Origin of the sequence: Rothia sp. HMSC058E10, from assembly GCF_001809415.1 — a bacterium.
Classification (GTDB): domain Bacteria; phylum Actinomycetota; class Actinomycetes; order Actinomycetales; family Micrococcaceae; genus Rothia; species Rothia dentocariosa.
Window position 1 is genome coordinate 1 of sequence record NZ_KV797600.1, and the last position, 54,573, is coordinate 54,573.

Annotated in this window: 42 protein-coding genes and 2 tRNA genes; 12 read left to right on the plus strand and 32 right to left on the minus strand. The window is 52.6% G+C overall.

Features of this window, described 5'->3' with window-relative positions; translation table 11 throughout:
* The 10 genes from HMPREF2609_RS00010 to HMPREF2609_RS00055 all read right to left on the minus strand — a co-directional run.
* Window positions 1-1,244: hypothetical protein (locus HMPREF2609_RS00010; RefSeq protein ID WP_070534413.1), on the minus strand; the 1,244-nt coding region annotated here is incomplete at its 3' end.
* Window positions 1,237-1,986, minus strand: a complete 750-nt coding sequence (gene nadD / locus HMPREF2609_RS00015) for a nicotinate-nucleotide adenylyltransferase (RefSeq protein ID WP_037230975.1) — start codon at window positions 1,984-1,986, stop codon at window positions 1,237-1,239. The genes HMPREF2609_RS00010 and nadD, both read right to left, overlap by 8 nt.
* A gap of 17 nt (window positions 1,987-2,003) precedes the next feature.
* On the minus strand, window positions 2,004-2,234 hold the full coding sequence (locus tag HMPREF2609_RS00020; RefSeq protein WP_004004816.1) for a hypothetical protein: 231 nt from the start codon (window positions 2,232-2,234) through the stop codon (window positions 2,004-2,006).
* A gap of 142 nt (window positions 2,235-2,376) precedes the next feature.
* The gene (obgE, locus tag HMPREF2609_RS00025) at window positions 2,377-3,975 is read right to left on the minus strand and encodes a GTPase ObgE (RefSeq protein ID WP_070524069.1); all 1,599 of its coding nucleotides are present in this window, start codon (window positions 3,973-3,975) and stop codon (window positions 2,377-2,379) included.
* A gap of 157 nt (window positions 3,976-4,132) precedes the next feature.
* On the minus strand, window positions 4,133-4,390 hold the full coding sequence (rpmA, locus tag HMPREF2609_RS00030) for a 50S ribosomal protein L27 (RefSeq protein WP_004004819.1): 258 nt from the start codon (window positions 4,388-4,390) through the stop codon (window positions 4,133-4,135).
* Window positions 4,391-4,430: 40 nt separating this feature from the next.
* Entirely contained in the window at window positions 4,431-4,742 is a 312-nt protein-coding gene (gene rplU, locus HMPREF2609_RS00035; protein WP_006887214.1) for a 50S ribosomal protein L21, read from the minus strand.
* 311 nt (window positions 4,743-5,053) lie between these two features.
* Complete coding sequence (locus tag HMPREF2609_RS00040; protein WP_070534414.1) at window positions 5,054-6,004, minus strand: HNH endonuclease signature motif containing protein; 951 nt, start codon at window positions 6,002-6,004, stop codon at window positions 5,054-5,056.
* The gene (locus HMPREF2609_RS00045) at window positions 6,004-7,899 is read right to left on the minus strand and encodes an AAA family ATPase (protein ID WP_070534415.1); all 1,896 of its coding nucleotides are present in this window, start codon (window positions 7,897-7,899) and stop codon (window positions 6,004-6,006) included. Before HMPREF2609_RS00045 ends, HMPREF2609_RS00040 begins: the two co-directional genes overlap by 1 nt.
* A gap of 142 nt (window positions 7,900-8,041) precedes the next feature.
* A complete protein-coding gene (locus HMPREF2609_RS00050) occupies window positions 8,042-11,656 on the minus strand; it encodes an Rne/Rng family ribonuclease (RefSeq protein WP_070534416.1) in 3,615 nt (1,204 codons plus the stop codon).
* A gap of 469 nt (window positions 11,657-12,125) precedes the next feature.
* Window positions 12,126-12,365, minus strand: coding sequence for a nucleoside-diphosphate sugar epimerase (locus HMPREF2609_RS00055; protein ID WP_246825518.1), 240 nt, complete (start codon window positions 12,363-12,365; stop codon window positions 12,126-12,128).
* A gap of 159 nt (window positions 12,366-12,524) precedes the next feature.
* Here HMPREF2609_RS00055 and ndk point away from each other — a divergent pair, with 159 nt between their 5' ends.
* On the plus strand, window positions 12,525-12,938 hold the full coding sequence (ndk, locus tag HMPREF2609_RS00060) for a nucleoside-diphosphate kinase (RefSeq protein ID WP_070534418.1): 414 nt from the start codon (window positions 12,525-12,527) through the stop codon (window positions 12,936-12,938).
* Between the two features lie 78 nt (window positions 12,939-13,016).
* Here ndk and HMPREF2609_RS00065 read toward each other — a convergent pair whose 3' ends face one another.
* From HMPREF2609_RS00065 to ileS, 4 genes are all read right to left on the minus strand, one after another.
* Window positions 13,017-13,691: a vitamin K epoxide reductase family protein gene (locus HMPREF2609_RS00065; RefSeq protein ID WP_004004824.1), complete on the minus strand. Its 675-nt coding sequence runs from the start codon at window positions 13,689-13,691 to the stop codon at window positions 13,017-13,019.
* Between the two features lie 203 nt (window positions 13,692-13,894).
* A complete protein-coding gene (locus HMPREF2609_RS00070) occupies window positions 13,895-14,335 on the minus strand; it encodes a DUF4233 domain-containing protein (protein WP_239668172.1) in 441 nt (146 codons plus the stop codon).
* A gap of 24 nt (window positions 14,336-14,359) precedes the next feature.
* Entirely contained in the window at window positions 14,360-15,928 is a 1,569-nt protein-coding gene (locus tag HMPREF2609_RS00075; RefSeq protein ID WP_070534419.1) for a bifunctional folylpolyglutamate synthase/dihydrofolate synthase, read from the minus strand.
* A 163-nt stretch (window positions 15,929-16,091) separates the two neighbouring features.
* A complete protein-coding gene (gene ileS / locus HMPREF2609_RS00080) occupies window positions 16,092-19,439 on the minus strand; it encodes an isoleucine--tRNA ligase (protein ID WP_070534420.1) in 3,348 nt (1,115 codons plus the stop codon).
* Window positions 19,440-20,517: 1,078 nt separating this feature from the next.
* Between ileS and HMPREF2609_RS00085 the strand changes: the two genes are divergently transcribed.
* Complete coding sequence (locus HMPREF2609_RS00085) at window positions 20,518-21,006, plus strand: DUF3995 domain-containing protein (RefSeq protein WP_070534434.1); 489 nt, start codon at window positions 20,518-20,520, stop codon at window positions 21,004-21,006.
* 86 nt (window positions 21,007-21,092) lie between these two features.
* Here the strand turns inward: HMPREF2609_RS00085 and HMPREF2609_RS11000 are convergent, their stop codons facing one another.
* The 3 genes from HMPREF2609_RS11000 to nirD form a co-directional block, all read right to left on the minus strand.
* A complete protein-coding gene (locus HMPREF2609_RS11000) occupies window positions 21,093-21,296 on the minus strand; it encodes a hypothetical protein (RefSeq protein ID WP_139044836.1) in 204 nt (67 codons plus the stop codon).
* A complete protein-coding gene (locus tag HMPREF2609_RS00090) occupies window positions 21,268-22,071 on the minus strand; it encodes a DUF6318 family protein (RefSeq protein WP_070534421.1) in 804 nt (267 codons plus the stop codon). The genes HMPREF2609_RS11000 and HMPREF2609_RS00090 overlap by 29 nt, the downstream gene beginning before the upstream one ends.
* 135 nt (window positions 22,072-22,206) lie before the next feature.
* Window positions 22,207-22,548, minus strand: coding sequence for a nitrite reductase small subunit NirD (gene nirD, locus HMPREF2609_RS00095; protein ID WP_004004830.1), 342 nt, complete (start codon window positions 22,546-22,548; stop codon window positions 22,207-22,209).
* 515 nt (window positions 22,549-23,063) lie between these two features.
* Here nirD and nirB point away from each other — a divergent pair.
* Together nirB and cobA are read left to right on the plus strand one after the other, a co-directional pair.
* Entirely contained in the window at window positions 23,064-25,751 is a 2,688-nt protein-coding gene (nirB, locus tag HMPREF2609_RS00100) for a nitrite reductase large subunit NirB (RefSeq protein WP_070448486.1), read from the plus strand.
* A gap of 10 nt (window positions 25,752-25,761) precedes the next feature.
* A complete protein-coding gene (gene cobA, locus HMPREF2609_RS00105) occupies window positions 25,762-26,655 on the plus strand; it encodes a uroporphyrinogen-III C-methyltransferase (protein ID WP_070534422.1) in 894 nt (297 codons plus the stop codon).
* Window positions 26,656-26,792: 137 nt separating this feature from the next.
* On the opposite strand, the gene HMPREF2609_RS00110 is transcribed toward cobA, so the two are convergent.
* The 4 genes from HMPREF2609_RS00110 to HMPREF2609_RS00125 form a co-directional block, all read right to left on the minus strand.
* The gene (locus HMPREF2609_RS00110; protein ID WP_070534423.1) at window positions 26,793-27,554 is read right to left on the minus strand and encodes a sirohydrochlorin chelatase; all 762 of its coding nucleotides are present in this window, start codon (window positions 27,552-27,554) and stop codon (window positions 26,793-26,795) included.
* Between the two features lie 178 nt (window positions 27,555-27,732).
* Complete coding sequence (locus tag HMPREF2609_RS00115; RefSeq protein WP_070534424.1) at window positions 27,733-29,517, minus strand: LPXTG cell wall anchor domain-containing protein; 1,785 nt, start codon at window positions 29,515-29,517, stop codon at window positions 27,733-27,735.
* 340 nt (window positions 29,518-29,857) lie between these two features.
* Window positions 29,858-30,655, minus strand: a complete 798-nt coding sequence (locus HMPREF2609_RS00120) for an SDR family oxidoreductase (protein WP_070534435.1) — start codon at window positions 30,653-30,655, stop codon at window positions 29,858-29,860.
* A 199-nt stretch (window positions 30,656-30,854) separates the two neighbouring features.
* Window positions 30,855-31,151 (minus strand): hypothetical protein, encoded by a 297-nt coding sequence (locus tag HMPREF2609_RS00125; protein ID WP_037230985.1) that lies wholly within the window; start codon window positions 31,149-31,151, stop codon window positions 30,855-30,857.
* Window positions 31,152-31,689: 538 nt separating this feature from the next.
* Between HMPREF2609_RS00125 and valS the strand changes: the two genes are divergently transcribed.
* Together valS and HMPREF2609_RS00140 are read left to right on the plus strand one after the other, a co-directional pair.
* Window positions 31,690-34,422: a valine--tRNA ligase gene (gene valS, locus HMPREF2609_RS00135; RefSeq protein ID WP_070534426.1), complete on the plus strand. Its 2,733-nt coding sequence runs from the start codon at window positions 31,690-31,692 to the stop codon at window positions 34,420-34,422.
* A gap of 153 nt (window positions 34,423-34,575) precedes the next feature.
* The gene (locus HMPREF2609_RS00140) at window positions 34,576-36,159 is read left to right on the plus strand and encodes an LssY C-terminal domain-containing protein (protein WP_246825519.1); all 1,584 of its coding nucleotides are present in this window, start codon (window positions 34,576-34,578) and stop codon (window positions 36,157-36,159) included.
* 77 nt (window positions 36,160-36,236) lie between these two features.
* Here HMPREF2609_RS00140 and HMPREF2609_RS00145 read toward each other — a convergent pair whose 3' ends face one another.
* From HMPREF2609_RS00145 to HMPREF2609_RS00185, 9 genes are all read right to left on the minus strand, one after another.
* Window positions 36,237-36,884 carry a mycothiol-dependent nitroreductase Rv2466c family protein gene (locus HMPREF2609_RS00145; RefSeq protein ID WP_048751457.1) on the minus strand — a complete coding sequence of 216 codons (648 nt, stop codon included), beginning with the start codon at window positions 36,882-36,884 and terminating at the stop codon, window positions 36,237-36,239.
* 64 nt (window positions 36,885-36,948) lie between these two features.
* Window positions 36,949-38,244, minus strand: a complete 1,296-nt coding sequence (gene clpX / locus HMPREF2609_RS00150; protein WP_048751527.1) for an ATP-dependent Clp protease ATP-binding subunit ClpX — start codon at window positions 38,242-38,244, stop codon at window positions 36,949-36,951.
* Window positions 38,245-38,577: 333 nt separating this feature from the next.
* Complete coding sequence (locus HMPREF2609_RS00155) at window positions 38,578-39,252, minus strand: ATP-dependent Clp protease proteolytic subunit (RefSeq protein ID WP_048751458.1); 675 nt, start codon at window positions 39,250-39,252, stop codon at window positions 38,578-38,580.
* 17 nt (window positions 39,253-39,269) lie between these two features.
* Complete coding sequence (locus tag HMPREF2609_RS00160) at window positions 39,270-39,908, minus strand: ATP-dependent Clp protease proteolytic subunit (RefSeq protein WP_048751459.1); 639 nt, start codon at window positions 39,906-39,908, stop codon at window positions 39,270-39,272.
* Window positions 39,909-40,184: 276 nt separating this feature from the next.
* Window positions 40,185-41,486: a trigger factor gene (gene tig / locus HMPREF2609_RS00165; RefSeq protein WP_048751461.1), complete on the minus strand. Its 1,302-nt coding sequence runs from the start codon at window positions 41,484-41,486 to the stop codon at window positions 40,185-40,187.
* Window positions 41,487-41,582: 96 nt separating this feature from the next.
* Window positions 41,583-41,657 (minus strand) — tRNA-Pro (locus tag HMPREF2609_RS00170).
* A 471-nt stretch (window positions 41,658-42,128) separates the two neighbouring features.
* Window positions 42,129-42,199: transfer RNA gene (locus HMPREF2609_RS00175), tRNA-Gly, on the minus strand.
* 81 nt (window positions 42,200-42,280) lie between these two features.
* Window positions 42,281-43,165, minus strand: a complete 885-nt coding sequence (locus HMPREF2609_RS00180; protein WP_048755273.1) for an Fpg/Nei family DNA glycosylase — start codon at window positions 43,163-43,165, stop codon at window positions 42,281-42,283.
* A gap of 239 nt (window positions 43,166-43,404) precedes the next feature.
* Window positions 43,405-43,893: a ribose-5-phosphate isomerase gene (locus HMPREF2609_RS00185; RefSeq protein WP_048755272.1), complete on the minus strand. Its 489-nt coding sequence runs from the start codon at window positions 43,891-43,893 to the stop codon at window positions 43,405-43,407.
* 36 nt (window positions 43,894-43,929) lie between these two features.
* Between HMPREF2609_RS00185 and HMPREF2609_RS00190 the strand changes: the two genes are divergently transcribed.
* Window positions 43,930-44,187 (plus strand): hypothetical protein, encoded by a 258-nt coding sequence (locus tag HMPREF2609_RS00190; RefSeq protein ID WP_141745247.1) that lies wholly within the window; start codon window positions 43,930-43,932, stop codon window positions 44,185-44,187.
* A gap of 155 nt (window positions 44,188-44,342) precedes the next feature.
* Window positions 44,343-46,892 (plus strand): aminopeptidase N, encoded by a 2,550-nt coding sequence (pepN, locus tag HMPREF2609_RS00195; protein WP_070534428.1) that lies wholly within the window; start codon window positions 44,343-44,345, stop codon window positions 46,890-46,892.
* 731 nt (window positions 46,893-47,623) lie between these two features.
* On the opposite strand, the gene HMPREF2609_RS10835 is transcribed toward pepN, so the two are convergent.
* Complete coding sequence (locus tag HMPREF2609_RS10835; protein ID WP_168162140.1) at window positions 47,624-47,767, minus strand: hypothetical protein; 144 nt, start codon at window positions 47,765-47,767, stop codon at window positions 47,624-47,626.
* A gap of 185 nt (window positions 47,768-47,952) precedes the next feature.
* Between HMPREF2609_RS10835 and HMPREF2609_RS00200 the strand changes: the two genes are divergently transcribed.
* Genes HMPREF2609_RS00200 through HMPREF2609_RS00210 form a run of 3 tightly spaced genes read left to right on the plus strand, consistent with a single transcriptional unit; the run spans window position 47,953 to window position 53,426 of the window.
* The gene (locus HMPREF2609_RS00200; RefSeq protein ID WP_070534429.1) at window positions 47,953-48,849 is read left to right on the plus strand and encodes an ABC-three component system protein; all 897 of its coding nucleotides are present in this window, start codon (window positions 47,953-47,955) and stop codon (window positions 48,847-48,849) included.
* Entirely contained in the window at window positions 48,850-50,844 is a 1,995-nt protein-coding gene (locus HMPREF2609_RS00205) for a site-specific DNA-methyltransferase (RefSeq protein WP_070534430.1), read from the plus strand. It abuts the gene before it with no gap.
* Entirely contained in the window at window positions 50,844-53,426 is a 2,583-nt protein-coding gene (locus HMPREF2609_RS00210) for a DEAD/DEAH box helicase (protein WP_070534431.1), read from the plus strand. Before HMPREF2609_RS00205 ends, HMPREF2609_RS00210 begins: the two co-directional genes overlap by 1 nt.
* Here the strand turns inward: HMPREF2609_RS00210 and HMPREF2609_RS00215 are convergent.
* Complete coding sequence (locus tag HMPREF2609_RS00215) at window positions 53,410-54,108, minus strand: recombinase zinc ribbon domain-containing protein (protein ID WP_070534432.1); 699 nt, start codon at window positions 54,106-54,108, stop codon at window positions 53,410-53,412. The genes HMPREF2609_RS00210 and HMPREF2609_RS00215 overlap by 17 nt on opposite strands.
* Window positions 54,109-54,217: 109 nt before the next feature.
* On the opposite strand from HMPREF2609_RS00215, the gene HMPREF2609_RS11005 reads away from it, so the two are divergent.
* On the plus strand, window positions 54,218-54,573 hold a 356-nt coding region (locus tag HMPREF2609_RS11005; protein WP_210391440.1), incomplete at its 3' end, for a DNA methyltransferase.

Consider the following 54,573-nt stretch of genomic DNA (forward strand, 5'->3'; position numbering starts at 1 on the left):
GGCACAGACCCAGTACGCGAAGAAGACACCCGCGATACAGACCCGGTACGCGGTGAGACCTTGGGGGTTGATCCGGTACGATCGGACGCCTGCGATGGTGAATCTGCGCCCATCGGATTCTGTAAACGGACAGTATTCCAGGGGTTTACAACCTTCGGAGCTGCGTCTTTCTGTTCAGAAACCTTGGGGGTTGATCCGGTACGATCCGAGACCTTCGGCATAGATCCAGTACGGGCAGGAATCTTAGGAACGGTACCGGTTGCCGACGGTTTCCGTTTAGCAGAACCGTTCTTTGCCGCTTTCTGCGCAGGAAGAGCACCAGTCTGAGCATGCTGCGCCGAGCTCTTTGCTGTGACGGTATCGTTTTGTTCCTTAGTCTCAGAGCCAGCTTGAGCGGATGCGCTATCTTGCTGAGATTTCTCGTCCAGAACCGACAGGTCAAGTCCCTGAGCATCCATCGCGCGGATGGGCGAAGGAAGGTTCAACGGCACAGGAGCAACATTAATGCGGTTCTCATCGGCTTCACTCTGCGCATCAGCTGTATGACGGCTTTGCTGAGCTTTAGAGTCACTGGGTTTTACTGTAGGCTGCGGTGCAGTTGCCGGGCGAGCCTGCGAGGAAACAGTTTGCTCCTCGGTCTCAACGATCTCAGTATCTTCACCCTCGACAACAGGCTCATCGCGCACCATGTACTGGTGCATCTTCGGGGAATTATCAGGAGAAATAATCGGGATTGACGAGGTGAACGTCAAATCGTCTGCCTCCACATGGAGGGAATCCTGAAGCAGGGAATCTTCCGGCTGTGGCTGAGGAGCAGGCGCCGGAGGCGCGGCAGGTGCAGCAGCTGGCGCAGGCTTATTAGCTTTAACCTCTTCCGGGCGAAGAGCACGCATAGTGCTGGTTAGCGGCTCAGGTTCATGCAGTTTCTCTTCATCATTCGCATTCAGCTTAATAGACCCCTGAGTAGCGAGTGCAGCAAAACGACGCTGTACTGCAAGAACGCGCGGATCTATATCGTGGGTATTTGCCAAAGACCCCATATTCTCAACAGGGTTAGGACGCTCGCCACGACCCATAGCGCGCAGATAGTTCGCCACGTCTTCGCGATAACGTGCTAGACGGCGCGGACCCATCACACGCGTGGGAGGCGGCACCTCAATGCCGTCCTCAGTCACGTATGTTTCGTAGAGGTACGCGTCTCCCTCGCTGTAGGGCTTCTCTTCTTTGCCCTTAGCTTCAGCCATGTAAAACCTCTTGTTCCATTACTTTGTCTTCACTAGTTGGTTGAATATCTGTTGAGTCTTTCTGGCGAGGCAGCCCGCCGCCGTAGTGCGTGGCAGCATCCTCAGGAGAATACAACCGATACTTATTGATGTACTGCACCACGCCATCAGGAACCAAATACCAGATAGGGGCACCCTTAGAGGCGCGTTGGCGAATATCGGTTGACGATATTGCCATCGCGGGAATTTCAAGTGTGGTAATCTGCCGTCCTTCGCCTAACGGAGGATCAAGCTCGTGTCCCGGACGGGTCACTCCCACAAAGTTAGCCAACTCCCACAGCTTATGAGCATTACGCCACGTCATGATCTGGCTAATCGCGTCTGCACCGGTGATGAAGAAAAGATCTGCATCGGGTCGCAGAGCACGTAGTTCATTAAGGGTATCAAAGGTATACGTTGCGCCGCCACGATCTATATCTATCCGGCTTACCGTAAATCGTGGATTAGATGCAGTCGCAATCACCGTCATAAGATAACGATGCTCGGGATCGCTCACGTGCCTCTCCCCCGTCTTTTGCCACGGCTGACCAGTCGGTACGAATACTACTTCGTCAAGATCAAACACCGCCGCAACCTCGCTGGCGGCTACTAAATGCCCGTGGTGAATAGGGTCAAAGGTGCCGCCCATAACTCCTAGACGTACACGCCCAGGAGTTCGCGACGGAATCGACTCAAGGCTGGGCCGCAGAGCTTGAAAAGTCACGATACTTTCCTTAGCGACTAGCGGTTATGCTTCTCGCTATAGCTACGCAGTGCCTGTGCTTCGTCACCCTCCATGAGCTCCGGTGTGTGATCGGGCCGTACAATACCGCGTCCGCTGTACGAGAGAGTAACAAGCAGCAGAACGGTAAATACGACGGCAGCAACGATGCCGTAAACATAGGTCGGGATGCCGTTAAGCATTCCCGCAGTGTGCTCAGCACCGTGAGCTGCTAGGACAACCGAGTTCATGTGTGTGCTTCCTTTCGATGGTTAAGCTACTCTCTATGCTACCGGTTAGGGGCGAAAATACGCGAAACGACGGGCCTATTTATGCGTGATAGTTGAGACATCTTCCACGTCGTCAGGCTGCCTAATTCCCCGGCTTACCGGGCTATTGCTTGGCCTCAGGCATATTAATACCTTCAGCTTTACCTTTTTCCTTGAGCTTACGGCGATATTCCACCGATTCAGTCCACACACCCGCAACGCGCTCTTGCTCAAGCTCGGCGCGAGCCTCTGCTTTTGCATCCATGCGTTCCTTATATTCCTCACGTTTTTGGGCTCGGGTGGGGCGAATAATCTCTTCGAGGCGAGAGTCAGTACCACGAGGGGAAGACAGAAGTTCAGCGCCGCCTACCATAGTGGGTTCCCAGTCAAAGACCACGGAGTTATCATTTTCACCGATAACCACGGCATCTCCGGCACGGGCACCGGATTTAAAGAGTTCGTCCTCAACCCCCAGTTTTGCCAGGCGATCCGCCAGGTAACCAACAGCTTCATCATTATTGAAATCGGTCTGCTGAATCCAACGCTCTGGTTTCTCCCCAATAACCCGAAAGAGCGGCTCCAAATTACGTTCTTCGCGGCGAATAATAAATTCTTGTTTTTTCTTGGAGCGGAATCCCTGGGGGCGAATAACTGGGGCTTCAATCGTAGAATTATCTTCTTGAGTAACACGCTTCTGACGGTCTTCTTCCACAAGGTTTGCCATTGCAAAGATGAGCGGTTTAAGCCCTTCATGGGATGCTGTCGAAATTTCAAAAACTTTGTACCCCATGTTCTCAAATTCAGGTCGCACGAAATCGGCAAGTTCACGCGCTTCAGGCACATCAATTTTATTGAGAACAATGATCTGGGGACGGTCATTGAGCGGCACAGTTACCCCAGCAGTGGGGTCTACCGCATAGTTTTCAAGCTCACCACGAATAACTTCAAAGTCGCTGATAGGGTCACGCCCGGGTTCTAAAGTGGCACAGTCAATCACATGCACTAGTGCGGAGGAACGTTCAACGTGACGTAAGAAGCGGTGGCCAAGCCCTTTACCCTCGGAAGCTCCCTCAATCAGACCGGGAACATCCGCAACGGTGTACCGAACATCACCTGCCTGCACAACACCCAAGTTTGGGATAAGAGTGGTAAAAGGATAGTCAGCGATTTTAGGCCGAGCCGCAGAGATAGCAGCAATCAGTGAAGATTTACCAGCTGATGGGTATCCAACAAGCGCAATATCGGCAATAGATTTGAGTTCTAGGACAATATCGGTTTCTTCCCCCGGAATACCGAGGAGTGCGAAGCCAGGTGCTTTACGTTTGGTGGATGCCAACGCAGCGTTTCCGAGACCGCCCTGGCCGCCTCGTGCAGCAGTATATTCGTCACCCACATGCAACAGGTCGGCAAGCACGTTACCGTCACGATCTTTGACGACGGTTCCCTGAGGTACGGTAAGCACTAGGTCTTCGCCGTTGTAGCCGTGGTGCATATCGCCGCGGCCGATATCTCCATTGGGAGCGTGTTGGTGCGGGCTGTGATGATACTCCAATAGTGTGGTGGTTTGGTTATCAACACGCAAAATCACGTCCCCGCCGTTACCGCCGTTACCGCCGTTGGGGCCGCCGAGAGGCTTGAATTTTTCTCGACGTACAGAGACACATCCGTTGCCTCCGTGACCACCGGATATATGCAGGACCACGCGGTCCACGAATTCTGCCACGGGTGTTCTCCTTCTGGTAAATTCCTGGTTCGCACAAGCCTGAAATACACGAGATTGCTTGAGCTTGGCGAGGGGCGCATCCTCAAGTAGATGCGGAAATCTTATGGTAAGAGGGGGTAGACTTTCGCCTACCCCCTCTTCCTAGCGTGAGCGAGTTTTACTCAGCTGCTGCCAGGATGTTAACGACCTTGCGGCCCTTGCGGGTACCGAATTCGACGGTGCCTGCTGCCAAAGCGAACAGAGTATCGTCGCCACCGCGACCAACATTCAGGCCGGGGTGGAAATGGGTGCCGCGCTGACGAACAAGGATCTCGCCTGCATTGACGGTCTGACCGCCGAAGCGCTTAACACCGAGGTACTGGGGGTTCGAGTCACGACCGTTGCGGGTGGAGCTTGCGCCCTTCTTATGTGCCATTCTGTTTTCCTACCTTAAGGTTTGTATCCGGTGGTTAAGATTACGCGTTGATTGCGGTGATCTTAACGGTGGTCAGCTCAGCGCGGAAGCCCTGACGCTTCTTGTAACCGGTCTTGTTCTTGTACTTCTGAATAACGATCTTCGGACCGCGCAGGTCTTCAATCTTTTCAGCAGTTACCTTGGCGGAAGCCAGGGACTTTGCGTCAGCGGTGATCTTGTCACCGTCAACGAGCAGCAGTACGGGCAGCTCGATGGTGCTACCGGGTTCACCTGCAACACGGTCAAGGGTAATTTTGTCTCCGACAGAGACTTTTTCCTGGCGGCCGCCAGCGCGTACAATCGCGTATGCCACTTTGGGACTCACTTTTCTCGACATCTTGCTTCTTCGTATCTCACACGTGCAGACAGTCTGCGCTTTCATTGCTGTGCGCTCCACGGGTATCTTATCTCTCTTGGTGAGTAATAAGGAGTGGATGCGACCCGCGCTCCTTGTGGGATTGCCCAGTTGGATGCGCGCTCGGTCTGCCGGTGGTGTCTTCCGGAAGTCCTCACTATGGGGAAAACCAGAAGCGGTATCTCCCGCTGACCCTGCGTCGATAGGGCTTCACTGAGATAAATACCAATCGTTAAGGATACTGTATGCGCGGGCTTAGGCGCAATCCTTCAGCGTGACAGTAGATCAATAATATTGGGGTTGGCGGCGAGCCCTGCATAGAGAGCAACGCGCCAGTGGTTTGGTCCATATTTTTTAAAATCTCGAATGAGTTCACTCATCACGTAATCCTGTGGTGAATCTGTACCTATTTTCCGGTCTTCGCCGTAGTCGCTCATAGCTTCTGAAAGTTCTGAAAAAATCCCTCTAAACTCTTCAGTTAGAAGTTCACCAGCACTTCGCTGCTCGACCTCAACTGCATTTTTAAACCCACCAAGTTCAGAGATAGCCCTGTACTGAAAACGCTCTGAAAGATCAAAAAAAGTAAACTGCTGATTGATTCGCTCTAAGTATTTATTGTTACCTCGATAGCTTTCTCTAGATGCAACACCATAAGATATGTCAGGGGCACCCCCACGATCTTCAACCGTACATTTTAGCCAGCGATCGATACCATCCACGGGGAAGTAAGGATGAAAAAATTCATAACTTTTATACTCATCAAGTTTTTTACGATTACATACACCGCAGCAGGGAACAAGGTTTAAAGGCTCAATAGCAAGCATATAAAATACAGATTTAGGGAGAAAATGATCCATTTCGCGCCCCATATCCATATTACAATAAGAGCATAAAATATCGCCCATATTGTTAGACGGTAAGTTATTGTATTTCCCTTGTTTTACCTTTGATTTAAAAGGTTCTGCTTTGTTAGTATCAGCAGAGAACCGATCATACGATTTATCGTGGTCTTCTAGTGTGTCTTTTGTCGAAAAATTACTTTGAATCACGTGTCTACTAGAACGGGATCTATTAAATATATCTTTATATTTTTCATGTCGTTGCTTATATAATTCTAAGGAATCTTTCATCTTCTTATAAGCAAAGTTATTATAAATTTTATTTACATCATTTATCTCAATCAAGTCTCTCCCGTAAGTAATATTTTTATAATTCCACATTAGCGAGAATCCTCAGAATTTTTTTCTTTCAATTCAATACTTTTTCTACGGGAAGAGATAAGGCCGTTAAGAACCATAGAAGCTTCCATACCCAAAGATGTTACACCAATTTGAGAGTATATATATTTTTCTCGGACTTCAGGAGAGAATAACTCATTTTTAGGCAAACTATTAACAATATCCTTGAGCGTCTGGCGGAACCCAGTATTCAAAGGGTCTCGACCAAAAATACGATCAGTCAAAATACCAATGTTTTCACCATAGGTTTCAAAACTTGGTATTTCTAAATTTTGTCGAATATGGTTCCCAACCTCATCAACTTCACGCCTAACAATTCTTACCATATCACTTGTAAACTCTTGAACAATCATTGGAGAATGGGTAGCTATAATAGAAGAACTATATATATTTATATCTTGAAAATCTTTTATAATTTTGATAAGAGTAGTTATATAAGGAGGGTGCAAACTATTCTCTGGTTCATCAATTAAAAGTAGATTCCAATACTGAGTTTTATTGTTTTGTTTAACATAAGGCAAAGAAGAGCATATCACTACAATGATCTCTAAAACTCTCTGTTGACCATCGCTTAAGCTATCAAAAAATTCACCAAACCCAACATCTTTATACAACTGATCTCTATATTCCGTTAAAAACACATCCATAGAAGACTTATCATTATTAATTTTTTCGGACAATGTATCGATTTTACTTACTACACTAATAAATGAAAACAAAGGATCATTTTCCAAAACAGAGAGCATGAATATCAATAAGTTTTTATTTTCTAGAAGTGCACAAACTAAATTTTCAAAAAATTGTTTATGTTCATTATAAGATAACTTTGAATTAATATTAATAACATTCGCATGAAAACTACGCTCATTTTCCAGTACTTTGTTAGAAATAGAAACATTAAGTTCTAGTTTACGGTAATTGTTTGATATATTTGACAGAAAATAGCTTTTTCCTACTCCATTCGCTCCCACCAATATTAAAATATCTTTAGATATATTTAGAAATTCATGGTTCTTATTGTAAAAACAGAATTCATCACCAAAAACCGAAAAAGAGCAGCTCTCCCAAATACTCTCTCTAATAAGAGCAAAATAGGCTTCCTTTATTTCTAAATATAAAGCTTCACAAGTATTAGGGTATAAGTATTCTTTAAATTCTTCACTTGGTATAACTTTAGTTAGCAATGTAAACAAATCAGTTTCATCATAAAAATTTTCTTCAATAGAATCAAAAAGGCCTTGAATATACCTTGCCGCATCACAATTTTCCATAAACTCTTCATAAAACTCGGAGGCGAATATAGATTCAGAAATATATTCAATATGTTCGTGATAATTCGAACGTAAATATTCATCTTGAAGATGCTCTAATTCCCATAAAATCTCCGTATTTATTCTCTCTACTAGTTCAAATAGTAGGAACATCTTACGAAACTCAGAATTAATTTCTTCAAACTTTGGAAAGTCATTAACCCGACTGTTAATACACTCATTTATCTTCTTATAAATATCCATAAGATCGATGAAAGAGTCGTGCATAACTTCTATATATTCTTTGTATTCTGTTTTTTCCAGTGCTTTTCCTAAATTTATATAATATTGCACTGAGTCCCCTAAGGATATCCTTATATTCTTAGACTTGCTAAATCCTACCCAAACGTTACCTAATACATAAACATTCTTACTTTGTGATATATATTTAGCTAGATACTCTACACCTTTTTCAAAAGGCGTTTCAACACCTATTCGAAGATCGGGAAAATTGGCATAGTTCATCGTCAATAAAATAGTATTTGGATGATTATTAATATATTCAATATTGTTATAACGCATTATAGAATCAAACTCTTTTCTATCTTCAATAAATATAACGTCCATTAGAAAACCCCTATTTTAAGCCTGTATTTCAACTACTCTTCTTCTATGCTACCCCTTACCGTTCAATACATACAGTATTTGGGGGTGTGTTCCTGTACAGGAACACACCCCCAAAAGCTTACTGACTAGCAGAATATAGTAACTAGTCTTCCTTACCAACCCGCTTAATATCTGCAGCAGAAACACCGATGCCGAAGAGAGTCGGAGCCTCAGATTCGCCGGGTGCTTTCGCATCTGCCACAGAAGCCGAAGCCACAACCGAACCGTGAGCCGACTCGGTGGCATCCACCGTCACGACCTTCGACTGTACGCCCGCCGACGAAGCAGCTCGACGGGAGCGACGTTTACGCGGTGCAGATGAAGCAGCTGGCGCAGCTATCTTCTGCTGAGAACCATCTTTATCGTTCTGAGTCTCAACCGAGTTAGAGGCAGACCCGCCGGGGGTAATCACACCGGACACACGCGGCGCGCTGCCAATAACACCACTTACACGGGAGGCCGAAGCTGACTCTTCCGCACGTTGCTCCTGCCCTCGACCTGAACGCTCCTTCTCAGAGGAACGGTGCGAACGGCGGCGCTTACGTGGGCTCTCGTGCACATCTTCAACCTGCAGATTCTCACGCTCGGCGCGAGGCGACTTCTGCTCTGCTGAAGACTCGTCACCCTGATTTGACTTAAATCCACCGCTCTCGCTGCGGGTAATGCGGCCAGCCTTCTGTGAGGCACGAGCCTTCGCCTCTCCAGCGCGGATAGCCTCCGAACGGGAAGACTCGCGGGTAAACCGAGCATCATATTCTGGATTCAAATCACGATCGAATGCCCCAGCAAGCTGTTCCAATGTGAAGTCACCCTGCTCACCAATCCAATCGGTCTCAGTTACTTCAGCAACTTTGTCCTCACGGGATGAGACTTCGCGGTGTGCCTTCGCCCCCGCTTTGATGCCTTGAATCTCCTGCTCCAGCGAAAGCTCGGCAGTTTCGGTACGACGAGAGCGCTTACGACGTTTACGCTTCTTACGGTTTGCTTGGTCCTCAGCTTCAAGCTCGTCAGCCGTGTGCGAGGCTGCAGCAATAGAGGCCATAGCGTTGCGGCGCTCTGCCTTCTTCTCGTCCTTCTCTGAGTCCACGCCCTCAGCGGCATCACGGGTATTATTGCGCGAAGCCGCTCGTGAACGCTTACGTTCGGTGCGCTCTTGACGGTGAATGAAATCGGAGGCACCGCCGGAACGTCCGCTTAACGGCTGATCGTGCACCAGCAAACCGCGTCCACCGCATGAGTCACATTGCTCAGAGAAGACCTCAAGAAGACCTGTTCCCAAACGTTTACGGGTCATCTGCACAAGACCCAGCGAGGTTACTTCAGCAACCTGGTGCTTAGTGCGGTCACGCCCCAGGCACTCGATCAGACGACGCAGCACAAGATCACGGTTCGATTCAAGCACCATATCAATAAAGTCGATAACAATAATGCCGCCAATATCACGCAGACGCAGCTGACGCACGATCTCCTCTGCCGCCTCCAAGTTATTCTTGGTGACGGTCTCTTCAAGGTTACCGCCGCTACCGGTAAATTTACCGGTGTTAACATCTACCACGGTCATAGCTTCGGTACGGTCGATCACCAAGGAACCCCCCGAAGGAAGATATACCTTGCGGTCTAGTGCCTTCGCCAGCTGCTCATTAATGCGGTAATGGTCGAAAAGATCATCTTCGTCCTCCCACTTCTGCAGGCGTGAGAGCAGATCAGGGGCAACATAGGTCACGTAGGCCTCAATAGAGTCCCATGCGCTCTGGCCCTGCACGATCATAGAGGTGAAATCCTCGTTGAAGACATCGCGCACGGTCTTAATCATCAGGTCAGGTTCCTGATAGAGCATTTCGGGGGCAAGCACCTTGCGGGAATTCGCTTTTTCCTGAATCTCTTCCCACTGCGCGCGCAAGCGATTAATATCGTGGGTCAGCTCTTCTTCGGATGCGCCTTCCGCTGCAGTACGCACAATCACGCCTGCGCCATCGGGCAGCTTATCCTTCAAAATCTTTTTGAGACGCGCACGCTCAGTATCGGGGAGCTTACGTGAAATACCGGTCATTGAGCCACCGGGCACATACACCAGGAAGCGACCGGGAAGCGAAACCTGACTCGTCAAACGCGCGCCCTTATGACCGATTGGGTCTTTGGTCACCTGCACCAGCACGGAATCGCCCGGTTTAAGTGCATTCTCGATCTTGCGGGGTGCACCGTCAAGACCGGTAACATCCCAGTTCACTTCACCCGCATAGAGAACAGCGTTACGACCACGCCCAATATCGACGAATGCTGCCTCCATGGACGGAAGAACATTCTGCACTTTGCCAAGGTAGACGTTCCCAATCAAGGAATCCTGCTGGGTTTTAGAGACAAAGTGCTCTGCCAGCACGCCGTCTTCGAGAACTCCAATCTGAATGCGCCCCTCTTTTTGGCGCACAAGCATCTGACGATCTACTGACTCGCGACGCGCCAAAAACTCTGCCTCGGTCACGATATGACGACGGCGACCCAGCGACCGGGACTCGCGGCGGCGCGCACGTTTAGCTTCAAGACGGGTAGAACCACGCACGCCAGTCACGGTGTCAGAAGCATGAGAATCTGCAAGGCGAGGAGTGCGGACCTTGGTAACGGTCTCAACCTCATCGTCGGCGTTACCTTCAATTTCTATATCTTCGGTTCCACGACGGCGACGGCGACGGCGGTGACTCGTCACCTCAGCTTCAGCTGCTGCCTCTTCACGACGGCGCTCCATACGGTCGCGGCGCTCTTGTTCCAAACGCTCGGCACGCAAACGCTCACGCTCCACAGCAACCGCAGAAGCAAGCTCAGAAAGCTCAGTGGGTTCGGGCGAATAGAATAGAGGCATAGCGCCCGGGCGCACCGATTCGCGCAACTGCGCAATCTTCTCATTCTGTACGTCACGCAAAGTTTTTGCTGGCTCCGCCGTTTCCTCTTCGTCTGACTCTTCATCTTCGAATGTGCTGGCAGCGCTCTCTTCGTCTGTCGGCTCAGAAGTCTCAGCTTCATCCTCTTCAGCGTCGTAGGTCGCTTGAGGCTCAGAGTCTTCATCGTTCTCTGCCACTAATTCCTCTGACTGGATGGTATGAGGTTCGTCAGCATCTTCGGTGTTTTCTTCCGAAGATATAATGGCTGTCTTATCTTCTTGAGCAGCTTCTTCAGTCTGGGCTTCTTCACGGTTATCAGAGACAGGCTCTGCTACCTCAGCCTGTTCGGCAAGTCCGGACACCTCAGTGTCCACCTCGGGAGAGGCAAGCTTTTCGGCAGAAGAATCGCGGGTTTCAGTTTTCTGAGATTCGGGTTGGGGCATAGTTTCATCAGCTGATGCTGCAGGCTCGGCGGCTTGGGTAAAAAGAGTATTAAGAGTGTTCGCTACTTCTTCGGCAGAGGCCGCAGCCACAGTCTTCCTTGGTGCAGGGGCATGCTTAGCCTTCTGATTACGTAAATCCGTTAACCCAGCCGCAACAGCGTCTTCGGGCGTGGGTTCAGCAACTTTCTTAGCGCGCGATGAGTTTTTACGACGCGGTGCTGCTGATACTGCAGACTCACTATCCTTCAGGGAATCTGTCTGCTTTTCAACCCGGGTATTATTTTTTTCCTGATGAGTTCTCATCGTCTCGCCGGAGACATCCTGTTTATCAGCGAGAGAGATCATATCAGCAAGAACATCCATATTCATGCTAGATTGATGGGCGTTCTTTTCGTCAGCCATTCTTTTCTTTCTTCTTCCTTCAAGAATTTTACGCCGCATCGTAAAACTCTCTACATCAACGCGTTAGCGTGTCATAAGCCTAATTACCAAGAAATACGTGGCTCAAGCCTGCTCTTTGTGTCTGCCTTCGTTTGCTTCCGGGCGTACAAGACGGCGAGCACGAAGTCGGCTTACTCCGCAAATACGGCGGATGCGTTTCTTCATGATGTTCTCGGCCAGTATGTTTAACCGAGATGTCACTAAGATGCCAATGCCTGGGGTCATCATCCGATAAAGTCTTATCTGAACTTTTGCTATGACGGATGCGCGTGCACGTTCTCTCGGTCAATATACTGGGTATCTTTTATGCGTGCGGGGCATAAAAACGTACCGCTCATCATTATACCGTGTGCAATCCAGAACACCCCATACATGCATAAAAAGCGCAACATTGGTGTGACCAACATTGCGCTTATAACGAGAGTAAAACCTAGCCGAGACCTAGTTCAGCATCACGTTTTTCGCGTGCTTTCTGCGCCAGTTTTGGGTTACTAGGCAGATACTCTGGCCCGGAACCTGTGGCAAAGGGAATACCGAGGATGAAAGCGAAAGGAGCTGCGATCAGTAAAATAACCCACACCATCGAGAACTTTCCTGCGGTCAGAAAGAGTAGCGCCGCCAAAAAAATTACTGCTGACGCCAGCATCAATATTGTGCCAAAGCCTTTCACGGATTCTCCTCGGTGATTGAACAATAACGCTACGATTATACGCCTCTTCTTAAAAATTTCGATGGCGTAGATTGGCAGAAGCACACATGTCGGCGCCTCTTTCCCCTATGATATTGAACAACCGCCACAGAATGAACGCAAACAAGATAGAGGAAAATTATGACCGAAAAGACCCTAATTCTGGTAAAGCCTGACGGTGTTGAACGCGGGCTTATTGGCGAGATTTTGAGCCGCTTTGAGACTAAGGGTTACGTGATTGAAGGACTGAAAATGCTTCAGCCCACCGAAGAACTTCTCGCCCAGCACTATGCTGAGCACGCAGGCAAGCCTTTCTATCGTTCCCTCGTGGATTTCATGGTTTCTGGTCCCGTGGTCGCCGCTGTTCTCAGCGGAGATCGTGTAATCGAGGGTGTACGTACAATGCTGGGGGCCTCGGACCCAACGACGGCAGCACCGGGAACAATTCGTGGAGATTACGGACGTGATTGGGATGAGGGTGTGCAAAAGAACCTAGTGCATGCCTCAGATTCCCCCGAATCTGCAGCCCGTGAGATTGCTCTTTGGTTGTCTTAGAGTTGAAACCATATAACAGTGAGGGTGGGTCTTCCATAATCTTCTGGAAGACCCACCCTCACTGTGTTTACATAAAAATTAGCGCATCATATTCATGATCACGTCAAAGAAGCGGATCACAATAATCCCAAAGATGAGAATGAGCACCAAGGTGATAGTAAACCAGCTCCACGTACCGATACTCTCACGAATATTTTCAGGGGCAGGAATAACGCTATGAGAAATATTGCGTACCGTCACCTTTATAAACATGGTAATCGTCATAACCCACACGATCATGCAAAAAAGACATAGGGCGTTAATGTGGAAGGTAGTCTCAAACCAGAGCCAGAAGACAAACGCTGTCGCGAGCGCTAAGCCGATGTTGGTGGCTACCCAGAACCATTTTTTGAAGGTAGCTCCTGCAAGCATGGCGGCGGCTATCGTCATAACGATGGAGAACCCTATGAGTCCGATGAAGGGGTTGGGGAATCCAAAGGCTTCAGCTTGCGGGGTACGCATCACGGTGCCGCAGTTAAGAAGGGCGTTGATGTCGCAGACCGAGGTATGCCCCGCATCCACGAAAATCTGAAGACGCTCAAAAACAAGGGTTGCCGATGAAGCCAGGGCTATAGCTCCCGTCATAAAGAGCCAGATCGCTAAGGAACGCTCCGATCCTTCTGCCGTATCTCGCTCACGAGAGGAAACCTGGGAGTCTATAACATCTTCAGATAGTAGATCGTCGGTTTCCGATGTTTGCTCAACGGCACCCATGTGCTGCTCCTTTACATATACCTGTTTATCGGTGGTGATAAGTGACGCATCATACCGCAGCCGCAGTATGATGCGTTAAACCCTTTGTAGCTATCCTAACGTGTTCGGCGCCTAGGGTTAAGTTTCTCGTCATAAAGACAGGGATTTTTATACCTATATCTTGGTGTTGCCAGCGATCATGGCATAATCGCCTGTATCGTTGCTTACTCACTCTCATATAAGTTTTTACGCTCCCATTCTTCTTGTTCGGCGGCGCGTATTTCGTTTTCGGCATCGATGCGGGTACCGGCGTGTAGCGCATACCACCAGCAGGCAACAAACGGGATTATTACCACGAGCGAGAAGGGTAACGCAATGACTGAGGCAAGAAGCATGGCGCCTTGAAGCACCCAACCAGCAGAGTATCCCCATGGTTTTGCCAGCTTAGCGGGTAGGAATATACACGCACCGGCAAGAACCAAACCTGCAACCCAGATTATAATTTTTACAGTGCTCGGATCGTTGAAATGAAGTCCGAAAACGGCTAGTGTGCCGAAGAAAATCGTGAATGCTTCGAGTACCAAAATAGTGGAAGCAAACATGACTTTCGTAGAACGTGGTTTCTTAACCGTTTCGGGCTTCCAATCCCGTTGAGCGCGTGTCATAAACTGCTTTTTTGCCATATAGTCTTAGCTTTCCTCAGGATTATCGGTGCCGTCTGCCAGAGGCAGTCCCAATGAGTCTTCTAACGGGATTTCACGAGGTTCCTCCCCCGCCAGCTCAGCCATAATCTCGCCGAATAGTTCATCGGAATCGGTTTCTGCAGCCTCAGCGAGTTCTTCAGGCTCGGCGTTGTGCTGTGCAGTGGATTCTTGGGCGGGTTGTGCCAGCAGGGTACGCGCCTCCCCAATGACCGTGACCGATCCTGTTATCAACACACCAGCAGATTCCTGCTCAAAGAGGGCGTTCTCCATAGCGGTGGCAAGCGCCTCATCCAAGTGGTCACATACCGTAATAATGTCTTCGTCGAACCCGGCGTCGAGGGCGATCTCTTGAAGTTCTTCCGGAGCAATGGCTCGGGAAGAATCTGAGGCAGAAAGATACAACCGGAAGGTAGCATCGGTTGAGTCTACGTATTCTTCACGAAGCACTTCAAAAATACCGAGAGCGTCTTTTTCGCCTAGAATACCGACGACTGCATGCACATGGGACAGTTCAAATGCCTCTTTAAAAGCCGTAGATGCGGCGCGCACCCCATGCGGGTTATGAGCGGCATCAAGCACCACCAAAGGCTCGTTACGAATCATCTCAAGTCGCCCTGGCGAACGTACCTGAGCAAATCCGGCAAGTACTACATCTCGCGCAAGGGCACGATCCCCACCGAAAAATGCCTCGACTGCGGCAAGAGCTAATGATGCGTTCTGCCCCTGGTGCTCACCGTGTAGGGGGAGCTCAATATCGGGGTATTCTCCTGCTAAACCTCGGAGAGTCAAAAGCTGCCCGCCGACCGCGCGGTCACGCTCAACCACACCAAATTCAACACCTTCGAAGGCGTACTTGGCGTTCTGCTTACGAGCAGTATCAAGAAGTATAGTCGCTACTTCAGGGTCTTGCGCCGCAGAAATAAGGTATCCGTCGGGTTTAATAATCCCGGCTTTTTCCGTTGCAATCTCAGCCAGGGTATCCCCCAGCATATCGGTATGATCAAGGCCAACGGGTGCCACGACAGAGACAATACCGTCGGCTACATTCGTAGAATCCCACGAACCACCGATCCCGACTTCTAGAATCACCACGTCCACGGGCTCATCGGCAAAAATAGCGAAAGCAAGCACAGTGATGGACTCAAAGAACGTAAGTTTTGGTTCTCCGCGTGCAGCAAATTCTTCGTCCACAAGAGTGAGGTATGGCAAAATTTCATCCCAAACGCGCACGAACGTGGCATCAGGCACCGGTTCACCGTTAATGCTGATGCGCTCGGTAACGCTTTCGAGATGCGGGCTAGTAAAACGCCCGGTGCGCAGATCATGAGCCAACAAAAGCGATTCAATCATGCGGGCGGTACTGGTTTTACCGTTAGTTCCGGTGATGTGGATGACCGGGGCGGCGCGGTGCACATCCCCGAGGATTTCAACGGCTCGGCGAACCGCATCCAGCCGGGGAGCCATCTTATTTTCGGGGGCGCGTGCCAGCAATTCACCGTAGACGCGTTCAACCCCTTCGGGGTTCGGGATTGCCGGGTAGCTCATCTCGCTCATAGTGTTCTTTCCTTGGCCGGTATCAAACTGTGCGACACAGCGTCTTTACCAGGATTCTGCCTTATGTACAGATATATGTTTGGGTGTATCGCCGCCCCAGCACGGTACATACCGCGGTGTGTTATATGTGCTGGGACGGCTTAGAGGCTATATTGCCCCTATTCTATGCTGCCTTTGCGACCGTAATGGTCAGGCTCTCGCCCTCCGTAAGATCCAGGGAAACCGCTAGGGTCTCGCCAGTGACCAGTTCCTCGTGGGTGCGCAGAGCCTCCAGGGTGTCCTGCGGGGCACTCACCGTTAGGTTAATGCGGTCAGAGACATTCAGTCCGGCATCTTTACGGGCCTGCTGAATAGCGCGAATAGTATCGCGGGCAATACCTTCCGCCACAAGTTCATCAGTTAATTCGATGTTCAGCACTAGGAAACCGCCGGGCAGCACGGCTGCCGCTTCACGCTCGGTACCGTCGTCCGAGGATGCTACCACGGTTACCAGCTCATATTCGCCGTCAACTAGTGCAAGCCCACCGTCGATGGCGTCGAAAGCAACGGTCACGGTACCGTCTTCGGCGATTGTCCAATCGCCAGATTTCGATGCCTTAATGGCTGTCTGAACCTGTTTACCAAGGCGAGGACCTGCGGCACGGGCATTCACCTTCAGCCGTTGCGAGATACCGTAGTCGGCAGGGTTAGCGTCCTGTGCATTCACGAGGATAACCTCACGCAGGTTCAGCTCGTCCTTCACAATCTTGGCGAAGTAATCGGTACCCTTAGCACCGAATGCGGTTTCCAGCTGTGCGAACTGCTCGTTGGCAATGGCCGCCGTGAGCGATTGCAGAGGCTGACGCACACGGATCTTCTTCTCTTTACGCAGAGAAGACCCTACAGAGCATACCGCCCGTACGGTTTCCATGAGCGAAAGCAGCTCAGATTCATCAGCAAAGTCTTCAGCGGCAGGCCAGTCGGCAAGATGTACCGAACGCTCGCCGGTCAAGCCACGGTAGATTTCCTCGGTCGTGAGCGGCAGAAGTGACGCCGCTACCTTTGATACCGTCACCAAAGCAGTGTACAGGGTATCGAAGGCATCGGGGTCTTCGTCAAAGAAACGTTCACGTGAGCGGCGCACATACCAGTTGGTGAGCGCATCAGCGTAAAGACGCAGATGCTCGCAGGCGCTCCAGATATCATAGGAGTCCATGTCTACGGTAACCTGCTGTACCAGCTCCCGGGTTTTACCCAAGATAAAACGATCCATCACATGCTGCGAATCGTACTTCACCTGTGCCGTATACCCCTCGCCTTTGTTGGCAGCATTCGCGTAAAGAGCGAAGAAGTGATAGACATTCCAGAGCGGAAGCATCACCTGTCGTACCCCTTCACGAATGCCCTGCTCGGTCACAATCAGGTTGCCGCCGCGCAGAATTGGCGATGACATGAGGAACCAGCGCATAGCGTCCGAGCCGTCACGGTCAAGAACTTCAGAGACATCCGGGTAGTTGCGCAGCGACTTTGACATTTTCTGCCCATCAGAGCCGAGCACGATGCCGTGGCTGACAACATTCTTAAAAGCAGGACGGTCAAATAGTGCGGTCGCCAAAATATGCAGGGTGTAGAACCAGCCGCGGGTCTGACCAATATACTCAACGATGAAGTCCGCCGGATAGTGGTTCTCGAACCAGTCCTTATTCTCGAAGGGATAGTGAACCTGCGCATACGGCATCGACCCGGAGTCAAACCATACGTCCAGTACGTCTTCGACGCGACGCATCGTAGACTTACCCGTTGGATCATCAGGGTTTGGACGCGTCAGCTCATCAATATAGGGGCGGTGCAGATCTGGCTGCCCCTCCTTGTTCAGCGGCAGGCGACCAAAGTCAGCTTTGAGTTCTTCAAGCGATCCGTATACATCAACACGAGGATAATTTGGATCGTCCGAAACCCAAACGGGAATAGGAGAACCCCAGAAACGGTTGCGCGAAATTGACCAGTCGCGAGCGTTCTCAACCCACTTACCGAACTGCCCGTACTTGACATTTTCGGGAATCCAGTTGATCTGCTCGTTCAGCTCAGACATGCGGTCTTTGAACTCGGTCACCTTCACATACCAAGAGGTAATGGCGCGGTAAATAAGAGGATTACGGCAGCGCCAGCAGTGCGGGTAGGAGTGCACATAGGATTTCTCCACGATGAGCGTACCATCTGCCTTGAGAGCATTAATAATGGTGCGGTTTGCCTCGAAAACCTGAACTCCGGCGATACCCGCAAGTGCGGTAGACCCCGAAGGGCTAGGCTGTCCGAATAGGGGAAGGAACCTGGCGCCTTCATCTACCGAAAGCACCACGGGAATATCGTAGGATTCACAAACTTTCTGGTCGTCTTCACCATAGGCAGGTGCCTGATGAACGATACCGGTACCATCGGTGGTACTTACGTAATCGGCAACGAGAATCTGCCATGAGGTTCCTGTGCCCCATTTCTCGGCATCGGCGAAGTAATCCCACAGCGGAGTGTAGCGCACACCTTCTAGTTGGGAGCCGGTGTAGCGCGCTGTGATGGCGGCTGCCGCATCCTCGGCGGGGCTCTCCCCTGCATACCCGAGGTCTTTCGCATAGGTTCCCAACAAATCAGCTGCGATGAGGAAGCGCCGTCCGCTGAGCTCACCGGCACCGGGAACTACGACGTATTCAATGTCGGGTCCGACGGCGAGCGCCTGGTTGGTGGGTAAGGTCCAGGGGGTGGTGGTCCAGGCAAGCGCCTCAACGCCTGCCAGTTCAGCGACAATATTTTTATTGGCAGCGAGCGAGTCGTCCGCGGTGAGAGCGAAAGCTACCGTGACGGTCTGATCTTGACGATCCTGGTAGACGTCGTCATCCATGCGCAGCTCGTGGTTCGATAACGGGGTTTCGTCTTTCCAGCAGTACGGCAGAACACGGAACCCTTGGTACGTGAGCCCTTTATCGTAGAGACGCTTGAACGCCCAAATCACGGATTCCATGTACTCAACGTTGAGGGTCTTATAGTCGTTCTCGAAGTCCACCCAACGCGCCTGCCTGGTAACGTATTGTTCCCACTCGTTGGTGTATTTGAGCACGGAGGCGCGCGCGGCATCGTTGAAATTATCGATGCCCATCTCTAGGATTTCTTGTTTATCGGTCATGCCGAGCTGTTTCATGGCTTCAAGCTCGGCAGGCAGACCATGAGTGTCCCAGCCGAAGCGGCGTTCTACTTTATGCCCGCGCTGAGTTTGGTAACGTGCTACAAGGTCTTTCGCGTAACCTGTGAGCAGGTGCCCGTAGTGCGGCAGACCATTTGCAAATGGAGGGCCATCGTAGAAGACGAATTCGTTATCGCCGTGGGGCCCGGCTTCGCGGTTATCGATAGATGCTTGGAAGGTTCCGTCTTTCTTCCAATAGTCGAGTACAGCTTCTTCGAGCTTAGGGAATTTAGGTGATGCGCTTACACCGTAGCCTGAGGCTTCAAACGCGCTCACCTTGGGGTAGATATTTTCTGACATGCAGTGCGCCCTATTTCTGTTCAGATTCCCGCCATTGGGTACGTGAACCGCACCCTTTGCCGAGGATGGACAAACGGGTGCAAGGACGCCTTCATCGTGCGCCCCTCATGGAGCGTATATGCTGGCGCGGTACCACCTTGCTTACTGATACAGACAAACGCACCGACCTCCCCCGGGGCTATGAACTGTTCATCAGGAACGTTCTTACGCCCCCGGAGAGCGGCGCGTTGAGCGAGTATCAGTCGCTTATTAACAGCTGTATCGGGCTTAACCGTCCGGGTCTACTAAGACTGCATCTGTTCCGCTAAGGCGCCCCTCGCCGCAGCGAAAAGGTGGGGTCCCGCAGGTGCGGTCTGTTCTTCCGAATTGCTCGCCGGTGATCGCCGGGTCTTTGCAAACATCTACATTCTATGGGGTTTGCAGCTACGGGTGCAAGCTACAAAAAACCCAATTTTTACCCGCTTTCAGAACCTCTGTGACGCATCTCGGGCGTGTCATAAATGCATGTTTTTACAGATATACTCAATGTTTTCATGCACTTTCAGTTGAATATTAACTCTCGACACTAGATATTGGGGTCATTCTTGCCAGCATCCACTAAATATGCATTTTTACGTGCTCTGTCAACGAAAAAATTTTCGTTTATCTAGCGTTTATACAGCACATGGGACGTCCTGTTTCTCTGAAGAACACGCCCAGAATGCTGTGGGAAAGTTCACGGGTCTCCCCACATCGATTTCCTTCCTCAATGATGCACTTCTGACATTCCGCGCCAGTTCGGCGCCCCCTCTGAAATAAGGGGTTATTGAGTCTGAAAAACATAAATTTTTAACAGAAGCCCCTAGCCCCTGAATGCTCTGCTCGGGTAAGTGTAGCTCGCGTTCTTCATGTGCACGGCAAGCAGAGTCGTCTCGGTTGCTAATTCGGGAAGCCCCAGAATCTCGGAATTCTCCATAGAAAGCAATCCGTTATGTTCTATTAGCAATAACTTTTGGGGTTATGAAACAGAAAACATCTTTGCACAATATTTACACTTCCCTCTAGATAGGAAGAGGTGACGGATTTTAGACTGGATTACATGAAGAAAACCCGCACGCGATCCGCCGGAACACCGCTGTTTATTGGAGCCGCTATCGCAGGTTTATTGCACGCTGCACCCAGCTTTTACTGGATGTGCGGCGGGATGTGGCTGTTAGATACCGTGGGGCCGATGGCTGTCGAACTACAGCAAGAGGGTAACGTTCCGGTGCGGTTTTTACTGGCTGCCGTGTTTATCGCCAAAGTTACGGGCGCACTTGTGCCGCTTATAGACCATCTACGACCGCCTGCGCACGCATGGGTTCGCGTTGTTTCTTGGGTGGGCGTTTTAGTGCTTATAGGCTGGGGCGGCCGTGGAACTTTTGCGGGGTGGCAGCGTGTAGTAACTGGTCAAGCTTCCCTGGATAATCCAATCATCGCGGGGCACACCTACTTATGGAGTCCCCTTTTCCTCATTTGGGGACTGCTGCTGTGTGGGGCGTTATTCGTCTCGCGCGCTCGACGCCAGAAAGTGTCGTCAACAGGCTAAAGACCACTCGGCGTATGACCTTAAGAGATGTTGAAGGCATCTGCCACATCGCTACTACATATAACGTTTTGGGTAGAAATGGAGGCTTAAATCCCCTCGGCAGAAAGCTTCTTAATGTATCCGGTTAGTTCAAGGAATGTACAGTCGAGGATTTTTACATAATTATTATCTTCTGGCTCCCCGAAAGTATTTGGGGAGCCAGAAGAATTTTTGAAAATTACTTTAGAGATTTCTGCGGCTAAAACCGTAAGAGTAATGTAGCTAGGCAGCGGAGGAAGAGCTGTTGCCATTTTCAACAAGCTGAGGATATTTTTGCTTCAGATAGGTATTGGTAACGTACTTCCACGATCCACCATCGTATATGGTCACCATGTAGATGTTATCCGCTGTATCTGCTGGCTGGTCTGCCACTTCTTCCTTGCTGAGGTGGGCTTTATAGGCTTCAAACTTTTCACCATAATTCCAAGCAACAGCAACGATATCGGATTCGAATACTACCATAGGCCTTTTATCAAGAATCCAGCACTTGAGGTCGTACCCTTCCATCCAGCCACCACCGTTATAAATGTCACGATACAAGTCAAATTGTGGTCGAAGATTCGGATCATCTTCATGGCTAAGTTTCTTCGCATATTCAGAATTTCCGGTAAGAACCGCGTAAAGGAATGATGCCTCATAGGCGGCAAGAGCCTTATATGAGCCTTCCAGGGTCTTCTGGCGTATGGCATTCTCGTCAATATCAGGTTCGGGAACGTTCTTTGCAGGCTCGGTGTTGGTTGCGGGAGTATAACCGCCTTTATCTTTAGTCGGAAGTTTTATGTCTCCCGCATATTTATTCCAGTCAGCAACGAACTTTGCGTACTCTTCCGGTGAGGTCGAGTCGCTGGGTGAACTTGTTGACGAAGCGCTAGAGCTTGAAGAGGATGAGCTGTTGCTCGGCGAGTTTTGAACACTCTTGACGGAGGGGGCGCATCCGGCGAGGGCTGCAATCCCAAAAGCCCCAAAACCAATAAGAGTAGCGCGACGTGAAGGAGTAGAGGTGAAAGTGGTGTATGGCGAATTCATTGGTTTTCTCTTTTCAGTATGCGTATGTTTTTGAGTGATTACTCTGCACCGTAACAACCGCGTCTGAAAAGACCCTGAACTTTCGTACCCACAACCTGAGAGTAGCCTAAAAGTTACAGAACAAAATTCTAAGAATTAGACCTGCAGGTAAATATCGCCGTCTCGCACTTCTAGAGGGTACACACCGATCGTATAGTCAGCGCCTGAGACACACTCACCCGTAGTGAGATCGTATACCTCTTTATAAAGAGGCGAGGCGATAGTTGAGTGCCCGTCTTTCTCTCCAACAATGCCGCGAGCAATCACAAGAGACTGACTATTAGGGTCACGATGATCGCATGCATAGTACCCATGCTTAGTTTTAAAGATTGCATACTGCTGACCTTTGACGAGGGCAACTTCGCCCCAATTTTCTTCGAGTTCACTTTCGGGACAGATGCGAACCCAGGAAGATGCTACGGCGGCATTTTCAGTCATACGGCTCTACCTTTCGACAGGTGCTATCTATGCAACCGGTCACAGTCAAGAGCTACATATCAAATCAGCATAGACAGAAGGCGGCATACGAGAGCACAAGTATTTCTTGTGTGTTCTGTTTGGAGTCTACCCTATAAAAACCACAGATAAAAATATGACATACCTAAGCTACTAAAGGTCTGAAAAACCCTTAAAAACACAGCGCTTTAGGGAGTTTAGGCTTACCTAAAACAACAATCCTTAGGGTCAAAAACACCCATTAATCCCTAGATATTTCAAGGAATTTCCTTAAAATTTTTCTCAAAAATACCGATTTTGGCACTTTCGTCGTATAGCCTCTGTGTAAGATAAAAACAGCGACTTTTTACAAGCAAGAATCTGCGTATAAAACAACATAATCCCACACTCTTGTTGTTCTGGCTCAAGGTTTGTTCCCGGTTTTCCTGCATTGCCGGTTCCTAGAGACAGGTCATTCTTTGCTGAAGTCGGTATACACACAACTAGGAAGGACAAATATGTCTCAGAACGGCCCTGGGAACACCGCCCGTAATATTCTGGTCGTCGGTGCAGGACCCGCAGCATGGCGTTTTGTACGCGCTTATCATGAAGGTGCCCAAGACGCTGGACGCGCCTCTGACACCATTACCGTTCTCAATGATGAACCGTATATTCCGTACGACCGCGTTGCTATCGAACAGCTTTTCAAAGATACCGACAAAGACCTTACCCTTGGCGACCCAGCGCTCTGGGACGAGTCCACGATCAACCTGGTTAACAATACCCGTGGCGAATCACTCAACCGTGACTCGCGCGTTGTTAAAGGTTCAGACGGCGTAGACTACCCCTACGATGTGCTTGTATTCGCTACCGGTTCAAGTGCGGTGCGCATTCCGATTCCTAACGCAGATTGCGCCCATGTATTCCGCACCGCAGACGATGTTAAAAACATGGTCTCCGAAGTTGAACGGTTGCAGACTAAACTTGGGCGCGCACCGCGCGGTATTGTTGTCGGCGGAGGCCTTCTCGGGCTGGAAGCCGCAGAAGGTCTCAAAGACCTTGGTGCCGAACCCACCATCCTTGATGTTGCCCCGTGGCTTCTCTCCGTGGAGGTCGATCAGGGCGGCGGTTACGCGGTCAACGCCCAGATCAAAGCAACCGGGATCGACATCGAAACCGGTGCGTTCATATCCGCTATCAACAAAGATGCCTCAGGCGAGGTTATTTCGGTCTCCGTAGCAGATTCCACCTCGGACGAAGCCGTTATTCACCAGATTGATGCAGACCTCGTGGTCTTCGCTGCAGGTATTCGCCCCAACGATGAGCTGGCACGCGCCGCTGGACTAGAGACTGGCGAACGCGGTGGTATTCTCGTCAATAATGCATGCCACACAAGCGACGAGCATATCTGGGCTATCGGCGAAGTAGCCTGCGTACTTGGACGAACTTGGGGTCTGGTTGCCCCCGCCAACGCAATGGCGGATGCGGTCGCCAAGAATCTGCTCAACGGCAACGAAGATGCTCAGGTCGAAGAATTCGATATCGCCACGAAACTCAAATTCTCAGGCGTACAGGTTGCAGGCTTCGGTGACCGCCGCGGCACCACGGAAGGCTGCCTCGAAATTCTCTTCGCAGACCCCGCGCGCGGCATGTACCAGAAGATCGTGACCAGCGGCGACGCCAAGACTCTCCTCGGCGGCGTTTTTGTGGGAGACACCGCTCCTTTCGATTCCCTCAAGCCGCTGCTGGGACGAGAACTCCCGGCAGAGCCCAATGTGTATCTCACGGCGGCAGGTGGCGGCGACGGTATTCCCGATACAGAGCTGCCCGACGATGCCATTCTCTGCTCGTGCAACAACATTAGCTTCGGCGAAGTCCGTCAGGCAGTGGTTGACGGCAACCACGACGTACCTGCCCTAAAGGCATGCACCACGGCTGGCACCCAGTGCGGCTCCTGTGTGCCCATGCTACAGAAAACCCTCGAACAGCAGATGAAAAAGATGGGTATGACCGTCTCTAAGGCGCTGTGCGAACACTTCGATTTCTCCCGCGCAGAGCTTGCGGAAGCGGTACGCCTTACCAACCTCGACGACTTCGATTCGGTCATTGCACGCTTTGGGCACGGCGGCGACGGCTGTGCTATCTGCAAACCAACGGTCGCATCCATTCTTTCATCTTTCCGCAACTCCTACGTACTCGATGCCGGTCGCGGCGGCCTACAGGAAACCAACGATCGTGCTCTGGCAAACATGCAGAAGAACGGTACCTATTCGGTTGTTCCGCGCATCCCCGCAGGCGAAATTCCCGCTAAGAAGCTAGCCGTCATTGCTGCCGTTGCGGATGAGTTCAACCTCTACGTCAAGATCACCGGTGCGCAACGTATCGGTATGTTTGGCGCCCGACTGGAGCAGCTGCCCTACATTTGGGAGCGGCTGGTTGATGCTGGATTCGAATCCGGTCAGGCATACGGCAAGTCACTGCGTAACGTTAAATCCTGCCTCGGCTCAACCTGGTGCCGCTACGGTGTTCAAGACTCGGTGGGTATGGCCGTCGAGTTGGAGAATCGCTACCGCGGTCTGCGTTCACCCCACAAGTTCAAGTTTGGTGTCTCCGGCTGTAACCGTGAATGTGCCGAAGCACAGGGCAAAGACGTGGGCCTGATCGCCACCACCAACGGCTGGAACCTATATCTGGGCGGTAATGGCGGCGCAAACCCCGCTCACGGTCGTCTGTTCGTCAAGGATGCCTCCAGTGAAGAAGTTGTTCGTTACATCGACCGCTACCTCATGTACTACATCCGCACGGCGGATAAGCTACAGCGCACCGCCCGATGGCTCGAAGACCTTGACGAAGAGCACGGTGATGGTTTAGCTCATCTGCAATCCGTACTCATCGAAGATTCTTTGGGAGTCTGCGAGGACCTGGAACGAGATATGCAGCGCCACGTGGATTCTTACCAGGACGAATGGGCTGCCACCCTCAAAGACGAACGCCGTCTGCGCCGCTTCCGCGCCTTCATCAACGAGCCCGACGGCAGCGATGAGGCAGCGCACCTGTTTGTTCTTGAACGTGAGCAGATCCGCCCAGCAACACCCGAGGAAATTGCTGCCGCCGAGAAGGGCGAAGGCAATACCGTGCTGGTGACGGGAGCGAAAATCCCAGTCGGCCCACCCAGCGCGCATAATCCTGTTCCAGCGAACGCATAAGGACCCGCCCATGTCACCTAAAATTCCGCCGTTTCCACCGCGCGAATTTGCGACGATAGATGAGGTTCTAGCCAATATTCCGGCGGGTGTTGCTCAAGACGCGCCTTTAGTTCCAAGCTCCCGGGCAGATGTACCCGGTAAGGTGTACATCGCCGGGGGCGGTCCCGGTGCTCTCGATTTGCTGACTCTACGTGCTGTTCGAGCGCTCGGTGAAGCCGATGTCGTGCTACTAGATCATTTAGCTCCACAAGAGCTTGCCGAATACGCTCCAAACGCCCTGATCATTGACGTGGGCAAAGTACCCGGTAAGCATGCGGTGCCGCAGTCACGCATCCAGCAACTCATGATTGACTATGCACTCGCAGGCAAAACCGTGGTGCGGCTCAAAGGCGGCGATCCATATGTATACGGTCGCGGTGCTGAGGAGCTAGATGCTTGTTTTGCAGCCGGACTGGATGCTGAGGTTATTCCGGGCATTACTAGCGCTATTGCGGTGCCTGCCCGCGCTTCTATCCCCGTGACTCTGCGTAAAGTATCGTCGATCTTTACTGTAGTTTCGGGCCATTCGGGGCTTGATGAAACCGATATACAAGCTGTTGTTTCAACGTTGCGCGCTCATGGTACCGTGGTGCTTCTGATGGGTGTGCGTACTCTGCCGGATACTATCGAGCAGATAATGTTGCGCGGTGTTGAAAGCGATATGCCGTTGGCCACCATTGAGAAGGGCTTCACGGACCAAGAGCGCGTTATCGTCACGACCTTGCAGCAAGCTCCTCAAGACTGCCAAGACGTTAAATCACCTGCTATTACAGTCATTGGTGAGGTCGTCTATTATGCACGCGACGATCGGCATCAGTTCATCAGTCATGTACATGAACGGCTGCGTGAGCAATCCACGTCTTGAGTTCTCTGCCGCTCAGAAACTTGCTCCATAGTGGATTGATTATCCGCTAATTCTGGCGCATACAACGTGGCTTCCGTCTTCGTTTTCCTAGTTGTCGAAGGCGGAAGCCATTTTATATGCTTGACCGTATTTGAGTATTATTCGGTAGCGGCGACCAACGCCTCGTCAAGACGAGATAGAGCGCACTGAGCAATAATGCGTGCGGAGGCAATATCGTGAGAGGATACCAACGGTGCAGCCACTATAGTTGAAGCGCTAACCGCCTCGATATCACGTCTCATCTTTTTGGCAAAAAATCCATCTGCAAGCAGGTACGGGGACGCGAACCTTGGTTGCTCTTGACGAGCTATATCAATTATTGTCGGCTCAATTGCTGCGATAAAAGCGTTTCTGGTAGGTGTGTGAAGAACTTCTGCGAGCAAATCGGCGGCGCGCTGCATATCTGCTCGCCCATCTTGGCGGGATGAACCTGCAGCCCCTTGAACAATCGGTGGTGCGGCAGAACCGGTAGCTATTTTTTCATGCCATCCAATTTCCTCAAGCCGAGTTCGCTGAAGATGGGCAAGTCGCGCATCCGGCCCCAGAGAGGCAGCAATATGAATATCTTTAACTCCGCTGGTACGTGCAGCGCGCCTTAGATCAACCTGGGTGTGAAATCCTGTGGACAGTAGAACCGGCACAATAACACAAGGCTCGCCATCCGGTAAGGCTTGAGCGGCTTCATCTACACTCGGTGTCTGCACGTCTACATAAGCTTCGTGAACTTTATATTCTCGCCCGTCAGACGTGCTTCGTTCATGAAGTAGCTTTTGAAGCTCGGCGCGCACGAGGGCAATCGCTTGGCGCCCTTCTGAAGAGTCAGTACCGTGAGAGGTCGCAAGAATATTGAGAACAGACATAGCTCAAGTGTACGCGTCTGAAGAACCCGACTCACCTATAAAGGTAATTACCACCTTATAGAAGGGCATAAAGAATGGGTACCCGTACGATGCGGGCACCCATCCTTTGTACCTATTCACAACACACGGAATTCGTGTGCTTCCCTATGTGATAACCTGCGGACTACCGCAGAGGTTCTTATACGTTGTCTTTCTTACGACGACGAGCCGCAACGAGAGCGGTACCTGCCACCAGCGTTGAGCCGCCAAGCGTCGTGAAGAGTACAACGCCGTCAGCACCGGTACGAGCCAGGTTACGCTTATTAGCTGAGGTCGTAGCTGCAGAGCTCAAGTTACTGTGCGCATTACCAGTATTGGCGTCCGGTTCAGCTTGTACTGCATCGCCTTCTGCAGATCTGTTCAGAGCAGCTGCACCGCCTTGTCCGCCGTTGTTGTGTCCAGCCTTCTTAGCGCCGGGGCGGGTTGCGGCGACGTTGGCATTGTTATCCTCACCACCGGGTGCCGGGTGCGAGTCATCAGAAACCATCGCTACTGTGTATGCCTGTACATGTTCTTCACCCTTGGGATTGCTAATCGCGACGATACCGTATGAGTACCCTGGACGCAGCTTTGCAGCTTCGACTTCCAGCTGTGCAGTGAACGAACCATCAACAATTTCTGAGGGTTTCACAAAGACGCTCTTGATGGCTTCGCCTTGTGCTTTACCTTCGCTATCCAATTCGAAGATAGTAACTTCAACGCCTTCTGAGACGTGTTCGCCGGTAAAACCAGTACCCCGGACTACAACGACGTTAGTTGCTGCATCGCCAGAGAAGTGTGCGCTATCGACACGCAGCGAAGCCTTATTCGCTACATCCATTGTGGTTTCTTCCGCAGGCGATGCAGGGGCGGGAGCTGAAGAAGTTGCGGAGGGACTAGCAGATGCGGTCTCTGAAGCTTCAGCAGATGCACTGGAGGGGGTTGCACTAGCTGATTCAGACGCGCTGGAAGCCTCGCTCTTCCCTGTATCAGCGGATGCGCTTGGTGCGGGAGCCGCGGACGACTCTTGGGGTTTGGGAGTTACTGTCTCTGTAGGTTTAGGCGCCTGGGTATTCTCGGGCTGCGCCGGTGCGGCAGTCGAGGCGTCCTTCTTACTAGATTCCTGAGGAGCCGGGGCCTCACTCGTTACAGTATGAGTAACGCGGCGCTGCTTGAGCTCAACGATGGTACCTGCTACAAGGTGATCTTTACCGCCGGGGTTACTGACAGCAACAATTGCATAGCTCTTATTGCCTTTCAGTCTGCTTGAGCTGACGTTCACAGTGGCGGTAGCAGTACCATCAATGAGTTCTTGGGCAGAGACACGACCGGTTGCAAGAGGGGCGCCTACAGGGCGGCCTTGAGCATTTACTTCCTGAATGCGAACCTCTATAGAGCTACCAACGCGCGGACCGTAGAAACCACTGACACGCACGGTGAAAGGGCTAAATTCGTTATCGGTGTAGATAGTGGCAGAATCAACAGAAACCTTAGGAGCGTTCTGGCGCCCCTCTGAGGTTTCATCGCCCTCATTCTCAACCCCGATAACCTTTGTGCCGGGAGTAGCCTTTGAGGTTTTCTCGGTCTGTTCTGGAACGGCAGAGGTTTCAGATGGTTTAGCTTCAGGGGTTGAGGCTGAAGCAGTCTCAGAGGCGGTCGGAGATTCGGATTTTACCGGTTTTTCCTGTTCAGGCACCTGTGTAGAGGCCGCAGAAGCGGTTTCCTGAGCACCTGCCGGTTGAGCAGATGCGTTGGATTTTGCCCAAGGGATAGTCTGAAGCGGCAATGAGGAATTCTCATGCGTCGATTCAGTAGCGGAGGTATCTGAACCGGTCGAACTACCTGCTTCAGATGCAAAAGTAGCAGGAACATAGCTTAACGTTCCTGCTGTAATAACGGTCGCGGCGGCGAGTGCGTAGACACGGGTTGACTTCTTTGGAGCCATGTTTCCCTCTTTGAAGTTATGTGAGTTGAGCTACTGCATATTTCTGTGATGTGAGTGCCAGATTCAGTTACTCATTGACCCATCTCAATTTATCGGTGACGCCCTAACACTAGCATTCGTGAGGGGCTTGCAATGAGAAACTGTACCACCATCCCAAAAGTGTTATCAAATATTTATTTTTACCATTACTTAATACACGTTAAAATCAGACCAATAGCGCATATATTACGAATATTGGGGGTAATCCTCAGGTTCCTCTTGAAGGAATACCAGACACTGCGCGCGAAACTTTAGTTTTGCACGCCGTGTCTGTACTTGTCCTAAATACCTCTTTAAATATCTACGAGGACCGGATGACTTTGAACTGGCTTGCCTGAGCAATCGGGCGCAAAGTCACATGATCAAGATTGATATGGTGAGGGATATTCAATGCAAAGACTACTGTCTGAGCAACGTCTTCTGCCACCAGAGGGTTCTGTACCCCGGCATATACCTTTTCTGCAGCTTCCACAGAACCCAAGCGGTTCAATGAAAATTCTTCTGTATGCACCATACCCGGGCGAATCTCAATGACGCGCACATTGTGATCAGCTTCCTCAAGGCGCAGAGCCTCGGTAAGTCCCCGAGCACCGAATTTCGCGGCGTTATACCCTGCACCTCCTTCATAACCGTTTTCGGCTGCTGTGGAGGTCAGGTTCAGAATACTCCCCTGACCGTGAGCCCTCAGTGCGGGGGCAAAGGCACGCACCGTATGTAGAATTCCGAGCACATTCAGGCGGTACATCGCTAGGTAATCATCCGGATCTCCATCAGCAACACGGTCAAGACCGATCGCTCCCCCAGCGATATTAACCAGCGCATCAAGCTGTGAGTGCTCCATCATGATCTGCTTTGCAGCTGCGTTTACTGCCGATTCATCAGTAACGTCACAGGTTATAGGATGCGCTCTGGTCTCTGCTTCAAGCGTGCGAAGACGTTCGGTACGGCGAGCAAGCGCATAAACCGTCCATCCGGTAGCCGTTAGCTGTTCAACGGTTGCGCGACCGATGCCACTGGAGGCTCCTGTTACGACGGCAACTTTACCCTCACAAGCGTTGGGGGCAAATGGATTGGCAGGAATACGAGTATTGTCTAGCATCATGAACTTACCTTTCCGCGTCGGTGGTGAAAGTCTTGTTCATCTATGATGCCATACACAAAATTATCGTATAGGAAGATAGGCAATGCGCGCTAACAGAGTCACACGCGCATCGTACATCTGCGGGATAGTAGATAGCATTATCCATTCTTCCCGCTCTCATGAACGCTCACCTTTAAAGGTGCATAACGCAGTACTTTTAGCGTTTCCGCTGGGGAAAACCCCATTTAGAACGTTTACCGTCACGGAAACCCAGACGATGCTCAAAATGGCGAGAGCTGCTGCCCGTCTTCGTAGTATCGGGAGGAACGGTTCCTGCTTTTGCTGACATGAGGTATAAAATTCCCGCTCCCGGCAAGAAAAGCACAAGCGGAAGTATCATGTGCAGACGCTCTTCGTTGTATCCGGTTCGCGTTGTTAAATGCCAAACGCAAACCGCAACGATCGCGAGATGAAGAGCAAGTACCGTCATAACAGGAGCTGATATCTCAAACATGGAAGTCCCTTGAAAAGTTTTCCTGTGTGATACTCACCAGTCTACTCTTATGCGGTATCTTGTGATAGGGAATCGAGAGATAACACACGGTGAATAGATAAATACATCACATAAGGCACGGAAACTACAGATATACCTATGGATCTTTTAGCATTTCGCTCTCGCAGCGCACGATGCAATGCTCTCTATACCCGCCGCGAGCAGCTTTGTGCTCGGGCCGAGCAAATCCGTGCAAGAACGCGTCGCCCCTGGAGCTCCGATCTACATTTCCTCTTTGGACAGACCTATCGGGACCCAAAGTTCTATCATTATTTTTCGCATCTTCCACGCCGGGAACAGCGCCGTTTTCTCGCCTCGCAACGCGAGCTTATTGCACGAGTTGAGCGTGCGTTGGCAGAGTATGAAGTACGGGCATATGCTGCGTGATGATACGTTTCTGCGCTATATAGGACATCTAGAAACGCACTTAGCGTAAAGGCGCCAACCTACGCTATGCGATACACCGCCACAGCCCATAAAGTATGAGAAAATAGCCCCTATGGCTGAAAATACTCAGGGCTCAGACTCGCCCGCACAGATTAACGTTCCTGATCGTCCCGCGCTTGAAGGCCTCGAAGAGAAACTCTCCGAACGCTGGGCACAGCAGAAAACTTACACCTTCGACGAGAACACGACGCGCGAACAGGTTTATTCGATTGATACCCCACCGCCGACCGCGTCCGGCTCGCTCCATGTGGGGCATATGTTCTCCTATACTCAAACCGACGTTATTGCCCGCTACCAGCGTATGAGCGGTAAGAATGTCTTCTATCCTTTGGGCTGGGATGATAACGGTCTACCCACCGAACGTCGCGTACAAAACTACTACGGTGTGCTGTGCGACCCTTCCGTTCCCGATAGCCCAGATTTTCGCCAGCTGATTCCGCTCAAGGCCGATGGCTCGCCCAAACCCGACCGCAGCCAAGCAAAGTGGCCACGTATTTCACGCAATAACTTCATTGAGCTATGTGAAGAACTCGCTGTTGAAGACGAGAAAGTTTTCGAGCATCTTTTCACAGCCCTGGGGCTTTCCGTCGACTGGTCCCATACCTACCGCACCATAGATGCGCATTCACGCAAAGTCTCACAGCTTGCATTCCTCAAAGACCTTGAGGCGGGTAATGCTTATATGGCGGAGGCTCCGACTATGTGGGACGTTACCTTCCGAACCGCCGTAGCGCAGGCCGAGCTTGAAGATAAGGAACGCGACGGAGCCTACCACCGTATAAGCTTCCACCGCGAAAATGGCGAAAAAGTCTGGATTGAGACTACCCGTCCCGAGTTGTTGCCTTCATGCGTGGCGTTGGTGGCGCATCCCGATGATGAACGGTATCAGCCGCTCTTCGGAACGAAAGTGATTTCTCCTCTATTCGGCGTTGAGGTCGAGGTGATGGCGCATCCGCTGGCTCAGCCTGATAAGGGGGCCGGCATCGCCATGATCTGTACCTTCGGTGATACCACCGACGTTACCTGGTGGCGTGAGTTGCAGCTTCCAACCCGAGCCCTCATCGGGCGTGACGGCCGTTTCTCCCGCGAGACTCCCGAATGGATTACCTCTGCCGAAGGCCGCGAACGCTACGAGCGCATGGCGGGCACCACCGTCTTTACCGGTCAGAAGACCGTAGTCGAAATGCTTGTTGAAACTGGCGAGATGGAGGGTGAGCCGAAAAAGATTAAACACCCCGTCAAGTTCTATGAGAAGGGCGATAAGCCCCTTGAGATCGTGGCTTCACGCCAGTGGTATATTCGCAACGGTGGTCGTGACGCCGAGCGCCGCGAAAAGCTTATTGAGCGCGGACGCGAAATCAACTGGGTTCCCTCCTTTATGCGCAGCCGCTACGAAAACTGGGTGGAAGGTCTTAACGGCGACTGGCTGATTTCCCGTCAGCGTTTCTTCGGCGTTCCGTTCCCGCTCTGGTACCCGCTTGATGCCGAGGGTGAGCCGGATTATGAGAACCCGATTCTGCCAGCTGAGGATATGCTTCCGGTGGATCCGGCCTCGCAGGCTGCCCCCGGATATTCGGAAGACCAGCGTGGTGTACCTGGCGGATTTATTGCCGATCCAGATGTTCTCGATACCTGGGCTACTTCTTCACTCACCCCGCAAATTGCAACCGGCTGGGCTACAGATCCTGAACTGCACGCGAAGACCTTCCCGATGGATCTTCGCCCGCAGGGACACGATATTATTCGTACCTGGCTTTTCTCCACCACCGTACGCGCCGAGACCCTTGCATCCTCTGTACCTTGGTATAACACCGCACTGTCGGGATGGATTCTTGACCCCGACCGCAAGAAAATGTCGAAGTCCAAGGGCAATGTTGTCGTCCCGCACGATGTACTCGATAAATACGGCTCGGATGCGGTACGCTACTGGGCGGCCTCGGCCCGCTTGGGCGCTGATACCGCCTATGACGAAGGTCAGATGAAGATCGGCCGCCGCCTGGCAATTAAACTTCTCAACGCCTCAAAGTTCGTGCTGAATTTGGGTGCTACCGAGAAATCGGTGATTACCTCGCAGTCTCAGGGGCAGGTGCTTACCAACGCGCTGGATCGCTCCTTGCTTGTGCGTTTGGCATACCTCATTGAGGAAGCAACTGCAGCTTTCGAGAAATACGAATACGCTCGTGCCCTCCAGATTGCAGAGAGTTTCTTCTGGTCTTTCACCGACGATTTCGTGGAACTCGTTAAAGACCGCGCCTACGGCGCTCGTGGCGAGACCGAGCAGGCTTCCGTGCTGGCGGCTCTCGCCACCACTCTGGATGCGCTTCTGCGGCTCTTCGCGCCTTTCCTGCCGTTTGTGACCGAAGAGATATGGTCGTGGTGGCGTGCGGGCAGCGTGCACCGCGCATCCTGGCCACAGGCTCTGCCGGTTCTTGAAGGTACATTATTGGCGGAGTATGCAGCAAACAACCCAACTGCCGGTATTTCGGCACAGTGGGTACTTGCTGATGTGAATCCCGCCCAGATTGAGAACCTCAAGCAGGTTCTTCCCGATGTCGCAGAAGCACTCGGCGGTCTGCGTAAGGCGAAGAGCGATGCAAAGGTTAAGCAGCGTACCGAGGTTGAGTCTGCTACGATTGCCGCCTCTCAGGAGCAGCTGGAGCGCATCCAGTCTGGTCTTGAGGATTTGCGGGCGGCGGGCAACGCTCGCGAGGTTTCTCTGGTGCCTTCGGAAGGCGAACTTGAAGTTCGTGATGTAGTGCTTGTTGTAGAAGAAGCTGCCGAGTAGTCTCTCTAGAACAGCCACGTTCTCACGTTGTTTCTGGATATGCCGCATGGCATATACTCGGTGCTGGAGCGAAGAATTAGGTTCTTCGCTCCAGCATTTTTTTATATGGTGGGGAACGGTTCAGCGAAACGACGCCCTATTGCGCTCCGCCCTATGGTAGCCTGTAGAATTCACATAAGCGCCGAACGCGCAAACGCACAGATTATGCAGGCAGAAGGAATCCCCATGTCACATAAACCTTCTGACATTATTCATGAGGGTGTAGCAGAAGAACATGTTAAGGCAAGCAAACCTGTGACGGTCGCGCCTCCAACATCTCCTCCAGTGTATCGGGGCGACTTTGAGTCGCGCGGCGAGCATAAGGATATTATTCCGAGGACCTTCTGGGTTGGTATTTGGGATACGGCTTTTTTCACACTGGCAGGTATAGCCTCTGTGGTGCTTACCGTTCTGATCCTGCTTAATACCGTGGGACATTCTTGGTGGGGCATTCCGATTGCACTTTCATTCTGGGCAGTCACCGCTTATTTGACGCTCCCCCGATTTCACGCGATCATGACGCGCATCTATGTGCCCGACTATTTTATTGGGCGCACCCGCACCCCGGATGGATTATTAGGCGACCCCGTCAATATCGGTATTATCGGCTCAGAAGAGCAAATTCACCAGGTGATGCAGGATGCTGGCTGGACTCGCGCGGATGAAGTCACCTTGGTTTCCAGCTGGAAGATTATTGTTTCGACAATTACCCGAAAATCCTATAGTGAAGCACCGGTATCTCCTCTCAAGATTTTTGGGCGAGTACAGTCTTTTGCGTATCAGCAGGAGGTTGACGGGAACCCGGAGAAACGCCATCATGTGCGGTTTTGGCGAACTCCGGATGGATGGCTGCTTCCCGGTGGCCATCGCGTCGATTGGCTGGCGGCAGGAACCTATGATTCAGGGGTCGGTTTTAGCTTTTTCACCCTACAGGTGACGCATCGGATCGATGCCGATACGGATTTTGAGCGTGATTATATTGTCGAGTCTATTCAGTATGCGCATCCGATCACACGGGTAGATATTCTCGAAGATTTTTCGACCGGCTACCACTCCCGAAACGGTGGTGGAGATACAATTCGTACGGACGGCGCGCTGCCTATTATCACGTTGAGCAATGAGGGCGTGAAAGACCCGCGCCAGGTTAAAGACCTAAACTTGGCGAGCGCTCATGACCTAGCTTATGAGATGCCTGCGGGTCTGCTGATAGCCTCTGTGATGATGATTATTTCAACTCTCTTAGAGCTTGCCAACGCTGTTCTGACTGTGGTTAATCATCAGGAATTACGCAGCACGGTACTCAGAAGCGATGCGAGTGAAGAAATTACGGCCTTGCTTGCTGGGGAACAGGGGCAAACATTTTTGACGGTGCTTAGCGGTGTGCTTCTTGCGGTAACTCTTGTCTTCTCTCTCGTACACCTATTTCTGCTCTGGAGTACGCTCCGGGGTTCGTCGAAGGCTCGTCGTCTGGTTCTCTTACTCCTTGCGGTGAGTTTTACAGTAACCGCTGGCGGTATTATCTGGGGGCACCAGCATATGCCATTGAGCGCGCTTTTCTTCCAGCTTGGAGTCAGTGTTTTTGCCATGCTGGGTTTCACCTCGGATGCGGCGGTCAGCTATACGGCTACACGCACATTCCATATGCGCGATATTCGCTTGCGGCATCGGGGTTCTCGGCGAAAGCAAACGAGTAACTAATTCAAATACGCATAGCTGAGCCGTTACGCTCCTCCAGAGAAAGCGTAACGGCTCAGCTATAGTACATGGTAAATCTACTACCCATCTTCACCGTGGAAGATAGGTCCCACGGTACGACTGCGCTTGAGTTCAAAGAACCCAGGATACGATGCCATTGCTACGGCGCCGTCAAAGACCTTACCGGCTTCTTCACCATGCGGTGAGGGCGAGAGCACGGGACCGAAGAAAGCTACATCGTTAATCGCAAGAAGGGGCACGCCAACATCATCGCCGACCTTATCAAGCGCCTCTGCTGTCGAGGCGCGTAACTGCGCATCGTATTCGTCGGTGGTAGCGTACTGAATCAGGTCCGCAGGCAAATTCGCTTCTTTGAGAGCTTCCTCAATAGCAGGCAAAAATTTGTCTCCTTCAGAGATATTCTTCTGATGGTGGATCTGCTCGCCCAGAGCATCGTAGAGAGCCTTCAAAACGTCGTCACCGTGGAGTTCGCGGGCGGCAGCCACTACACGGGCGGGGCCCCAGGTGTTGTCGATCATAGCGCGGTATCCAGGATCAAGCTCGCGTCCTTCATTCAGAACAGCGAGTGAGAATGGGCGCCAATGCACCTGAATATCACGCACCTTCTGCACCTCGCCAATCCAGCGCGAGGTAATCCAACACCACGGGCAGGTAGGGTCGAACCAAAAATCAACGGTTGTTGTCACGAGGGTATTTCCTTTCATCATTGTATAAGTTCAAACCTCATCGAGACCTCCAATATTCCACCAGGTTCTCACCTGCACGAATAACCTACGCAGCCTTCTTCTTGGCGCGAGTACGAGCACTCTTAGAGGACTTTTCATCAGCCTCAAGAACGTATACGGGCTCAGCACCGGTGCGCACGGTATCTTCTGTGATTACCACGGAGGTAACGTCCTGACGGTCAGGAACCTCAAACATAATTGGCTGCAGAATACCCTCCATCATGGAGCGTAGCCCGCGTGCCCCGGTCTTACGGGTTTCTGCAAGCTCGGCGACCGCGTGCAAAGCATCATCTTCAAAGATAAGCTCAACGCCATCAAGCGCAAAGAGATGCTTATACTGCTTCAGCAAAGCATTTTTAGGCTTCGTAAGAATCTGTTCAAGCTCTTCGGTGGTGAGCTCTTTCAACGTAGAGATCACAGGCAAACGACCGATTAGCTCAGGGATGATACCGTAATGGGTCAGATCTTCGGGCATGATCTGCGAAAGCGTCTGATCAGTATCCGGTGCGGCGGTCAGCTCGGCCCCAAAGCCTATACTGGTTCGATCGGTGCGGGCTAAGATCCTGTCTTCCAGCCCATCGAAAGCACCAGCGACAATAAAGAGAATATTTGAGGTTTCAATCTCAAGATTGGTATGTGCCGGATGTTTACGCCCGCCCTCTGGAGGAACCGTTGCCAGAGTACCTTCAATAATCTTCAAAAGCGCTTGCTGCACGCCTTCCCCCGAGACATCGCGGGTAATAGATAGGTTTTCTCCGCCTTTGCGGGCAATCTTATCGATTTCGTCAATATAGATAATGCCGTTCTGCGCCTTTTCGACATCACCGTCGGCGGCGTTAATAAGCCGAAGCAGAATATTCTCGACATCGTCGCCAACGTACCCAGCTTCGGTGAGCGTAGTAGCATCGACAATGGCGAAAGGAACATCAAGCTTCTTTGCAAGAGACTGCGCAAGATAAGTTTTTCCGCTGCCGGTGGGACCAATCATCAGAATATTAGATTTTCCCAGGTCTACGGATTCACCCGCAGTTGCCGAAAGGGTTCGGGAGTGAAGTACCGGATTGTTTAAGTCATGGATGCGCTTGTAGTGGTTATAGACCGCCACCGCCAAGGTGCGTTTTGCAGAATCTTGACCGATCACATAATCATGCAGATAGCTGTAAATCTCACGAGGAGTAGCGAGTTTCTTGATCTTTTTGGTCTGCGGCTTCTTTGTTTTTTGCCGTTCCTCATGCAAAATCTCGTTGCATAGTGCAATACATTCATCGCAAATGGAGACATGCGGACCGATCACAATCTTGAAAACCTGGGTACGCGTCTTAGAACAGAATGAGCAACGCATACCCGGAGCAACAGTTTTCTTGTTTTCTTCCGTACCACCGGTGTTGTCGGTGTTAGCCACGCGCCCTCTCCTTTCTACGAGTGTTTGCAAGCTATCACAAGGTGCTTGTTACCAGGCTACCCTAGTTTTTCGCTGAGGTGTGAAGACAGGCTGTCACTGTGATGCGGCGTGTCGTATTCGATGTAATTTGACAATTATGACGCTGTGTAACTTGAGGTTTTATGTACTTTTTGGGGTATAACGTATAGGTGCCGCATCCTCAATTTTGAGGATGCGGCACCTAATAGTAATCGTATATACGTTTAGACAACAGAAAGGACTACACTCATATTTCTAATCGTGCGACGTAGCAGTATTGGTAGCAGGCTTGTTAAGCTTACGCGAATCCAGTACCTTATCCACTAAACCGTATTCTTGAGCGGCAGCAGCAGTTAGAATATTATCGCGCTCGATCGAACGGTCAACTTCCTCATAGGTCTTGCCGGAGTGCAGGGCCAGGGTTTGTGCAGTCCACTCACGCATACGCATAACTTCGTTCGCGTGAATCTCAAGGTCAGATGCCTGTCCGCCTTGCTGTCCGCTTAGGGCGGGCTGGTGAATAAGCACGCGAGCATTCGGAAGAGCCAAACGCTTACCCGGGGTTCCAGCAGCCAAAAGCACTGCCGCAGCCGATGCAGCCTGACCCAAGCATACGGTCTGAATCTCGGGGCGAATAAACTGCATGGTGTCATAGATGGCGGTCATTGCTGTAAAAGAACCACCGGGAGAGTTGATGTACAGGGTAATATCGCGATCGGGATCTTGAGCCTCAAGCACGAGAAGCTGAGCCATAATATCATCTGCCGAAGCGTCATCAACCTGGGTACCCAAGAAAATAATGCGATCCTCAAATAGCTTGGCGTACGGATCTTGACGCTTATAACCGTAGGGGGTACGTTCCTCAAAGCTGGGGAGCACGTAACGGCTCGAGGGCATCTGCGGTGCAGAATCTTGAGGTAGGTAGTTCATATGTGTATTTCCCCTCTTTACTTACCCTCGGCGGTCAGATTACCGCCAGTGGATAGTGCGATGTGATCGAAGAAGCCGTATTCCAAGCCCTCTTCAGCGGTAAACCAGTTATCACGGTCATTGTCTTTCAGAATGGTCTCAAGGCTTTTACCGGTACGTTCAGCCGTGATCTCTGCCAGACGTTTTTTCATATCTAAGATGAGTTCTGCTTGAGTACGGATGTCGGATGCGGTACCACCAATACCACCAAGCGGCTGGTGCATCAGGATTCGGGCGTTGGGGGTCGCATAACGTTTGCCCATGGCACCTGCTGTCAGAAGGAACTGTCCCATAGATGCAGCCATACCGGTTACTACAGTCACCACGTCATTCGGAATGAGCTGCATTGTGTCGTAAATAGCCATGCCAGCGGTCACCGAGCCACCGGGAGAGTTAATGTACAGGTAAATATCTGCCTCGGGATCTTCAGCCGATAGCAACAACATCTGTGAACAAATTAAGTTTGCGTTTGAGTCCCTTACTTCAGACCCCAGCCAAATAATACGCTCCTTGAGCAGACGATTATAGACGTAATCTTCCTGCCCTGTGACGGGGTTCGTAGCCATAGTCGGGGTGTTATTCCCAGACCCAATAGGCAGAGGCATGTAGCTAGACATCTTCCCTCTTCTTCTCGATGGGTTTCACGCGCTCCCTACCATGCGGGCCCGTGAAAATATTCATTGCTACTACAATACCGGGTCACGGCTGTATTCGGGCGGAGTTTCGCCGTAGTTCGCCAAAGGGCGAACGTCACTCAACCCTCAGCGCATTATATCTATTTCCTCTGTTGGGGCATGTACCAAAACTTAACACAACAATGCGGGCGTGCACCGCAGGATTCTTTCCTGCACATGCACGCCCGCATCCGTTATAGGTATCTGCGGAGAGAAGGACTACTTCTCGTCTTCTTCACCTTCAGAGAGGAACTTGGAAAGGTCTACAGCCTTACCCTTAGTGTCTTTGACGACAGCCTTCTTAAGAACTTCGCCTAGAGCCTTGGAGCGGCGTACCTCGCCCACAAGCATTCCAGCCTGGCCGGAACCGTCAAGCATCTGTGCGAACTGGTTCGGATCCATGCCGTACTGCGAGCTCATGGTGATGATGTAGTTGATCATCTCATTCTGGTTTACTTCAACTTCTTCAGCATCAGCAATAGCATCAAGCACCATCTCATTCTTAAAGGCGGTCTCGGTGTTCTCACGAACTTCCTGACGGTGCTCTTCGGTATCGTGGTCTTCACCGGCTTCGGGGTTGTTGAAGTGCTGCTCCAGCTGTTCTTCAATGACCTTTTCAGGTACGGGAACCTCAATCATCTCAATGAGCTTAGCCAGCACCTTATCGCGTGCCTGTGCGCCCTGCTCAGAGACCTTGGCCTCGGCAACCTGGTTCTTCATGTCTGCTTTAAGCTCATCAACAGTATCGAACTCAGAAGCAAGCTGCGCGAACTCATCGTCAACCTCAGGAAGCTCACGCTCCTTAACAGCGGAGAGCTTCACCTTAATGGTTGCGTCCTCCCCCGCGTGATCGCCGCCGGAAAGCGTGGTCTCGAAAGTTGCATCTTCGCCCGCAGACAGACCGATCAGGGCCTCATCAATACCGTCCACCATGGTGCCGGAACCGATCTGGTAAGACAGGTCGTTTGCTGCGTCAATTTCCTGACCATTGATTTCAGCGGTGATGTCAATGGTGACAAAATCATTCTTAGCTGCGGGACGCTCAACGTTCTTCAAGGTACCAAAACGCTCACGCAGAGCTTCAAGAGCCTGCTCTTCGTCTTCTGCAGTAACCTTGATTTCGTCAACCTCAACCTCGATACCCTCATAGTTGGGAAGCTCGATTTCAGGACGAACGGTCACGGTGATGTTCAGCTTCACGTCTGCTTCACGATCGTTCACCGTGGGCTGGCTCTGCACATCAAGTTCGGGCTGTGCCAGCGGGGAGAGCTCATTCTCGCCCAATGCCTGTGAGTAGAAGTCGTTCAAGGCGTCGTTCAGAGATGCTTCGACAATGTAGTCGTAACCTGTGCGCTGCTCAATGAGCTGCTTAGGCAGCTTGCCCTTACGGAACCCAGGAACGTTAATCTGCTGAGCCAGGTTCTTATAGGTGCGGTCCAGGTAGGACTTGAACTCTGCGAAGGGAACCTCGACCTCGATCTTCGCGAGGGTCGGGTTGAGCTTCTCGACGGCGGTCTTCACGTCCGTGTTCTCCTCATATAGTCGAATGCGGCACAAGCCTGTGAACCGCAGTTGGTTACTGGAAAAGGGCGCCGCACATGCGACGCCCGCTTCACGTCGGGGCGACAGGATTCGAACCTGCGATCTCCTGCTCCCAAAGCAGGCGCGTTAGCCAAGCTACGCCACGCCCCGTGAAACGCGAATGCTTTTAGGCATTCGGTTTTTAAGTTTACCGTGTACAAGGATAAATGCCTAACATTCGAATGTCTAATTTAGAACACGAAAACCTTAAGTCTTTCTGAGGAATTATCTGAGTATAGTCATCTATTCAAGCGTATCGACTTATTCGGGCGCTTCTGCACGTCCCAGCCCTGCCAGGTTGACGCATAGATATAGACTTCTTACATTCAGGATTTGTCTCATTTTGCCGTACCAGGCATATATACAACCAGCTCTTTAAACGGTTCCCGTTTCAAACCCGAGACAACAAAAGCCCCCAATACGAAGCATCAAGGCTTTGTTATCGAAGGGATGACGAGCTGAAGGGTACGGATTCCGAGCAAACGAGGCACGAAATCCGTGTCCGTAAACGATTCCCACTTCAGACCCTCGGCATAAGGAAAACGCCCCAGTGCAAAGCACCAAGGCGTTTTATGTATACCGAGGGGATGACGGGAATCGAACCCGCGTCATCAGTTTGGAAGACTGAGGCTTTACCATTAAGCTACATCCCCGCAAGAACTAGATAAGATTACCTGCCTGTACTGGAGACTGTCAAGTTCGGTGCGCATCGTTTGCGGGGACCGTAGCTAACGCTATTTCTGGCATCCAGGGCACCAATAGAGTTTACGGCCCGCGATTTCCTCCATACGAATGGTGGTGCCGCATCGGGGGCAGGGTTCTCCGTGGTGCTGGTAAACGTAGTTAGCATGCTCAGGCCAGGCTTCGGTTTCATGGATTCCCGGGCGGTCCTTTTGTTCGGTGGTAATGATGCGGCCGACACGCACTCCGATGGTGAGCAGATGTTTGTTATCTTCCCAGAGTCTACTCAGCTCATCATCGGTGAGAGTCTTACCGGGGCGAAGAGGATCTATTTCTTGGCGGTAAAGCGATTCGGCACGAAAAATATTGCCCACGCCCGAGATAGCGGCCTGATCCATGAGGATCACGCCGATAGGCCTTGAGCTTTTGCGGGCTGCGGCATAGAAACGTTCGGGATCTGCATCGGTGTTGAGCGGATCCGGTCCAAGTTTGGCGCGTACCTGGGCAACTTCGTCTGGGTTTAAGGTTCGGCAGATAGTGGGACCAACGAGGTCAGCCCAACCGTGTTCTGAAACGATGCGGCACCGGGTAGTGCCTTTCGGCGCGGGCGGTCCGGTATATTCTTCGGCCTCCCCCGCCGTATATTCTTTTTCGCCGATCTTACGGGGTGCGCCTATGCTGGATGCGCCTGTAAAAGTTTCGTCCCCTCCAAAGCTCCAGTTGCCATAAATGCCAAGGTGCACGTTGAGGGTCAGCTCATTGTTGAAGGGCACGAAAAGATGCTTACCGTGCGCATATGCGTTGAGAATGCTGGCTCCGTCAAGAAGGGCTGCACCATCCGTATAACGCCCCTGTGGGCTTGAGACTCGCACGCTCTCCCCCGTGAAAACATCGTTGAATTGACGGGCGATACGATGTATCGAGTGTCCTTCGGGCATGGGAATTCTCCTGTGAGCGCGTGTCTGTGGTTGTATTTTGGTGCATGCGTCTGGGGTCTAAACTTTAGAAGATGCACCTTTAATACGGTACACCGCCTATCATTCGGACGGCGCCTTGGGGTGTTTCATATACCTATAAACTAAACGGCGAATGCAGCGACATTTGTTATTCCCCGATTTTTCAGGGTACGCTACCGCCGCATCCATATAAAAAATCTGTGGCTTACTGATCTACGGTGCTATGAGTCGATATGCTTACCTTCAATACGACCGGTTCGCTCGTATTCGGCAACCTGACCGATGCGGCGGGCGTGGCGTTCTTCGTTCGTCCACGGGGTGGAAAGGAAAACCTTAATAATCTCTAGTGCTTCTTCATTGCTGTGCTGACGACCACCGACCGCAATGACCTGGGCATTATTGTGTTGGCGGGCAAGAGCGGCAGTATCGTGATTCCAGGCCAGTGCGGCACGAATTCCTTCTACTTTATTAGCGGCAATCTGCTCGCCATTACCAGAACCGCCTAGGACGATGCCCAGCGAGTCAAGCCCCTGATCACGATCTCGTTTAACGGCAAGGGCGGCGTTAATGCAGAAACTTGGGTAATCATCCAGCGGATCGTACTCTTGGGGCCCGTGATCAATCATGTCGTATCCTGCGGCGGTGAGCTGTTCGATCAGGTATTGACTCGTCTCAAGACCTGCATGGTCGGTGGCGATATGTACGCGCAAGGGGTTCTCCTGATGGTGTTCCGTGGCGCTCACAGCGTGGATATTTATATCTTTGCAGTGAGTGGTGGACTGGCTTCCCGAAATGTGCACGGCGATAGTCGTCTCTATTCTGGGCGCCCTCAGCTGTTGTGTCTCTATAACTGTAGCGAATTTAAACTTATTCCTGTAACCGGTATCGGGGCAATGGCAGGTATTATTTCGGCACATATTTTTCTGCCCACACCTGCCCTTACCATCGGCACGTATTTTGCGCATGTGATGAGTAATAATGTGCTCTCTGACAGGATGCGTTAGACTGTGGTACTAGGCACTTTTTGCCGGGGCACATACACATATCTGAATTTGTCTGATGCCTATATTCTTGAGCTTGGTTTTGCACTGTTTCTCCTGGTAGGTCCGCTGCAAAACGCTACAGGAAGATTTATAAACACATATCGAGAAAGGGAATCATGCCCGGTCTAAATTTAACCCGCGATGAGGCGATTGAGCGTGCGGGAGTTATTAAGCGGGTTCACACCTACCGTGTTGATCTCGACCTTCGCACAGACAAAGATGTTTTCTCGTCGATTGTTGAGATTCGGTTCGATGCTGAGCCTGGCGCATCCACGTTTATTGACGCTATTACCTCTCAGGTAAATTCGATTGAGCTAAACGGCGAGCGGCTTGATCCTGCTCTTGCCGATGGGGAGCGCATTGCTCTGCCGAATCTTGCAGCGCAGAATGTTCTGAAGATCGATGCAGAGATGTTCTATACAAATACCGGTGAAGGTTTGCACCGTTTTGTGGACCCGGCGGACGGTGAAATTTATCTGTACTCACAGTTCGAGGTTCCGGATTCTCGCCGTGTTTTCCCTGTATTTGAGCAGCCAGATTTGAAGGCCGAGTTTGAGTTCAGCGTGCGTGTTCCTTCGCACTGGGTTGTGGTTTCTAACCAGCCCGAGGTGAAGATTGAGCCCAAGGACTGCGGTTGCGGTCGGGCACAAACATGGTATTTCAAGCCTACTCCGCGCATGTCTTCGTACATTACAGCCATCGTGGCGGGCCCGTATGAGAAGGTTACGAGCGAACTGACGAACTCTGAGGGGCGTGTTATTCCGCTGGGTGTTTACGCGCGTAAGTCGCTGATGCCCTATGTGGATGCGGACGATATTTTTGAGCTGACTCGCCAGGGCTTCGAGTTTTATGAGGAGCAGTTCAAGACGCCGTATCCTTTCGAGAAGTACGATCAGCTCTTCGTCCCCGAGTTCAATGCGGGTGCTATGGAAAACGCAGGGTGCGTAACCTATCTTGAAACCTATGTGTTCCGTTCCAAGGTTGCAGAGGCGCTGCGTGAGCGCCGCGCCATTACGATACTTCACGAGCTTGCGCATATGTGGTTTGGTGATTTGGTCACCATGAAGTGGTGGAATGACCTGTGGCTGAACGAGTCATTTGCCGAGTTTATGTCTACACTGGCTGCGGCTGAGAATACCCGCTACGCACAGGAAGCATGGGCTACGTTCTCTGCTTCGGAGAAGACCTGGGCGTATAGGCAGGATCAGCTCTCCTCAACCCACCCAATTGTGGCTGAGATTCGTGACCTTCATGATGTTCAGGTGAACTTTGACGGCATTACCTACGCGAAGGGCGCATCGGTGCTGCGGCAGATGGTTGCGTGGGTTGGTCAGGAAAACTTCATGGCGGCCTTGAAGAAGTATTTTGACAAGCACGCTTGGGGTAACACGGTTCTTGACGACTTGCTGGTCGAGCTGGAAGAAACTTCCGGCCGTGATGTACGCGCATGGAGTGCCAAGTGGCTTGAAACCGCCGGGGTAAACACACTTACGGTCGAGGTCGCCGATGATGCCGAGGGCAATATTACTTCTCTGGGTATCCGCCAATCCTATGCTGCCGGTTATGAAACGTTGCGCCCGCATCGTGCAGTTATCGGTTTCTACGATCTGACAGACGGAAAGCTGACTCGCACCGACCGCATTGAGCTGGATATTGACGGCGAACTGACCGAGGTTGCCGAGGCTGTAGGCAAGAAACGCCCCGACCTGATTCTGCTCAATGATGAAGATTTGGCGTTTGCCAAAGTTCGCCTGGATGAGCGTTCTATTGATACTGCGGTGAAGTATCTGGGCGACATCGACTCGTCGGTAGCTCGCGGCGTGGTCTGGGGTTCCCTCTGGGATACCGTGCGTGACGCCCAGATGCCAGCGCGGCAGTATGTGGAATTTGTGCTCAATAATATCGGCAAAGAGACTAATTCGACTGCACTGCGAACCCAGCTGGGTAACCTCTCCATCGCTCTGCGTTCCTTTGTTAATCCTGAGTTTAGGGATGAAACTCGTGAACGTGCCGCCGATCGCCTGTGGTCGTTGGCTTGCGCCGCTCAGCCGGATTCAGACTCGCAGCTGCAGCTGGTTCAGGCGTTCGTTAACCAGACCCGCACCGCTGAACAGTACGAGAACGTACAGCGCCTCTTCGACGGGTCGATCACCCTCGACGGCCTGGAAATTGATACGGACCTGCGGTGGAACCTGCTGTGCCGCCTGGCAACCGGCGGGCGGGCCACCAGCAAGCAGATTGCGGCCGAGCTGGAGCGCGATAACACCGCGAACGGCCAGCAGTATGCGGCGCAGGCGTACGCATCGTTCCCCACCGCCGAGGCTAAGGCAGAGTACTGGGAGAAGATCATGGTGACCGGTGAACTGTCGAACATGATCCAGCGGTACGCCATTGCCGGGTTTAAGGCTGGCGAGAAGGAACTGACCGAGCAGTATATTGAGCCGTACTTTGAGCTGGTTGAGGGCGTGTGGCGTTCCCGTTCGCACGAGATTTCTTTGCAGATTATTAGCGGCATGTACCCCTCAGAGCCGACCGCCGAGCTGCTGGAACGCACCGAAACTTATTTGGCGTCATTGCCTGAGGACGCGGCGGCGCTGCGCCGGCAGATTGCGGAAGCGCGCGACGGCGTGGCTCGTGCCCTGAAGGTTCAGGCGGCTGATATTTAACCCCGACACGGCACCCTCGCAGAGAAATTTTGGGGCTGAAAACTCCTAAACGTTCTTCCCCAAAAAGTGCCGTAGAAATAACGGGTTACCAACGCTAAACCCCTCACTCCCCCACTCTTCCATGAAGAAAAACCTGGGAGTGAGGGGTTTAACGTGCGCGTTATTCTATTAACGGTTCCTGCCAATAGAATCCTGGACATCTGCCATAATAAAAGAGTTTTATCCCCTTTTAGAGGAGCATAATGTCTGCGCCGACATACTATGATCGTTCACATGTGCAGGGAGAGTTAAACCGTTTCGCCCACCAGTGGCGGCAGAAACTCAACCAGCATAAGAGCGCTTCTAGAAAGAATTTTGAAATTCGCTGTCGGGCAGGTCAGGGACAGGTAGGTCGATGGTGTTGCCCCTGGGGGTCAGGTACGGGACGGTGAATTGCTTGTTGAATGCCACGTGAGGGCTTCCCTTCTTGCGAAGGGAGACCTCGTTGAGGGCAACCGACGAGAGACCGTGGTGTTAAGCGCAAACAGTGACGGGCACCAACCCGACCCGGGGTGAACCCGGATACAGGTGGTGCCCGTCAAGCGCTCAACGGAGGTCTCCCGAATACGGTTGAAAAACGCATGCGGGTGTAGAAGTGAGACGGCCGGCCGGTGACCGGTCCGGATCTGGCCGCCACGAAGGTGGAGACTGTCCTGCCGGATGACGTCTGGCCGCCAGGACAGTCGTGAGGGCTACTTGCCCTTACGCGGCTTGGCCTGAGCCAACGCCGAGGCTGCGATCGACTTCATCTTGGCCGAGGTGCGACCGTCGCGCAGCAGTGCCGACGCCTTCTTGGCGACCGGTCGAGACGTCTGCTTCGTGTTACGGGTTCCCATGTCTCTTCTCACCTCCTCGCGCCACGTTCGTGTACTTGCTGTTCAGAAACGTGCACATCGAGGTAGAATCGACATATCTTCATCCGAAGAACTGCACTCGGCTTCTGAACCTGTTTTCACGGTAGAAAAACGAGTCGCTAACACATGAGACGAGACAAGACGACAGAAGACGGAGAGGAGACGAGATGGCAGCATCTTCTGACCCCCGCTATGCGCTGGGCGCTTTCTGTCAAACCGTCCACCCCTTCATGTCAGGCGTCGCCCGGACAAAAACTGGCTTCATGATGGACTTCTTCGACATGGTGATGGATCAGGAAACTGTCTTTATCGAAACGTCCGCGCACGAAAAGAAGAGAAAACCGGGGAAGACATCGATTGCAGCCGAAGTGTGGGCTGGGATTAACAAGACCGACCTTGTGCGATTCTTCAACGGGCAAAGAAAGCTGCCTGATTGGAAGGCCAAAGACTTCCATCTTCATCTCGACACGAGCAAGGTGGAACAACTCTGTGACCCTATCGGGATCGACGCGCTCGTCACGTTCCAAACACAGCTGATGATGGCCAACATCAATGTGCAAGATGTAGGGCAAATCCCTTCAGCTGTGGGTCAATGGCTGAAAGCGATCCTGTGGGAAAATAGTAAGGATCGGGATCTGCTTGCCGACGGTTTTGCCCCGCAGCCGCAACTGGACTTGTTTACCAACCTGCCGTTAGCCGAAGGCAGGATTAGTGGTGGCAAGCTTCATTTGGGGACTTCTTCGCTGCCGTGGAGTCCCGCCCCGAAAATTCCTGACTCGCCTGACCCTTTGCTCGAATCCGGTTACACCACACAGATGTACGCTGCTCTCACGGAACACCTAAGAATCTCAGTCACTGATATCAGTGACCTACCGGATCAATACCAGAAGGTGTTTTCTCGACAGCGTGGGCATTTCTGGGATGCGGAAGGGGTCCGTCGAAACCTCCGGGATCTCATCTCCACTGGAGAGCAGGAGTTCTCTGCGATGAAGGAAGACCTGTTCGACGGGGTCGTCGAAATCTGCGAGGTCGTCCCCACTGACACGAAGGGAGAAACCGACTAGATGACCGCTCAACGCCTGCAGCTCACCTGGTACAACAAGGACAAGGCTCTCATCCCCACTGAGACCGGGAAGTACGGCTACACGTGGGTTGACCCCTCTGATCCGCGCTACTGCGAAACCCACACCCTCGTGCTGGACGACTACGTGCAAGGTGCGCAGACACCAAAGTCTGATGATTTTGCCTACTCCGAACGAGCCGACCTTGAGCCCCAGGACGACAACTTGCTCATTTTGGGCGAATCCGGCGATGTGCTCGAAGCCCTCACTAGAGTGCCCGAACTAGCCAAGAAGTATGTGGGTCAGGTGAAGCTGATCTACATTGATCCGCCGTTTAACACCGCGCAAACATTCGCCAGTTACGAGGACAACCTAGAGCACTCCATCTGGCTGACCATGATGCGCGACCGGCTGCTCCACATGAAGAAGCTGCTTGCGAAAGATGGATCAATCTGGGTGCACCTGGATGATGTGGAGGCGCACCGTATGCGCCTCCTCATGGACGAGGTGTTTGGTGCGGGGAATTTTCAAGCAGAAATTGTTTGGCAAAAGGCTGACTCCCCTCGGCGTGGTTTGGGTTTCTCGGTGGACCAGGATTTCATTATCGTTTACCGCCGTAGCGAGGCCTTCGAGCCAAACACGGCTCTTCGCACAGCAGCCGACAACGCCCGCTTCTCTAATCCGGACAATGACCCCCTCGGACCTTGGTGGGACGGTGACCCATCGGGTAATCATGGCGACGGCTCGGGAGGCATGTGCTATGCGATCCAGAACCCCCTGACAGGGGAAATGATGCGCCCTCCTAAAGGTGCCAGTTGGCGATATTCGCAACAGCGCATTCTTGACGGCTTGCAGGGGTGGGTTCCGTATCGGCTGGAGAATCTTCATGACGCTGATTGGCGTGCCAGCAATGAGGGAGTACCTAGAGATAAGGCGTCCGATGATGTGTGTGCGCTAGTTTTGGATGTTCCACTCGATGAAGCACGTAAGCGGGTGGCCGCACGACGCATTTCAGGCGATCCGCTCCCGGAGATTCTGATCCGTTCGACGGGAGGAATCGGACGTAAGGCGTATATTCCCACCGAGGGAAACAATCCTCGCACATGGTGGGAAAACAAGGATGTCGGCCACAATCGCGCTGCCAAGTCCGAGCTGAAAGCTCTGTTTCCAGCATTGACGCCATTTGACACTCCGAAACCGGAGCGTCTTCTGGAGCGGATTCTTCACACCGGCTCCAGTCCTGGCGACATCGTGTTGGATGTGTTCGGCGGCTCTGGCACCACCGCTGCAGTTGCTCAGAAGATGGGTCGGCGTTGGGTCACGTGCGAATTGCTGGAGTCGACGTTCACCACGTTCACGCGTCCCCGTCTGGAGAAGGTCGTCAACGACCAAGACCCTGGTGGAATTACGCGCACGAAGGGCGAACGGGTCGACGCGACGGAAGACGGACTTCCTGATGGAGTCTCGCCGGAGGACGCCGCGAAATTCACGAGCGTGCTCAACAAGCTGATCAAGGACGACCCGGAACTAAAGAAGAGCGTCGAGGTGAAGACACTGAAGGCTGCATCGAAGACCAGACGCACGAAGGAAGTGGTGAACTGGCGTGGTGGGGGCGGATTCCAGGTGGCCCACCTTTCGCCTGCGTGTTTCGACTACACCCCTGAACTGGACCGGGTGATGCTAACGGCGGCCGCGACCGGACAGGCTCTGATCGAGTCGGTGGCTGCCAACCTCGGGTTCACACTGTTGCACCCGAACGATGACTACATTTTTGATGCCCGCCATGGCAATGCCTTGCTGAAGGTGGTGGAGGGTGTCGCCACGACCGAAATCGTCGACTGGCTGGCCTCCCAAGTTCAACCCGGAGAGACGATCGTGCTAGCAGCAACCACCGCGATGGACGGGGTCCGCCAGCATCTACGCCGTGCGGTGAAGGGGTCGCGGGTGGTCACATTGCCCGATGATGTGTTCCGTTACAGCGAGGGTGGTGACCAGTGATGGCGACCAGGCTCAACATCAGTTTTGACTCCGACATGCTGGAGTCGATCAGTGCCGAGTTCGACCTACGTGCTCCGAACAAGGAAGCACTGCGCCAGCTGGTTTTCACTCTGGACGGCGACTATGACCCAGCCGTGATGCAGGTGCTCAACCTAGCCACCGGTGTGGGCAAGACGTATCTGATGGCCGCCTTCGTGGAGTATCTGCGTCGCCAAGGTGCCGGTAACGTCGTGATCGTCACCCCGGGCAAGACGGTGCAGGCAAAGACCGTGCAGAATTTCACGCCGGGCTCGCCCCGATACATCACTGGATCGGCTGTGCCACCTGAAGTGGTGACCCCGCAGGACTACTCTGCTTGGGTGGCCCGTCAAAACGGCCCGGCTCGGCTCGCGTTCGGCCGTGAAGTGCCAATGCTGGCGTTTATCTTCAACATTCAGCAGCTCATCGCACCGAAGTCCGAAGACGGGGACACCCACGGTGGTACCCAGGACGCGATGCGCCGTAAGCCCCGCCGGTTTGATGAGAACGCTGGTGTGCTCTTCGACTACCTCAAGGGTCTCGATGATCTGGTTGTGCTCGCCGACGAATCCCACCTGTACGGGGCCAGTGCGGTCGCGTTCAATGCAGCGTTGAAGGAACTCGATCCAGCAGCGGCGATCGGGTTGACCGCGTCGGTGGACAAGGCCACCGATCACGTCATTTACGAGTACCCGCTCTACCGCGCCATCCAGGACAAGTATGTGAAGGCCCCGGTGTTGGCGTTCCGCAAGACTGGATATGGCACCGATGAAGCCTCTGAGGAGCAGCAGTTGCGTGACGCGCTGCAATTACGTGCGCTCAAGCAGGCCTACTATGACTCGTACGCGGCTTCCCAGAACCGCGATCATGTGAACGCGGTCGCTTTCGTGGTTTGCTCCGATGTTGAGCATGCCACTCAGGTCGCCGAGCTGCTGCGCACCCCGGAGTACCTCGGCCGGGATTCGGCTGTGCTGCAGGTGGACTCCAAGCACGAGGATGAGTTGACCCAGCGTCGCCTCGACGAATTGGACCGACCCGAATCGCCGGTGCTGGCGGTGGTGAGTGTGAACAAGCTCAAGGAAGGCTGGGATGTCAAGAACATCGCGGTCGTCGTGACGTTGCGGGCGATGGCTTCTGAGGTGCTCACTCAGCAGACGATGGGGCGCGGGCTGCGGCTGCCGTTCGGCCGGTATACGGGTGTGTGGCAGATCGACCAGCTCGACATCATCGCCCACCAATCCTTCACCGAATTGTTGAACGCCGAGAACGTGCTGCAGCAGTTCGGATTGGACGAAGCCGTCCCCGAACCCGACAAAGCCAAGGTTGAGGAGGCGATCCGCAAAGCCGCCGAACAATCCAACACAGATGCACGCACAGACGCGACCGGCGGTCAACCATCGACTACGACTGTTCCGGGGCCTGGTGCTGGTACCGGTGGTGAGGGAACCGGTGGCGTAGAACCTCAGCCGGGCACCGTTCCCGTCAACGGTGGTGACGAAGATCTGGGTTTGCCCGGTGTCGGGGTTCGTACCATCACCGAGCAGGAGGATCAGCCCACCTGGGAGTTGGTTTCGATCGGACGGAACCCGAGCTTTGCTGACGTGTCCTACCGATTCCCGGTGACGACGATGACTGTGCAGCAGCCGCCCATTGACCTGTCAGAAATCAGTGACGCCGAGATTGAGCAAGCGGCGCGTCGGGTCACCTCTGCTGGGGACGTGCTGCTGCGCAAAGAGATAATCGCCGCCCTAGGCAAGAAACTCCGGGCAGAGGATCGAGAAAGCGCCGAAGTCGACTCCGTCCACGTCGACGACGCCGACGCCGAGGAGGCGCTGGTCAAACTAGTGATCAACATGTCGCTGGTGCCCAAAACCGAACAGACCGCCCGCTACGTCGCCACGTTCCTGGTGCCGAAGTTCATGCGTGCCGTGACGTTCACCGGCTGGACCGTCAAATCCCTCGACTCCGCCCGCGCCGAACTCCTAGCGCTGATCAAGAACTACACAACCGAGACACTGCGAGCCACCCGCGAGGTGCCGACCATACACCCCAAGTCGATGCCAGGCACCGGCTACACGCTCCCGTTGGGTGAGAAGGTGCATAACCAGATCGAGAGTCGTGACCAGTTCGTGCGAGGCCGGGTCTACGGCGGCTGGTTCAAGTCGCTATTCGCCGAGGAATCCTTCGACTCCTTCACCGGCGAATACCAGCTTGCTCGCCTGCTCAACACGTCGCCGGGGATCGTGTGGTGGCATCGGTTGCATCCGCAAGACCAGGCGTTCGTGTACTACAACGCGAAAGACCGCTACTTCCCCGACTTCGTGGCCTTGGACACCAACGGGGTGCATTGGATCATCGAGGGCAAAGACGAGCGCGGCCGCGATGACGCCAGGGTGCAGGCCAAGCGTAAAGCTGCCGAGGCGCTGGTGCGCCGGTTGGTGGCTGAGGATGCCTACGCCGGTCAGCACTGGGGCTACCTGATCGCCTACGAGCAAGACACCGCCCGTGCCGACTCGTGGGAAGACCTGAAAGCCTTCGCCAGCCCGGTCAGCAACGCCCTGTAGCTGCGAGTTCGCCTGGGCGCATCACGGGGCTCCAGCGTTGCGGGAGGTCGAGCGTGACGGCCTCGCCGGTGATGAACACGAATCCGAGCCTGCCATCGGTGAGCATGCAGCCGCCCTCCAGCACGGCAAGGAAATCCGGGATGTGGAGCGCAAGCTGCGTCGGCGATTCGGTCAGGAGCTTGTCGATCGCCGTGTGGAGCGTCGATGGGCGTCGCTGCACACCCGTGGCGCACAGGCTGTCCACGGCCTGGTCAACCGCCGCGCGGTTGCGCCCAGCAAGCACCTGCAACGCCTCGGCCATCTTCACTAGCAGCACCTCCTGGTAGAGGTGGCTGGTGGTGCAGGTGCCGCGCTTGACGTAGTTCGTCGGACACTCCCACACGTCGACCCGGTTCGGGGTACCGGAGTGCCAGGTCTTGTGGCCGAACGGCCGTCCGCAGTCGCCGCAGACGATCTTGCGGGACAGGCGCTTGCCGAAGGACTTGTAGCCGCGTGGGTCGACGCGGGTGCCCAGCCACGGCAACTCGCGGTCTGCAATGCCGAGAGCCTCGGCGGCGTGGCGTTGGGCGTGGAATGCGTCCATCCACTCGACGGTGTGCCCGGCGGCGAGATTTTCGAGAAGGAAGCTGGCCAACCGGTAGGTCAGTCGGGCTTGGACTGTTGCGAGTTCGGGGTATTGCATGGTGGCGGCTCCTGTCTTTGCGTCACGTACATACACGCTCTGATCAGGGCTAATAGCAAGTCGTAAACGGCGATACCTTTTAGCGCTTGCCGAACTTTTTGGCGCTCCGTTGTCAGCCACACCCGTCGTGGTTCACGTCGCCCGGCTCCACCTCCCGATTGCACCAGATGCCGAAACCGCACTGCCCGAATATGCGGCTCGACGGTCAACAATAAGGCGCGTTTTACCTAGTGGGGAGCGGGTTTCGCCCCATCTGCGTCATCCGCGCACCACAAACCCCTGTATCCACTTCGATACGGTCTGCGATCCGGCGTGCGGCTCTGGGAACTTCTTGCAGGTTGCGTATATGCAGCTGCGTGAGCTTGAGACCCGTGTGCTCACTGAGATTCACCGTCTTGAGGAGTCGGGCGGCTTTACGCTGGATGCGTCTTTGAGCACGCGCCTTTCCATTTCGCAGTTCCACGG

Excerpts from the sequence above, each read along its gene's own strand:
- HMPREF2609_RS00110 (WP_070534423.1), bottom strand. The coding sequence starts at position 27,554 with ATGTCTGTTCTCAATATTCTTGCGACCTCTCACGGTACTGACTCTTCA.
- HMPREF2609_RS00090 (WP_070534421.1), bottom strand. The coding sequence starts at position 22,071 with ATGAATTCGCCATACACCACTTTCACCTCTACTCCTTCACGTCGCGCT.
- HMPREF2609_RS00160 (WP_048751459.1), bottom strand. The coding sequence starts at position 39,908 with ATGTCTAGCTACATGCCTCTGCCTATTGGGTCTGGGAATAACACCCCG.
- HMPREF2609_RS00085 (WP_070534434.1), top strand. The coding sequence starts at position 20,518 with ATGAAGAAAACCCGCACGCGATCCGCCGGAACACCGCTGTTTATTGGA.
- HMPREF2609_RS00040 (WP_070534414.1), bottom strand. The coding sequence starts at position 6,004 with ATGTGGAATTATAAAAATATTACTTACGGGAGAGACTTGATTGAGATA.
- HMPREF2609_RS00200 (WP_070534429.1), top strand. The coding sequence starts at position 47,953 with ATGGCAGCATCTTCTGACCCCCGCTATGCGCTGGGCGCTTTCTGTCAA.
- HMPREF2609_RS00205 (WP_070534430.1), top strand. The coding sequence starts at position 48,850 with ATGACCGCTCAACGCCTGCAGCTCACCTGGTACAACAAGGACAAGGCT.
- HMPREF2609_RS00115 (WP_070534424.1), bottom strand. The coding sequence starts at position 29,517 with ATGGCTCCAAAGAAGTCAACCCGTGTCTACGCACTCGCCGCCGCGACC.
- ileS (WP_070534420.1), bottom strand. The coding sequence starts at position 19,439 with ATGTCAGAAAATATCTACCCCAAGGTGAGCGCGTTTGAAGCCTCAGGC.
- rpmA (WP_004004819.1), bottom strand. The coding sequence starts at position 4,390 with ATGGCACATAAGAAGGGCGCAAGCTCCACCCGCAACGGTCGTGACTCG.
- nirB (WP_070448486.1), top strand. The coding sequence starts at position 23,064 with ATGTCTCAGAACGGCCCTGGGAACACCGCCCGTAATATTCTGGTCGTC.
- HMPREF2609_RS00075 (WP_070534419.1), bottom strand. The coding sequence starts at position 15,928 with ATGAGCGAGATGAGCTACCCGGCAATCCCGAACCCCGAAGGGGTTGAA.
- HMPREF2609_RS00020 (WP_004004816.1), bottom strand. The coding sequence starts at position 2,234 with ATGAACTCGGTTGTCCTAGCAGCTCACGGTGCTGAGCACACTGCGGGA.
- HMPREF2609_RS11000 (WP_139044836.1), bottom strand. The coding sequence starts at position 21,296 with ATGGCAACAGCTCTTCCTCCGCTGCCTAGCTACATTACTCTTACGGTT.
- HMPREF2609_RS00155 (WP_048751458.1), bottom strand. The coding sequence starts at position 39,252 with ATGAACTACCTACCTCAAGATTCTGCACCGCAGATGCCCTCGAGCCGT.
- HMPREF2609_RS00210 (WP_070534431.1), top strand. The coding sequence starts at position 50,844 with ATGGCGACCAGGCTCAACATCAGTTTTGACTCCGACATGCTGGAGTCG.
- HMPREF2609_RS10835 (WP_168162140.1), bottom strand. The coding sequence starts at position 47,767 with ATGGGAACCCGTAACACGAAGCAGACGTCTCGACCGGTCGCCAAGAAG.
- clpX (WP_048751527.1), bottom strand. The coding sequence starts at position 38,244 with ATGCGTTGCTCATTCTGTTCTAAGACGCGTACCCAGGTTTTCAAGATT.
- HMPREF2609_RS00070 (WP_239668172.1), bottom strand. The coding sequence starts at position 14,335 with ATGACACGCGCTCAACGGGATTGGAAGCCCGAAACGGTTAAGAAACCA.
- HMPREF2609_RS00180 (WP_048755273.1), bottom strand. The coding sequence starts at position 43,165 with ATGCCCGAAGGACACTCGATACATCGTATCGCCCGTCAATTCAACGAT.
- HMPREF2609_RS00045 (WP_070534415.1), bottom strand. The coding sequence starts at position 7,899 with ATGGACGTTATATTTATTGAAGATAGAAAAGAGTTTGATTCTATAATG.
- HMPREF2609_RS00145 (WP_048751457.1), bottom strand. The coding sequence starts at position 36,884 with ATGATGAAAGGAAATACCCTCGTGACAACAACCGTTGATTTTTGGTTC.
- HMPREF2609_RS00215 (WP_070534432.1), bottom strand. The coding sequence starts at position 54,108 with ATGCAATACCCCGAACTCGCAACAGTCCAAGCCCGACTGACCTACCGG.
- pepN (WP_070534428.1), top strand. The coding sequence starts at position 44,343 with ATGCCCGGTCTAAATTTAACCCGCGATGAGGCGATTGAGCGTGCGGGA.
- HMPREF2609_RS00120 (WP_070534435.1), bottom strand. The coding sequence starts at position 30,655 with ATGCTAGACAATACTCGTATTCCTGCCAATCCATTTGCCCCCAACGCT.
- valS (WP_070534426.1), top strand. The coding sequence starts at position 31,690 with ATGGCTGAAAATACTCAGGGCTCAGACTCGCCCGCACAGATTAACGTT.
- cobA (WP_070534422.1), top strand. The coding sequence starts at position 25,762 with ATGTCACCTAAAATTCCGCCGTTTCCACCGCGCGAATTTGCGACGATA.
- HMPREF2609_RS00050 (WP_070534416.1), bottom strand. The coding sequence starts at position 11,656 with ATGGCTGACGAAAAGAACGCCCATCAATCTAGCATGAATATGGATGTT.
- HMPREF2609_RS00125 (WP_037230985.1), bottom strand. The coding sequence starts at position 31,151 with ATGTTTGAGATATCAGCTCCTGTTATGACGGTACTTGCTCTTCATCTC.
- ndk (WP_070534418.1), top strand. The coding sequence starts at position 12,525 with ATGACCGAAAAGACCCTAATTCTGGTAAAGCCTGACGGTGTTGAACGC.
- HMPREF2609_RS00065 (WP_004004824.1), bottom strand. The coding sequence starts at position 13,691 with ATGGGTGCCGTTGAGCAAACATCGGAAACCGACGATCTACTATCTGAA.
- nirD (WP_004004830.1), bottom strand. The coding sequence starts at position 22,548 with ATGACTGAAAATGCCGCCGTAGCATCTTCCTGGGTTCGCATCTGTCCC.
- HMPREF2609_RS00140 (WP_246825519.1), top strand. The coding sequence starts at position 34,576 with ATGGTAGCCTGTAGAATTCACATAAGCGCCGAACGCGCAAACGCACAG.